Source organism: Pseudoflavonifractor sp. MSJ-30 (genome assembly GCF_018918045.1).
Taxonomy (GTDB): domain Bacteria; phylum Bacillota; class Clostridia; order Oscillospirales; family Oscillospiraceae; genus Faecousia.
Window position 1 is genome coordinate 1 of sequence record NZ_JAHLPU010000022.1, and the last position, 57671, is coordinate 57671.

The 57671-nt window shown below is 55.2% G+C and carries 51 protein-coding genes and 3 tRNA genes (1 of these 54 running past the window's edge); 18 read left to right on the plus strand and 36 right to left on the minus strand.

What is annotated here, in order from left to right; translation table 11 throughout:
* Positions 1-2: 2 nt before the first annotated feature.
* From KQI10_RS03085 to KQI10_RS03100, 4 genes are all read right to left on the minus strand, one after another.
* Positions 3-76: transfer RNA gene (locus tag KQI10_RS03085), tRNA-Val, on the minus strand.
* Between the two features lie 68 nt (positions 77-144).
* On the minus strand, positions 145-675 hold the full coding sequence (locus KQI10_RS03090; RefSeq protein ID WP_216565944.1) for a hypothetical protein: 531 nt from the start codon (positions 673-675) through the stop codon (positions 145-147).
* Positions 676-873: 198 nt separating this feature from the next.
* The gene (locus KQI10_RS03095) at positions 874-1779 is read right to left on the minus strand and encodes an N-acetylglucosamine kinase (protein WP_216565945.1); all 906 of its coding nucleotides are present in this window, start codon (positions 1777-1779) and stop codon (positions 874-876) included.
* Complete coding sequence (locus KQI10_RS03100; protein ID WP_216565946.1) at positions 1776-3254, minus strand: MFS transporter; 1479 nt, start codon at positions 3252-3254, stop codon at positions 1776-1778. Before KQI10_RS03100 ends, KQI10_RS03095 begins: the two co-directional genes overlap by 4 nt.
* A gap of 149 nt (positions 3255-3403) precedes the next feature.
* Here KQI10_RS03100 and KQI10_RS03105 point away from each other — a divergent pair, with 149 nt between their 5' ends.
* From KQI10_RS03105 to KQI10_RS03140, 8 genes are all read left to right on the plus strand, one after another.
* Positions 3404-4414 carry an FAD:protein FMN transferase gene (locus tag KQI10_RS03105; RefSeq protein ID WP_253285098.1) on the plus strand — a complete coding sequence of 337 codons (1011 nt, stop codon included), beginning with the start codon at positions 3404-3406 and terminating at the stop codon, positions 4412-4414.
* A 144-nt stretch (positions 4415-4558) separates the two neighbouring features.
* Positions 4559-5446 carry a diacylglycerol kinase family protein gene (locus KQI10_RS03110; RefSeq protein ID WP_216565948.1) on the plus strand — a complete coding sequence of 296 codons (888 nt, stop codon included), beginning with the start codon at positions 4559-4561 and terminating at the stop codon, positions 5444-5446.
* Position 5447: 1 nt separating this feature from the next.
* Positions 5448-5930 carry an 8-oxo-dGTP diphosphatase gene (locus KQI10_RS03115; RefSeq protein WP_253285100.1) on the plus strand — a complete coding sequence of 161 codons (483 nt, stop codon included), beginning with the start codon at positions 5448-5450 and terminating at the stop codon, positions 5928-5930.
* Between the two features lie 119 nt (positions 5931-6049).
* Positions 6050-6517, plus strand: a complete 468-nt coding sequence (locus KQI10_RS03120; RefSeq protein ID WP_216565949.1) for a C-GCAxxG-C-C family protein — start codon at positions 6050-6052, stop codon at positions 6515-6517.
* Positions 6498-7004: a hypothetical protein gene (locus KQI10_RS03125; RefSeq protein ID WP_216565950.1), complete on the plus strand. Its 507-nt coding sequence runs from the start codon at positions 6498-6500 to the stop codon at positions 7002-7004. Before KQI10_RS03120 ends, KQI10_RS03125 begins: the two co-directional genes overlap by 20 nt.
* Positions 7005-7317: 313 nt before the next feature.
* Positions 7318-7872, plus strand: a complete 555-nt coding sequence (locus KQI10_RS03130) for an RNA polymerase sigma factor (RefSeq protein WP_216565951.1) — start codon at positions 7318-7320, stop codon at positions 7870-7872.
* On the plus strand, positions 7869-8738 hold the full coding sequence (locus tag KQI10_RS03135; RefSeq protein WP_216565952.1) for a hypothetical protein: 870 nt from the start codon (positions 7869-7871) through the stop codon (positions 8736-8738). Before KQI10_RS03130 ends, KQI10_RS03135 begins: the two co-directional genes overlap by 4 nt.
* Positions 8739-9202: 464 nt before the next feature.
* A complete protein-coding gene (locus tag KQI10_RS03140; RefSeq protein WP_216565953.1) occupies positions 9203-10273 on the plus strand; it encodes a lysozyme inhibitor LprI family protein in 1071 nt (356 codons plus the stop codon).
* A gap of 396 nt (positions 10274-10669) precedes the next feature.
* Here the strand turns inward: KQI10_RS03140 and uvrA are convergent, their stop codons facing one another.
* Together uvrA and pyk are read right to left on the minus strand one after the other, a co-directional pair.
* Positions 10670-13495, minus strand: a complete 2826-nt coding sequence (uvrA, locus tag KQI10_RS03145) for an excinuclease ABC subunit UvrA (protein ID WP_216565954.1) — start codon at positions 13493-13495, stop codon at positions 10670-10672.
* Positions 13496-13867: 372 nt separating this feature from the next.
* Positions 13868-15283, minus strand: a complete 1416-nt coding sequence (pyk, locus tag KQI10_RS03150; RefSeq protein ID WP_216565955.1) for a pyruvate kinase — start codon at positions 15281-15283, stop codon at positions 13868-13870.
* A 260-nt stretch (positions 15284-15543) separates the two neighbouring features.
* Here pyk and metA point away from each other — a divergent pair, with 260 nt between their 5' ends.
* Together metA and KQI10_RS03160 are read left to right on the plus strand one after the other, a co-directional pair.
* Entirely contained in the window at positions 15544-16485 is a 942-nt protein-coding gene (gene metA / locus KQI10_RS03155; RefSeq protein WP_216565956.1) for a homoserine O-succinyltransferase, read from the plus strand.
* On the plus strand, positions 16478-17422 hold the full coding sequence (locus tag KQI10_RS03160) for a D-2-hydroxyacid dehydrogenase (protein ID WP_216565957.1): 945 nt from the start codon (positions 16478-16480) through the stop codon (positions 17420-17422). Before metA ends, KQI10_RS03160 begins: the two co-directional genes overlap by 8 nt.
* Before the next feature lie 64 nt (positions 17423-17486).
* Here KQI10_RS03160 and nagB read toward each other — a convergent pair whose 3' ends face one another.
* Entirely contained in the window at positions 17487-18224 is a 738-nt protein-coding gene (gene nagB / locus KQI10_RS03165) for a glucosamine-6-phosphate deaminase (RefSeq protein WP_216565958.1), read from the minus strand.
* A 220-nt stretch (positions 18225-18444) separates the two neighbouring features.
* Here nagB and KQI10_RS03170 point away from each other — a divergent pair, with 220 nt between their 5' ends.
* The gene (locus KQI10_RS03170; protein ID WP_216565959.1) at positions 18445-19020 is read left to right on the plus strand and encodes an ECF transporter S component; all 576 of its coding nucleotides are present in this window, start codon (positions 18445-18447) and stop codon (positions 19018-19020) included.
* A 169-nt stretch (positions 19021-19189) separates the two neighbouring features.
* Here the strand turns inward: KQI10_RS03170 and KQI10_RS03175 are convergent, their stop codons facing one another.
* From KQI10_RS03175 to KQI10_RS03235, 13 genes are all read right to left on the minus strand, one after another.
* Complete coding sequence (locus tag KQI10_RS03175; protein ID WP_216565960.1) at positions 19190-20776, minus strand: glycoside hydrolase family 36 protein; 1587 nt, start codon at positions 20774-20776, stop codon at positions 19190-19192.
* Positions 20777-23137, minus strand: a complete 2361-nt coding sequence (locus KQI10_RS03180; RefSeq protein WP_216565961.1) for a glycoside hydrolase family 2 TIM barrel-domain containing protein — start codon at positions 23135-23137, stop codon at positions 20777-20779.
* A 97-nt stretch (positions 23138-23234) separates the two neighbouring features.
* Positions 23235-25805: an AAA family ATPase gene (locus KQI10_RS03185; protein WP_216565962.1), complete on the minus strand. Its 2571-nt coding sequence runs from the start codon at positions 25803-25805 to the stop codon at positions 23235-23237.
* A complete protein-coding gene (locus tag KQI10_RS03190) occupies positions 25802-26875 on the minus strand; it encodes a metallophosphoesterase (RefSeq protein WP_216565963.1) in 1074 nt (357 codons plus the stop codon). The genes KQI10_RS03185 and KQI10_RS03190 overlap by 4 nt, the downstream gene beginning before the upstream one ends.
* Before the next feature lie 126 nt (positions 26876-27001).
* Entirely contained in the window at positions 27002-28858 is a 1857-nt protein-coding gene (locus KQI10_RS03195) for an ABC transporter ATP-binding protein (protein ID WP_253285101.1), read from the minus strand.
* Positions 28848-30668: an ABC transporter ATP-binding protein gene (locus KQI10_RS03200; protein ID WP_216565965.1), complete on the minus strand. Its 1821-nt coding sequence runs from the start codon at positions 30666-30668 to the stop codon at positions 28848-28850. The genes KQI10_RS03195 and KQI10_RS03200 overlap by 11 nt, the downstream gene beginning before the upstream one ends.
* A gap of 257 nt (positions 30669-30925) precedes the next feature.
* The gene (locus KQI10_RS03205; protein WP_216565966.1) at positions 30926-31600 is read right to left on the minus strand and encodes a sensor histidine kinase; all 675 of its coding nucleotides are present in this window, start codon (positions 31598-31600) and stop codon (positions 30926-30928) included.
* The gene (locus KQI10_RS03210; RefSeq protein WP_216565967.1) at positions 31587-32312 is read right to left on the minus strand and encodes a LytTR family DNA-binding domain-containing protein; all 726 of its coding nucleotides are present in this window, start codon (positions 32310-32312) and stop codon (positions 31587-31589) included. Before KQI10_RS03210 ends, KQI10_RS03205 begins: the two co-directional genes overlap by 14 nt.
* Before the next feature lie 42 nt (positions 32313-32354).
* Positions 32355-32807 (minus strand): ASCH domain-containing protein, encoded by a 453-nt coding sequence (locus KQI10_RS03215; RefSeq protein ID WP_216565968.1) that lies wholly within the window; start codon positions 32805-32807, stop codon positions 32355-32357.
* A gap of 5 nt (positions 32808-32812) precedes the next feature.
* Positions 32813-33052, minus strand: coding sequence for a hypothetical protein (locus KQI10_RS03220; RefSeq protein ID WP_216565969.1), 240 nt, complete (start codon positions 33050-33052; stop codon positions 32813-32815).
* A 289-nt stretch (positions 33053-33341) separates the two neighbouring features.
* A complete protein-coding gene (locus KQI10_RS03225; protein WP_216565970.1) occupies positions 33342-33908 on the minus strand; it encodes a hypothetical protein in 567 nt (188 codons plus the stop codon).
* A gap of 86 nt (positions 33909-33994) precedes the next feature.
* Positions 33995-34309, minus strand: a complete 315-nt coding sequence (locus tag KQI10_RS03230; protein WP_216565971.1) for a hypothetical protein — start codon at positions 34307-34309, stop codon at positions 33995-33997.
* A 127-nt stretch (positions 34310-34436) separates the two neighbouring features.
* Positions 34437-35336 (minus strand): hypothetical protein, encoded by a 900-nt coding sequence (locus KQI10_RS03235; RefSeq protein ID WP_216565972.1) that lies wholly within the window; start codon positions 35334-35336, stop codon positions 34437-34439.
* 317 nt (positions 35337-35653) lie between these two features.
* On the opposite strand from KQI10_RS03235, the gene KQI10_RS03240 reads away from it, so the two are divergent.
* Together KQI10_RS03240 and KQI10_RS03245 are read left to right on the plus strand one after the other, a co-directional pair.
* On the plus strand, positions 35654-36208 hold the full coding sequence (locus KQI10_RS03240; protein ID WP_216565973.1) for an RNA polymerase sigma factor: 555 nt from the start codon (positions 35654-35656) through the stop codon (positions 36206-36208).
* On the plus strand, positions 36205-37764 hold the full coding sequence (locus KQI10_RS03245) for a hypothetical protein (RefSeq protein ID WP_216565974.1): 1560 nt from the start codon (positions 36205-36207) through the stop codon (positions 37762-37764). The genes KQI10_RS03240 and KQI10_RS03245 overlap by 4 nt, the downstream gene beginning before the upstream one ends.
* Before the next feature lie 616 nt (positions 37765-38380).
* Here the strand turns inward: KQI10_RS03245 and KQI10_RS03250 are convergent.
* The 16 genes from KQI10_RS03250 to smc form a co-directional block, all read right to left on the minus strand.
* Entirely contained in the window at positions 38381-38692 is a 312-nt protein-coding gene (locus KQI10_RS03250) for a barstar family protein (protein ID WP_216565975.1), read from the minus strand.
* Positions 38693-38712: 20 nt separating this feature from the next.
* The gene (locus KQI10_RS03255; protein WP_216565976.1) at positions 38713-39219 is read right to left on the minus strand and encodes a ribonuclease domain-containing protein; all 507 of its coding nucleotides are present in this window, start codon (positions 39217-39219) and stop codon (positions 38713-38715) included.
* Between the two features lie 125 nt (positions 39220-39344).
* Positions 39345-39420 (minus strand) — tRNA-Trp (locus KQI10_RS03260).
* Positions 39421-39457: 37 nt separating this feature from the next.
* A tRNA-Ile gene (locus KQI10_RS03265) sits at positions 39458-39534 on the minus strand.
* Between the two features lie 136 nt (positions 39535-39670).
* Complete coding sequence (locus KQI10_RS03270; protein ID WP_216565977.1) at positions 39671-40168, minus strand: CD1247 N-terminal domain-containing protein; 498 nt, start codon at positions 40166-40168, stop codon at positions 39671-39673.
* A gap of 32 nt (positions 40169-40200) precedes the next feature.
* Positions 40201-40764 (minus strand): elongation factor P, encoded by a 564-nt coding sequence (efp, locus tag KQI10_RS03275; protein ID WP_216565978.1) that lies wholly within the window; start codon positions 40762-40764, stop codon positions 40201-40203.
* A gap of 111 nt (positions 40765-40875) precedes the next feature.
* On the minus strand, positions 40876-41940 hold the full coding sequence (locus tag KQI10_RS03280; RefSeq protein WP_216565979.1) for an aminopeptidase P family protein: 1065 nt from the start codon (positions 41938-41940) through the stop codon (positions 40876-40878).
* Positions 41937-42440 (minus strand): YqeG family HAD IIIA-type phosphatase, encoded by a 504-nt coding sequence (locus KQI10_RS03285; protein ID WP_216565980.1) that lies wholly within the window; start codon positions 42438-42440, stop codon positions 41937-41939. The genes KQI10_RS03280 and KQI10_RS03285 overlap by 4 nt, the downstream gene beginning before the upstream one ends.
* 216 nt (positions 42441-42656) lie before the next feature.
* Positions 42657-42839: a 30S ribosomal protein S21 gene (gene rpsU, locus KQI10_RS03290; protein WP_021888479.1), complete on the minus strand. Its 183-nt coding sequence runs from the start codon at positions 42837-42839 to the stop codon at positions 42657-42659.
* Between the two features lie 128 nt (positions 42840-42967).
* The gene (leuS, locus tag KQI10_RS03295; RefSeq protein ID WP_216565981.1) at positions 42968-45391 is read right to left on the minus strand and encodes a leucine--tRNA ligase; all 2424 of its coding nucleotides are present in this window, start codon (positions 45389-45391) and stop codon (positions 42968-42970) included.
* 17 nt (positions 45392-45408) lie between these two features.
* Entirely contained in the window at positions 45409-45780 is a 372-nt protein-coding gene (gene rsfS / locus KQI10_RS03300) for a ribosome silencing factor (protein ID WP_216565982.1), read from the minus strand.
* Positions 45781-45808: 28 nt separating this feature from the next.
* Entirely contained in the window at positions 45809-46987 is a 1179-nt protein-coding gene (gene nadD, locus KQI10_RS03305; protein WP_216565983.1) for a nicotinate (nicotinamide) nucleotide adenylyltransferase, read from the minus strand.
* Positions 46988-47074: 87 nt separating this feature from the next.
* Positions 47075-47548 carry a YhbY family RNA-binding protein gene (locus KQI10_RS03310; RefSeq protein WP_216565984.1) on the minus strand — a complete coding sequence of 158 codons (474 nt, stop codon included), beginning with the start codon at positions 47546-47548 and terminating at the stop codon, positions 47075-47077.
* Positions 47535-48140, minus strand: a complete 606-nt coding sequence (locus KQI10_RS03315; protein WP_216565985.1) for an XTP/dITP diphosphatase — start codon at positions 48138-48140, stop codon at positions 47535-47537. The genes KQI10_RS03310 and KQI10_RS03315 overlap by 14 nt, the downstream gene beginning before the upstream one ends.
* An 18-nt stretch (positions 48141-48158) precedes the next feature.
* The gene (gene ftsY, locus KQI10_RS03320; RefSeq protein ID WP_216565986.1) at positions 48159-49064 is read right to left on the minus strand and encodes a signal recognition particle-docking protein FtsY; all 906 of its coding nucleotides are present in this window, start codon (positions 49062-49064) and stop codon (positions 48159-48161) included.
* An 87-nt stretch (positions 49065-49151) separates the two neighbouring features.
* A complete protein-coding gene (smc, locus tag KQI10_RS03325; protein ID WP_216565987.1) occupies positions 49152-52721 on the minus strand; it encodes a chromosome segregation protein SMC in 3570 nt (1189 codons plus the stop codon).
* Positions 52722-53057: 336 nt separating this feature from the next.
* Between smc and KQI10_RS03330 the strand changes: the two genes are divergently transcribed.
* The 5 genes from KQI10_RS03330 to KQI10_RS03350 form a co-directional block, all read left to right on the plus strand.
* The gene (locus KQI10_RS03330) at positions 53058-54152 is read left to right on the plus strand and encodes a phosphotransferase enzyme family protein (protein ID WP_216565988.1); all 1095 of its coding nucleotides are present in this window, start codon (positions 53058-53060) and stop codon (positions 54150-54152) included.
* 149 nt (positions 54153-54301) lie between these two features.
* Positions 54302-54919 (plus strand): sugar transferase, encoded by a 618-nt coding sequence (locus KQI10_RS03335; protein WP_216565989.1) that lies wholly within the window; start codon positions 54302-54304, stop codon positions 54917-54919.
* Complete coding sequence (locus KQI10_RS03340; RefSeq protein WP_216565990.1) at positions 54916-55788, plus strand: NAD-dependent epimerase/dehydratase family protein; 873 nt, start codon at positions 54916-54918, stop codon at positions 55786-55788. The genes KQI10_RS03335 and KQI10_RS03340 overlap by 4 nt, the downstream gene beginning before the upstream one ends.
* 23 nt (positions 55789-55811) lie before the next feature.
* Positions 55812-57038, plus strand: coding sequence for a glycosyltransferase family 4 protein (locus KQI10_RS03345; RefSeq protein ID WP_216565991.1), 1227 nt, complete (start codon positions 55812-55814; stop codon positions 57036-57038).
* Positions 57035-57671: the 5' portion of a glycosyltransferase gene (locus KQI10_RS03350; protein ID WP_216565992.1), read on the plus strand. Its footprint extends 473 nt past the window's final position; the window shows 637 of its 1110 coding nt (coding positions 1-637); its start codon is at positions 57035-57037; its stop codon lies beyond the right edge, outside the window. Before KQI10_RS03345 ends, KQI10_RS03350 begins: the two co-directional genes overlap by 4 nt.

Sequence of the window (57671 nt, forward strand, 5' to 3'; positions counted from 1 at the left end):
GGTGGACGATATAGGACTCGAACCTATGACCTTCCGCACGTCAAGCGGATGCTCTAGCCAGCTGAGCTAATCGTCCATCTTCCGAAGCACACTCGGAACAGTAGGGATTATAGCGTATTTTGGAAGAAATGTCAAGCACTAATTTTAGAAATTTATGTCCGCGTCTGCCGGACTCAGGGTTTCCAGCATGGTATCCATGATCTGACGGCAGGAGTCTGGCCACGGGTAGCTGTCGGTCTGGAAGTCGGCGCTGTCCATCAGGTCCTGAGCGGTGGAACCGTACAGAATCTCATAGGTGTCCCGAATGAGAGAAAATGTTTTCGCTGTCTCCCGTGTATCCTTTCCCTGGAGCCAGGCCGTCAGAACGGAAGTCATTTCATTTTCCGTAAGGCTTGTTGCCTTGCACCAATCCAGAAGTTTTGCCGTATAGGGCACGGCGGCCATGGTGCAGCCCGCGGTTCCCGGGAACACGTTCTCCTCGATCTGATCCAGCAGCTTCGTCAGGTCCTCCTTTCCCTGGGTCTGGACAGCGGCCAGAGTGGATCTTGTCTGTGCCTCCGGCATGGTAGTGATGGTGGTAGCGGCAGGAGTGCCTCCCCGGGTCTGGCAAGCCGTCAGTCCTGCCGCCAGCAGGCAGGCCAGCAAACCGCCTCCAATTCTTTTCAAAACATCCATTCCATTTCCTCCCTATCGTTTTCGGTTGCGTCTGGTTACATAACTTTTTGTTACCGTTTGTAATTATACATTCTTTTCCGGCAAAATCAACCGGCATAAGGAAATCTTAACGCATTTTTAATATCCGCTTCCGGTTCTCTTACAAAGAAAGAGCCGCCCGCGCAACACGAGCAGCTCTTTCGCTGTCTTTTCTTCTTTTCAGCCCAGTTTTTCGGCGATTCTTACACCACCCAAGGCAGGAGACACGGTGTTGACTACCACGGGTGCCAGCTTCTCCATTGCCTCCAGGGCCTGGGCCCGGAAGCAGTCACTTTTAAACAGACCGCCGGACAGGACAATCTTTAGGTCTTTTTCGCCCTTTTCCCGCAGATTCTCCAGCATCCGTCCCGCATACAGCGTCAGGCTGTCCACGGCGCTCTGGCGCAACTTTTTGCACAGAGGGGACTCCGCTGTTTCCAGAACAATGGAGGCATAGGAGGCGATCTCGTCGCCCTTAGTCAGGTTGGACAGGCGATAGAGCATCTCTTCCCTGCCGCCGCCCTGAGGCAGCAACTTCTTTTCCACTGCCCGGAAGGTAAAGCAGTCCTCCCGGCAGCCATCCAGCCATAGGGTCATTTCCCGCAGCAGGCGGCAGCTCATCCAGTAGCCGGAGCCAAGATCCGAGAAGGAATAGTTCCAGCCGCCGATGCGCTGGGCATCGCCCTGGCTGTCGATGCCTACCACGATGGAGCCTGTGCCCGCAATCACCACCACGCCGGGAACATCCGCGGCCGCCCAGAAGGGCAGCAGGGCATCGTTGACCACTCTGGTTTTTTCCGCCAGAAATCCCGCCTGCTGGATCATGGCCTCGTAGACCACCCGATCCCCCGGCGTGTCGCAGCCGGACATGCCCCAGACGCTTCTCTGAATATGCTCTGCCCGGATACCGGAGCGCTCCATCTGGCGCACCAACTCCCGCATGTTGGCAAAAGCCGCCGCGTTGCCAACAGACTTGAAGCTGGTAGGCCCGCCATTCAAAGTCAGGACGGTCTTGCCGTTTCCGTCCGACACGCACAACTCCGTTTTGGAGCCGCCGCCATCCACACCGAGATAAAACTTGCTCATTTTTCTTTCCTTTCCCGAAGGATCCCCACGATCCGGCTGTATTCCCCTTCGTCCAGAATGTAATGTCTGCAATACAGCGCGTAAGAAATCACCATACACGCCCAGGGCAGAATGCTCATGACCACCAGCAGACCGCCGGTCTGGAAATGGGTCGCCTCCGCCACCACGGCGTCGATCTGGCTGAGCTTCTCCGCTTCCGTCACCAGGCCCTGGCTCGCCATCTGCTCCAGTTCGGAGATCCGGTTGGTATAGCCGGTCACGCCGAAGGCCAAATAACTCAGCGTGGTCACCAGCACGATCAGCGCCGATGCCAGCTTGGTCAGGAAGGGCCGAAGGGAGGCGATAATCGCCTCGTCCCGGACACCCCGTTTGTATTCGTTGTATTCCACCGTATTGAGGATGGAAATCATCATCACCAGATAGAAGCAATACTGGCCCAGGTTGGTAATCATGTAGCATAGCGTAATCAGCCAGAATTTGGCCGTACCCCCGGGCAGCAGCAACCCGCCCAGCAGCATCACGAGATAGGCGGCGCTGGCCGCGAAGACCATGTATTTCATCAGGGTCTTTCTGGGCCACTTCCGGGAAATGGCGGGGTAAAACAGCATCAGAAACGCGGTAGCCGCCACGCCGATGGTACTGAACAGAGAGTACAGCCCGCCTTCATAGCCGAAAGCAAAATAGATATAGGTAGAGCCCAGACCGCCCATGGCAAGACCGTTGCCCACCTGCTGCAGAAGAAAAATCAGGGCGATCCACAAAAGCTGGTCGTTGCCCGTCACCGTATTCCAGATTTTCCTGAAGCTGACCGGAGGCGCTGCCTCCCGCATATAACTTCTGTCCTCTCGGACGCCGAAAATGGTGAAGCAGAGAAACACCGGGCCGATGATGCAGAACATAAGCGCTACCAGTCCGTAGGCCTTCTGGGCGCTGCCGCCCAGAGTGTGGGTTCCCGTAGTCAGCATAGGCACCAGAATGCCCGCCAATGTGCTGCCCACCCCCGCAAAGAGGGTTGCCCGGGAGGTGAACTGATCCCGCACCGCACCGTCGCTTCCAAGAGAAGGGATCATGCCCCAGTAGGCAATGTCGTGCATGGTGTAAGCAATGGAATAGCAGAAATAGATTACGCCAAAGAACACCACAAAGGCCCAGCCCTGGAGCCGCACGTTGAAAGCGGCGTACACCACCACACAAGTCAGCGCGATGCCAATCAGCAGCCACGGCGTATACTTCCCCCATTTTGTGCGGGTGCGCTCAATGATATTGCCCATGATTGGGTCATTCAGAGCGTCAAATACCCGGGCAGCCACCATGATAGCGGTAATGGTCATAAGCTGTGCCGCTGTCAGCTGCCGGGTAAAGAGGACATACACCAGCAGGAAATTGGTAAACAGCTGGTAGAGCATATCCCGCCCCACGGTACCCAATGGGAACAGCCAGAGGTTTTGTTTTCGATTACGATCCGCTTCGTTCATATTCGAGCCCCTCCCGGTTCTTCTGATATGTATAATTTATTACACTTTCCGGCAAAATGCAACAGGGAAATTTGTGCCGGGCCTTTACACCCCGGTCTTTCTGGGCTATAATCACGGTTATACGTCAAGAAATGCCCTGCGAGGATATTATGAGAAAGATTTTGATTGTTTTTACCATCCTGACCCTTCTGCTATCCGGCTGTGGAAGCCGGGAAGACGGCGCCGCCTCCACCCGGTATCTGACCACCATGGACACCGTCATGACCCTGACCGCCTACGGCCCCAATCGGGAGGATGGACTGGACAAGGCCCAGGCAGAAATTCTGGCACTGAACGCCGCATTAAGCACCGGTCTCTCTGACAGCGAAATCTCCCGGCTCAACGAAAGCGGCAGCGCCGCCCTGTCCCCGGAGCCTCTCGCCCTGCTGGAGCGGGCTTTGGAGCTGTACGATTCCACGGATGGACTTTTTGACCCCAGCGTCTATCCTCTGGTAAAGCTCTGGGGCTTCTACGATAAGAATTATCATGTGCCCACAGCCGCCGAACTGGGCGAGTCTCTTTCCCGTGTTGGCGCCGACCATATCCGGATTTCCGGAAACACTGTGACCCTTGAAGACGGCCGGCAGATTGATCTGGGCGGCATCGGCAAGGGCTATGCCTCCCAGCGGGCCTGCGAGATTCTGAGAGAAGCCGGCGTGTCCTCCGCCCTGCTGAGCCTGGGGGGCAACGTCCAGTGTCTGGGCAGCAAGCCTGACGGCAGCGACTGGAATATCGGCATCCGGGATCCCTGGCAGGAAGGGGCGCTCTACGCCGCCGTCAAGGTCTCCGATCAGGCCGTTATCACCTCCGGCGGCTATGAGCGCTACTTTGAGGACCCGGACACGGGCGTTGTCTACCGCCACATTCTGGACCCCCGGACGGGCCGTCCGGCAGAAAGCGGCCTCAGTTCCGTTTCCATCGTCACAACAGACGGCACTCTGGGAGACGGCCTTTCCACAGCCCTGTATATTATGGGTCTGGAGGAGGCAACAGCCTTCTGGCGCACCCACAGCGAGGAATTTGAAATGATTCTAATCACAGATGACGGCACCTTGTACGCCACCGAGGGACTTCAAAATCGGATCTCCTCTTCCGGCAGAATTCATTTTTTGTCCCGATAAGCATGGGGCATCTGTAAGAATGCCGTAAAATTATCAATTGTAACATTTTTACGAACACTCCCCCGCCGGGCTTGCGAAGATGCGGAAATGTGCTATAATGATTTCCACACAAGTAGCGTAACATTGAATTGCGAGGGTTTTTTCATGAAAAAAATGCTTTTGGTCGTGAATCCCTATTCCGGCCAGAAAAAGGCGGCGAAGCTGCTGCCGGAGATCATTGCCATGTTCAACCGGGCAGAGTATGCCGTTCAGGTCTATATTACCGCCGGCCCCGGAGACGCCACTGTGGAGGTTGCCCGCGTGTGCCGGGACGTGGACCTGGTGGTCTGCTGCGGCGGTGACGGCACCTTCAACGAAACCCTGGCCGGAATTCTGAAAGCAGGTGTCGATACGCCCATCGGCTACATTCCCGCCGGTTCCACCAACGATTTTGCCTCCAGTCTGAAGCTCTCTTCTGATATACTGGAAGCCACTCAGGATATCATTCTCGGCTCCCCCGTTGCCTATGACGCCGGCAAATTCGGCGACCGGTACTTCTCCTATGTAGCTTCCTTCGGCGCCTTTACCCGCACCAGCTACGCAACGCCCCAAAGCATCAAAAACGCCCTGGGCCATACCGCCTATGTGCTGGAGGGCATTCAGGAGCTGTCCCAGATTCGCAAGGAACACATTAAGATGATCATTGACGGCGAAGAGGTGGAGGACGATTTCCTCTTTGGCGCTATCTGCAACTCCACCTCCGTGGGGGGCGTTCTGACTCTGGATCCCGAAATTGTAGATCTGCGGGACAACAAGCTGGAGATTCTGCTTGTCCGCGCCCCCAAGAATCTGGCGGAGATCCATGAGTGCATCGTAGCCCTGAACGCCCAGAAATACAACTGCGCCATGCTGACCTTCCGTTCCGCCACCCATATCCGCATCTTCGCTGATCCGGAGATGCCCTGGACCCTGGACGGCGAACGGGAAGAGGGCCATAGCGAGGTAGTCGTTACCCCGGAGCACCTGGCCTACCGGCTTATGAAGAGGCAGTAAAATGGGAATGCGCAACACCACGCTGTGCTATGTGACCCGGGGCGACCAGGTATTGATGCTCCACCGGGTCAAGAAAAAGAATGACATCAACCATGACAAATGGATCGGCATCGGCGGCAAATTTCTGCCGGAGGAAAGCCCGGACGAGTGCGTTCTCCGGGAAGCCTGGGAGGAAACCGGCCTGACCCTGACCTCCTGGCGCTGCCGTGGCGTGATTACTTTTCTGAACGCGGGCTGCGACGGGGAATACATGTACCTCTTCACCGCCGATGGCTTTGAAGGGGATATGCACGAATGCAATGAGGGTGATCTGGAATGGGTCGACAGGGAATTCCTCTACAGCCTGCCCATGTGGGAAGGCGACAAGATCTTCCTGGACCTTCTGTGGCAGGATGCCCCCTTTTTCCTGCTGACGTTGCGCTACCGGGACGATGTGCTGGAGGAGGCCGTTCTGAACGGCGAGGTCATTCACAGATCCATATAAGCACACATTCCAGCAGGCCAAACAGTCTGCTGGAAATTTTTTATAGGCATTGCGTTTCATCTCCTGATATGCTATAATCGATTTACATAAAACATGAAAGCAATACTGGGGGACATACAATGGACCATAGAGAATACGCGGCAGAGCTGTTCTGCCGAGGATATAACTGCGCCCAGGCTGTAACTGTCGCATTCTGTGATAAAACCGGGCTGTCTGAAGAATACGCCGCAAAGCTCGCCTGCTCCTTCGGCGGCGGTATCGGACGGCTGCGGGAAACCTGCGGCGCCGTCAGCGGCATGATGATTGTTCTGGGACTCCTGTACGGCTACAGTGAGCCGGGAAATGACACTGTCAAAATGGCGCACTATAAAGTTGTTCAGGAGCTTGCCGGAAAATTCCGGGAGCAGGCCGGAAGTCTTGTCTGCCGGGAAATTCTGAAAAATCCCCCTTCTGATCCTGTCCCCACGCCCAGGACCGCCGATTTCTACGCCAAGCGGCCCTGCGCAAGGCTCTGCTCCCTGGCGGCAGGCATTCTGGACGACTATATTGCGTCCCGGGAGGGCAGTCATGCAGACCTACATCTGTAATCAGACAAAAATACCCAAGGACCGCTGGCGTTACGGCTTCCGGTCCTCCGCCAAAACCGGCTGCGGGTGGGTGGCCGTGTACAATGCCCTGATTGAACTGGGCGAATCTCCCCTGCCCGAGACCATCATTGACGCCCTGGAGCACCAACTGCCCCTGATCAACGGCAATTTCGGCACCAACGTCCTCTCCCCTGCCATGCTGCTGAAAAAATGGGGCTACAATGTAACACTTTGCTCCGATGTCGCCAAATTCGACCAGATGTGCCGCATGTCGGACGTTGGCATTCTCTTCTACTACTGGCGCAAGGGGGCCCGCATCGGTTCTCATTTCGTCTGCGTCACCGCCGGGGAAGGCGGCTTCTATGGCTACAACACCTATTCCGACTCCCACGGGGAGGACTTTTACGGGGGCAGCCTCAGCGCCTTTCTCAAAAATCAAAAGAATTTCGGCTGTGTTCTGACCTGTGTGCGTAAACCGGCAAAATAAGAAACGGCCCTGTCTCATGCTGTAATTTCTCAGAAAAGGTGGTTTACACCGAGAATTACGCCGGGACCGGCCTCTCTTTTGGGTGAATGAATGTAGTTATGAATTGCGCAGAGAATCCCTCACACTTTTGCTGGTGTGGGGGATTTTCATAACCCAACAGTGAAGATCAGTGACGTTGCGGTGATGCTGAACGCTCAGCAGGATATGCGGTCAAAACACGTGGATACAATATTTCTTAAAAAGAGCACAACCGGAAACAAATCTCTGCGTATATAAGGGTGAAACACGCAGAGAGAATAGGAGGGCCTCTATTATGGAGGATGATCAGATCATCAAACTATACTTTGAACGCTCAGAGCAGGCGATTGAGGAAACGGACACAAAGTATGGCGGCTACTGTTACAGCATTGCTTATAATATTCTGACCAATCAAGAGGATGCCGAAGAAAGTGTTAGTGATACTTACCTGTCCGCATGGAATTCCATGCCGCCCCGGCGTCCCCCGGCACTGGCAGCGTTTCTTGGGAAAATCACCCGGAATATTTCCATTGATCGGTGGAGAAAGTACCGTGCTTTTAAGCGGGGCGAGGGTCAGATCGAAATTGCGCTGGACGAACTCAGCGAATGCGTTGGTGGGGAAAGCGCTGAAGACGCAGCTATTCGGAAAGAAATCCTGGCAAGTTTGAACCGCTTTCTTGGCACGCTGAAAGAAACGGAGCGGAGTGTATTCCTCTGCCGCTACTGGTATCTGGATTCCACCGAGGAAATCGCGGAAAAGTCTGGTTTTAGCGTCAGTAAGGTCAAGTCTATGCTATTTCGTATCCGAAAGCGGTTATATACGCAGCTGGTGAAAGAGGGATTGCTATGACAAATATGGATCTGTTGGATATTCTGGGCGGCGTACAGGGAAAATACCTATTGGAAGCACAACAGCTTCGTACAGGCGGCAGAAAACCGCATCGCCTGCGCTATATGCGGCAGCTGGCGGCAGTGATTACTCTGATTCTGATACTGACCCTATTCTTGAACACCGCTCCGGGTGTGGCAGCTGTAGAATATGTGAAAGAAAAGGTTACCAGCCTGATTGAAACCCTTTTCCCGCCTAAGAAAATGACCATAAATGTTGAGGGAATGGAGTATGCGGGCGATTACGCGGCAGATGGTGTGGAACCGGAAGTCACTGCCGAAGCACCGCAGCCGGGATTTGCAATTTATTATGATGTTGACAGCTATACGATGGAAAAAGAGGGCGATATCACCTATATTCGTCCGTATTTGAAGCCAATGACACGGAAAGAAGTACTGGAAATCTATGGGGATTCCCTTTTTTCGCTGTCCGAAGAAGAACAGGAACGGCAGATTGCTTCCCTTATGAATCCTCAGGCAGACCCCTCTCTGCCGAACTGTGAGATTGAAATTATCCATTTGGACATTCCCTATGAGCAGACAGCTTCTCAGGAACGGGCAGAATTGGAAGGTCAATGGGAGATTACGGAAGCAGTTGCCGGAAACCGAATCACGTTCTCCATGTGCAATGGTCAGGAATGGGACTCCCCCGTTGAAGTCCGGGACTACTTTTCCGACGAGCAGGGTGGCTGCTTCCGCATCACCAGTCGGTATTATCTGGAAGCAGCGGAGGGGCATGGTGTCCGGTTTGCAGCGATTGTGAATACATTTGCCGTAATTCCGCCTCAGGGAAGTGCGGACTCGATATCGAGTGATGATATGCCATAATATACCTGAGATTGTGCTTGGGATAACAGAAAACGAGCAAGCGCTCAACAACCACCCGCCGTAACCGTCAAAGCTGTGCCCGGATTGAAAGGCGTTCTCTAATATGAAACAACACTTCTACATGGTAGCAGATAGCATATGGGGCTAGCGTAACAGTGTAGGGAAGTAAATATCACAAGCAATGTTGTCTTTTTCCTGACTTCCAATGCATCACCTCTCTCTGGCCTCACTGGGAGCCACGCTCATTTTATACGCTGTCAGTTTTGTCTCTTACTATTGAAAGCTTTGACCGCTGTAGAGCGATTCCATTTTATTCAATAAGGGGGACGGTATTCAAATAACGGTCTCCTAAATTTTAATATAGATTTAATATAGAAGCGAAATCACCGAATTGTAAATTCTGAATTTCTGTGATACAATTTTTAATACGAGAACCGAGCAACTAGAATTATGGAGGCTAGAATATGAAATTACAAGTCATACCAATATGCATGACTGCACTGTTTTTATGCACTTTGTGCGGATGTAAAAATCAAGGTACGCCCTCTGTAGTTCTGGAAAGCAGGATAATAGAATCTACTGCAGCGGCGGGAACCACAGATCTTCCCCAGAATGCTTCTCAAACGGAACCAATCCAGGATGGTGTAGAAGCGCATCCTCACTATATCGCAGAGAAGGGAAAGATTGATTTCCGCTATGCGGATATTCAGGATCTTGAGTTTCAGACTTTATTGGCCACAACATGCGCATGGGTTACGATCCACGAAGATGGCAGTATTGAAGGTGTATGTGACCTGGTACTTTCGGGAGAGAACGGGGAAGACGCTCCTCTAAGTCGGGTTTATAATTCGTTTGTAGGACAGCTGGAAAATTTTCAACAGGATAGCCCCTATTTGGTAAACACCTGTATTAAGAGTCTGTCCCTTGCTGAAGTCCCTGAAGTCATACGGGTTCCGATAAAGCCTTTGGAAAACGAGTATGGGGATTTGAATGTTGGAGACGAAATACAGATTTTTTTACCTGGTGCGCCGGTTTCTGCACTCCCAGAGAGTTTTCAGCGATTGTACCTTGAAAATGGAGAGTTTGACGACTATCTCTTTTATGATGTGAATACGGAATTTGGCTTTCTTCCTGTAAATGATAAGCCTGAACTTCACAGAAAGGTATTAAAGGCAATGAAACAGGCAGAAATGTGCTACCTGGAATGTGAGAAAGAACTTTCAGCAAACAGGAATTTGTCTCAGGCTGATATAAATTCGATTATCCAGCAGGAATATGAAGCTTGGGATCAAGCATTGAATGAGGTTTGGGGAATTTTAAAGGAAATCCTCCCTAGGGATAAGATGGATGCCCTAACGCAGGTGCAGCTGCATTGGATTGCAGAAAAGGAGGCAGCCGCTGAAAAAGCCGTTGAGGAAGCTGGTGGTTCCAGTATGGCGATTACCGCCTACTACGTAACTGCACAGCGGTATACTGAAGAACGGTTGGATGAGTTGAGTAGCATTATCCTGTTAAATCTGTACCCGGAGAGATAAAGTAATCTTGAGGGGATATGTCCGATTACACAACAGGAGGATGGGCTCTTATGAAAAATTCTTTAAGCTGAGCCCACTTCCTGCTGTCTGTGTAGTGAACTACTCATCAAGAGAACAGTGAAAAATATAAGATTTTCCCGGACAACAGCCTATATGCTGTTGTCCGTTTTTTGTACGAAATGCAATTTATGCATTTCCTTCGGCTTTAATATGCCTAAATTACACTGCACTCTTTTTGTGTTGTCCAAGTAAGCGTCAAATCCCCCGCAGAGCAAAGCGTCCAAACAGGACGCAGCGTTCCGCCAGACAGCGGGCGGCAGGTTATTCCGCCTATAGGGAAGCCTGTTTGGCAGCATACTTCTTCATTTTATATGGCTCCTTACAGGCCCCCATCGCTTATTTCAGATAACTCTTCAGGTACTGTCCTGTGTAGCTCTTGGGATTTTCGGCTACTTCCTCCGGAGTTCCGCAGGCGACCAATGTTCCGCCGCCGTCGCCGCCCTCGGGACCGAGATCAATAAGATAGTCGGCGGTTTTGATCACATCCAGATTGTGCTCAATGACCAGCACGGTGTTGCCTGCATCCACCAGTTTATTGAGCACCTCAATAAGCCGGTGTACATCCGCCGCATGAAGGCCCGTGGTGGGCTCATCCAGAATATAAATGGTCCGTCCCGTGGCCGTGCGGCTCAACTCCGTTGCCAGCTTCACACGCTGGGCCTCGCCGCCGGATAGGGTGGTGCTGGCCTGGCCCAGCTTGATATAACCCAGGCCCACCTCACAGAGCATCTGGGCCTTTTTTCTGATTTTGGGAAGATTCTCAAAGAAATCCACAGCCTCTTCACAGGTCATATCCAGCACCTGGGCGATATTCTTGCCCTTGTAGAGCACCTCCAGCGTTTCCCGGTTGTACCGGGCGCCGTGGCAGACCTCGCAGGGAACGTACACATCCGCCAGGAAGTGCATCTCTATCTTCACCAGACCGTCGCCGGAGCATGCCTCGCAGCGGCCGCCCTTGACATTGAAGCTGAACCGGCCCGGGCCATAGCCCCGCATTTTGGCGTCCGCCGTAGAGGCGAACAGATCGCGGATGTCGTTGAACAGGCCGGTATAGGTAGCCGGATTGGACCGTGGTGTCCGGCCGATGGGGCTCTGGTCGATGTCAATGACCTTGTCCAGATTCTCCAGGCCCTCCACGCAGCGGCAGGCCCCCGGGCGGCACCTGGCATGGTTCAGCTTGGAGAGCAGGGTCTTGTTCAGAACCTCGTTGACCAGGCTGGATTTGCCGGAACCGGAAACACCGGTGACACAGGTCAGGGTCCCCAAGGGGATTTCCACATCGATATTTTTCAGGTTGTTCTCACTGGCCCCCCGGACCGCCAGGATCTGGCCGTTGCCGGGCCGTCTGGTTTCGGGCACGGGAATTTTTTTCTTTCCGGACAGATACTGTCCCGTAATAGACTCCGGGCAATTCAGAATATCCCGCAAAGTACCGGCCGCCACGATCTTTCCGCCGTGACAGCCCGCGCCGGGGCCAACGTCCACAATATAGTCTGCCGCCCGCATGGTGTCCTCGTCATGCTCCACAACGATCAGGGTATTGCCCAGATCCCGCAGATGCTTGAGCGTTGCCAGCAGCTTGTCATTGTCCCGCTGGTGCAGACCGATGGAGGGCTCGTCCAGGATATACAAGACTCCCATGAGGGAAGAGCCGATCTGGGTGGCCAAACGGATGCGCTGGCTTTCGCCGCCGGACAAGGTCCCCGCGCCCCGGGAAAGGGTCAGATAGCTCAGGCCCACGTCCGTCAGGAACCGCAGCCGGGATGTGATCTCCCTGATGATCTGCTGGGCGACGACTGCCATGTTGCCCTCCAGCTTCAGGTTTTCCATGAATTTCAGTTCCTGAACCACACTCATGCGGCAGAACTGCATGATATTCAGGCCGCCAACCGTCACCGCCAGAGCCAGCTCATTCAGGCGGTCTCCATGGCACTTGGGGCAGGGTGCGGTTGCCATGCACTCCTCCAGCTCCTTCCGGGCGGCGTCGGACTGGGTCTCCCGATAGCGTCGGGAAATATTGTTCAGGATTCCCTCAAAGGGCTGCTCCAACACCCCCATGCCGTTGCCCCGGTTATAGGTCATGTGCAGCTTCTCCGTGCCGGTGCCGTAGAGAATCACCTGCATGGCCTCTTTGGAAAGGGTATTGACCGGATCCGTCAGGGAGAAATGGTATTTCTGGGACAAAGCCTCGAAATACATCCGGAAAATGGAGTCCGTCCGGGCACTCTGCCAGCCGGAAGCCTGAATGGCCCCGTCAAAAATGGACTTGGTCTTGTCGGGAATCACCAGGTCTTCATCCGCAATCAGCTGAAAGCCAAGGCCCGTACAATTAGGGCAGGCACCGTTTGGATTGTTGAAGGAGAACATCCGCGGCTCCAGCTCCGTCAGGCTGATGCCGCAATCCTCGCAGGCGTAATTCTGGGAGAAGCTCAGCTCCTGGTCCTCCTTGGGCAGTTGGATGGTCACAAGGCCCCCGGAATGGGTACAGGCCGTTTCAATAGAGTCCGTCAGACGGCGGCGCAGCCCTTCCTTCAGCACCAGACGGTCCACCACCAGCTCAATGGTGTGCTTCTTGTTCTTTTCCAGCTTGATCTCTTCCGTCAGATCGTAGAGAATGCCGTCTGCCCGCACCCGGGCGAAGCCCTGCTTCCGGGCATCCTCCAGAACCTTCACATGCTCGCCCTTTTTGCCCCGAATCACCGGAGAGAGAACCACGAAACGAGTCCCCTCCCCCAGAGCCTCCACCCGGTCCACAATCTGGTCGATGGTCTGGCGGCGGATCTCCTTGCCGCACTTGGGGCAATGGGGAATACCCACCCGGGCCCAGAGCAGACGCAGGTAGTCATATATTTCCGTTACCGTGCCCACTGTAGACCGGGGGCTTTTGGACGTTGTCTTCTGGTCAATGGAAATGGCGGGCGACAGGCCGTCAATGGAATCCACATCCGGCTTGTCCATCTGGCCCAAAAACTGCCGGGCATAGGAACTCAGGCTCTCCACATACCGCCGCTGTCCCTCGGCATAGATGGTATCAAAGGCCAGACTGGATTTACCGGACCCGCTGAGGCCGGTAAAGACCACCATTTTATCTCTTGGGATCTCCAGATCCACGTTTTTCAGGTTGTTTTCCCGGGCGCCCCGGACAATGATCTTATCGTTCATAGACTGCCTCGCTTTTCGTATATCTCATGATTCCGGACATGTCCGGAATTCTTGCGGTCACCAGCTTATTATACCACATTCTTTTTCAATTCACAACCTGTTTCCAAACGAAAATTCGCATTAAAAATACATGTTTTGTTTATGTTTTTCCGGTTCTCCGGTCAAACGCTCCGGGTAATTGATAATATCTCCGCACGTAATCCCCTTGGGGCCGTAGTCTCAGGCTCGGCGGCGGCAGGAGCGGACACAGTCCCAAACAGGCAGACAGCGCACGGCAGCGGAAGCGTGTCGCCGCCCGTCATAATTCAGCGTGAAAAAGCCTCCCGGCATATGACCGGAAGGCTTTTCGGTTATCTGGTTTTGTCCTGGCTATCAGCCAACCTTCTCCACCTTGATGGTGTTGGTGTTGCCGGTCTTGCCATTGATAGGGCCGCCGGTGAGGACAACGCAGTCGCCCTTCTGAAGATTCAGGTACTTCTTGGCATTTTCCAGCCCATAGTAGAACATGACATCCATAGAGCTGAATTCATTGGCCAAAACCGGGGTGACGCCCCAGCTCAGGTTCAGCTTCCGCCAGGCTTTTTCGTCGACGGTCATGCCGATGATATCGGTGGGGCAACGGAAGCGGCTGACCATCCGCGCAGTCTTACCGGAGACGGAGCAGACCACAATGGCCTTGGCATTCACGTCGATGGCCATGGCACAGGTGGCGTGGGAAATGGCATCCAGGTTGTTGTTGATCCGGAAGTCGTACTTATAGAAGCGGTCCTTGTAGCCGGTGTGCTCCTCGGTAAACTCCGCAATCTGAGCCATGGTGCTGACGGCTTCCACGGGGTACTTGCCCGCGGCGGACTCGCCGGAGAGCATAATGGCGGAAGTTCCGTCATAGACAGCGTTGGCCACATCGGAGATCTCCGCTCTGGTGGGCCGGGGGTTCTGAATCATGGATTCCAGCATCTCGGTTGCGGTAATGACCCGCTTGCCCAGCAGACGGCACTTGTGGATCAGGCGCTTCTGAATGGCGGGAACTTCCACAAAGGGAATCTCCACACCCAGGTCGCCTCTGGCGACCATGACACCCTCACAGGCCTCGCAGATTTCCTCCACATTGTCCACGCCGGCGCGGTTCTCAATTTTAGCGATAATCTCGATCTGGCTGCCGCCGTTCTCATCCAGGAAGGAGCGAATATCCAGCACATTCTGCTTATTGGAAACAAAGGATGCTGCCACAAAATCCATATCGTTCCGGATGCCAAAGAGCAGGTCTGCCTTGTCCGCTTCGCTGAGGAAGGGACCGGTCATGACCTTATTGGGGAAGGACATACTCTTGCGGTTGGACAGCTCGCCGCCCACAACGCACTTACAGACAGCATCGCTGCCCTGGAGTTTTTTGACCTCAAAAATTACCAAACCGTTATTGACCAGAATTCTGTCCCCTACAGACAGATCCTTTACCAGGCCTTTATAATTGACAGAGACACGGGTCTCATCGCCCTCGACCTCGTCCACCGTAAACGTGAAGGTGTCGCCTGCAGCAACCGTGACCTTGCCGTCCTTGAAGGTGCGGATACGGTACTCCGGACCCTTGGTATCCAGCATGATTGCCAGGGGAAGGCCCAGCTCCTGCCGCACCTGCTTGATCAGATCAATTTTCTTCTGCTGCTCCTCATGGGTGCCATGGGAGAAGTTCAGCCGGGCCACGTTCATACCGGCCTGGCACATTTTTTTCAGAGTCTCGGCATTTTCAGAAGCCGGACCGATGGTGCAGATGATTTTCGTTTTCCGCATAAAGCATCGCTCGCTTTCTTTTGTTTTATTTTAGATATCTCAGTTCTGAGGTATTATAGCACATCTCATTTCCCGTTTCAATCGTTCCAAAAGAAAATATTTTCATATCAAATCCCCATGTTTTTGAAACTTTTTTCAAAAAATTTGTATCGATTCATTTTTATTCACTGGAGTCGGCGGACCGACCTTCTGTTGTACTGGATTTTTGAGCGCAGCTATGATATATTATACAAAACAGACACGCACCCAGGAGGAACCCCATGCCCATTCAAATTCCCAACGATTTGCCCGCCGCCGGTGTCCTGCAGCAGGAGAACATTTTTGTCATGCGCCAGACCAGGGCCGTTCGTCAGGATATCCGTCCGCTGGAGATCCTGCTGCTGAACCTGATGCCGACCAAGATTGTCACAGAGACCCAACTCAGCCGTCTGCTTGGCAACACGCCGCTGCAGGTGCATCTGGAGCTGATTCACACCACTTCTCACACATCCAAAAACACATCCGCTGACCATCTGCTGTCCTTCTATAAAACCTTTGACGAAGTAAAGGACCGGAAATTCGACGGAATGGTCATCACCGGTGCCCCTGTGGAACAGCTGCCCTTTGAAGAGGTGGACTACTGGCCGGAGCTGTGCCAGATCATGGAGTGGAGCAAGACCCATGTCCACTCCACCTTCCACATTTGCTGGGGCGCTCAGGCGGGTCTTTACTACCACTATGGCATTCAGAAGCATGACCTGCCCCGGAAGCTCTTCGGAGTCTTTGCCCATACGGCAGACTACAAAAAGGCCATTTTGCTTCGGGGCTTTGACGATATTTTCTATGCTCCCCACTCCCGGCACACCACCGTCTACCGGCAGGACATTGAAAAGCACCCCGAGCTGCGGATTCTGGCCTCCTCTGAAGAGGCAGGCGTCTATGCCCTTATGACCAAGCACGGGCGGCAGATTTTCGTGACCGGCCACGCGGAATACGACCCGGACACTCTGGAAAAAGAGTACCTGCGGGACAAAAATCAGGGGCTCCCCATCCAGATACCCGCCCACTACTATCCGAACGACGACGATACTCAGCCTCCCATGGTCCGCTGGCGGAGCCACGCAAACCTTCTGTTCTCCAACTGGCTGAACTACTTCGTCTACCAGACCACACCATACGACATCATGACCATCGGTAAAACAGGAGGAACGGAAGATGCATGAAATACTAGTAACCATTCCAACCCAGCCCCGTCACCGGGAAATGCTGGAAAGAATTGCGCCGGAAGCCCATTTCGCCTATGACATGAAGCCTGCGGAGACATCTGTAGAGAATGCGGACATCATTCTGGGAAATGTCCCCCCCGCCATGCTGAAAAACGCCCCAAAGCTGCGGTGGATCCAGCTGAACACCGCCGGGACAGACGGCTATCCGGAGGTCCTGCGGGAAGGGTGCCTGCTGACCAACGCCACTGGCGCCTACGGACTCGCCATCTCGGAGCATATGCTGGCCATGCTGCTGGAGCTGATGAAAAAGCTGAATCTCTATGGGCGCAACCAGCAGGCGCATTTGTGGCGGGATGAAGGCACCGTCACCTCCATCCATGGCTCCAGGACACTGGTCGTAGGTCTGGGCAATCTGGGCGGCGAATTTGCCAAGCGGATGCATCTGCTGGGAAGCACCGTCACCGGCATTCGCCGCAGCAAAGGGCAGAAGCCGGAATATCTGGACGCTCTCTATCAGATGGACAGTCTGGACATCTGCCTGAAGGACGCGGACATCGTCGCCTCCTGTCTGCCCGGAGGGGCAGACACCACCCATGTTTTCAACGCCGAAACCTTCGCCAAAATGAAGCCCGGCGCCTATTTCCTGAACGTAGGCCGGGGATCCGCGGTGGATTCCTACGCGCTGGCTGACGCTCTGAACAGCGGCCATCTGGCAGGCGCCGGATTGGATGTAACAGAGCCGGAGCCCCTGCCGAAGGACCATCCCCTGTGGGACGCCAAAAATCTGGTGCTGACGCCCCATGTCTCCGGCTGGTACCATCTGCCGGAGACCCACGAGCGAATTCTGGGCATTGCCGCGGAAAATCTGAATGCCTTTCTGGCAGGAACGCCTCTGCGGAATCAGATTGATCTGAAAACCGGGCGAAAAATCTGAAAATGCGTTAAAAATGCCCCTTGCCGGAACCGGCAAGGGGCAAAATGCATGTTTTAGAAAGCAATTACAGCATATCCTTCACCAGAGACAGGGCAGCCTCATCGGCAACCAGGATGAAATCGGGGTGCAGCTGCAGAATGGAGCCGGGAGCTTGAGGCTTGATGGGGCCGAAGAAGCAATCCTTCACAGCCTGGGCCTTGTTCGCGCCGTTAACCACCAGCAGGACCCGCTTCGCCTTCATGATGCCGCCGATGCCCATGGTATAGGCATGGGTGGGAACATCCTCACGCTTCTCAAAGAAACGCTGGTTGGCATCGATGGTGGAATCGGTGAGCTTGACCTTGTTGGTGTTCTTCACAAAGGAATCAGAGGGCTCATTGAAGCCGATATGGCCGTTGGGTCCCAGACCCAGCAGCTGCAGATCGGCACCGCCGAAGCTGTCGATAACGGCATCATACCGGGCGCACTCAGCCTCAGCATCGGGATTCATGCCGTTGGGGATGTTGCATTTGGCCTGGTCAATGTTCACATGGTCAAAGAGGTTGGTACGCATAAAGTAAGCGTAGCTCTGGTCATGGTCCTTGGTCAGACCCACATATTCGTCCAGGTTGACGGTATGGACCTGAGAGAAATCCAAATCGCCGGACTCATACTTGGCGATCAACTGCTTGTAAGTGCCCACAGGGCTGCTGCCGGTAGCCAGGCCCAGAACGCAGTCAGGCTTCAGCTGGATCTGCGCGGCAATAATATTGGCAGCCTTGCGGCTGACATCTTCATAATCCTTGGCGCGAATCAGTCTCATAATAAATATTCCCTTTCTTCATTTAGTATTTCGAGAATGGAATCAGGGCTTTCCCTACAGGGCCATTATAACACCTTTTGCGAAATCTGTATACCCCATTCCCATTTTTATCTTTACCAATTTCAATTCATCTGGCCTTGTTTTTCAATACCGTTCTGGTGCTTTTTTTGTGGCCAGATATTGCTATAATAGCACCATTCAATTCCGGGAGGAACATACAATGGAAAAGAAATCCACATTAACCACCAGAAAAATTGTCTTTACCGCACTGATGGCCGCCCTGGTCGTGGCCGGTTCGGCGCTGCGGGTCCGGCTGCCCCTCGCCATCGGCAGTACCACTTCGTTCCATCTGGGCAACATCTTCTGCGCCCTGTCCGGTCTGCTTCTGGGGCCCTGGCTGGGCGGTCTCGCTGCCGGTCTCGGTTCCGCCATCTTCGATATGTTTGACCCCATCTATATTTCCGAGGCCTGGATCACCTTCCTGATGAAAGGTATTTACGGCCTGCTGCCGGGTCTCATCATCCGGTTCGGCAAAAAGGACGCGGGCTATGTGAAAGCCCTGTTGGGTTCCGCCGCCGGCGCTGTTGCCTATGCTCTGCTGTACCTGCTGAAAAGCTACATCAAGGGCACCTATGTCAAGGGCTGGGAGCCCTCCGCCGCCATGCTGGATGTGGTCGGCAAGCTCCCCGCAACGGTGTTCAACGCCGTTGTCGCCATCGTCTTCGCTCCCATCCTGTTTCTGGCCATCCGCAAGGCTTTGGCAAAGAATCATCTGCGGATCGACGACGGCCAGTAAACTCCTGTCAGCTGCATCACAAGGGACGGCATCTCGCCGTCCCTTGTTTGTTCGTCAACGGAATTCAGCGACGCTGCCGCCAACCGGCAAAAAGCCGGGTCTGCGTATCAGGCTCAGGAGGAAGCATCATCCGGCCAATAAAAATGTGCCTGCTTTCCAATCTTGCTTCTTATCGAATCCGAATAGAATAACGCTTTCCGTCCAGTCTGAAGCCAATGGACAGGCCGTTGTCCGCCTCCGTCTTTATCTCCTCCGCCCGGTCAAAAAGCCGCTGTACCCAGGCGTAGCGCTCCCGGTTTTCCGCAGAATACCGCTCCACCGGGTCGGAGCACAGCAGGATCTGGCTGAAGCAGCCGTTGGCGGCGGCCAGCTTCCGTTTTTCCGCCGGTGTAAGGGTGCAGTTTTCATCCCGCAGCAGAAACACATCCGGGTCATTGCCAAAGGCCCGGCCATTCAGCTGGCGGCGGAAAATGGTGTTGTCAATGGATTGCCGGGTGGACACACGCTCCCGGTGGATCAGGCGCATGAACCACTTGTCGTCCCAATCAAGGCTCACATCGCAGCCGATGCGGCAGTAATCCACCACCCCGAAGCAGGGCATCAGCGGCACACCGCAGCCCAGTATCAGTTTGTCCCCGCACCACTGCCGCAGAAGGGCCATAGCACGGGCCATGCGGGCCGCCCGGGACTCCCGTTCACTCCCAAAAGGCGCTGCGGCATATAGAAAATCCAGCTTCACAAGGTCAAAGCCCCAATCCTCCAGGACCCGATGGAACACATTCTTCAAATATGCCTGTACTTCCTGGTTGTCGATATCCAGGGCGTAAAACCCGCTCCAGTTGCAGCCGCAGTACCAGGGCTCCCCGTTGACCCGCAGAAGCCAATCCGGGTGTTCCCGATAGATGGCAGATTTGCTCTCGCAGACGAATGGCGCAAGCCAAAGCCCCGTCCGAAGCCCATCCCCATGGCATTCCTCCGCAAAGCCCCTCAGGCCCTCCGGAAACTTGGCGGTATCCGTTTCCAGCCAGTCCCCCACCGCCGGTTCCCAGCCATCATCGATCTGGAAAAGGCCGCCCTTGGGCAACATCTTCCGGTACCCCTCCAGATCCTCACGGACAGAAGCATCGCTGATATTCTGGTAACGGTTATACCAGCTGGAATAGCCGGTCAGCCTGGGGGCTTGCCGGGCCCGGCAGCCCATGGCGGCGAACCAGGCGTCAAACACCTCCCGTTCCCCGCCCTGGGCAAAGAACAAATCAAAGGCGTGAAACCTGCCGCCGTTGTGCCGGACCCCGGCACAGTCCCGGCGGATGGTCAGCTTTTCCGCGGCACTGTCATAGGCAAAAATGGTGTAGCCCGGCGTCTCATCCAGGGAACCGATAAGGCGGTAGGTATCGCCCTTGCGGAAATAGCAATAGGAAAAGCCATGGCTTTGGCCCTTTTTGTCGCTGTAGGACACGAAATGGTAGTCCCCGTACCGATCCAGGCCGAAGTGCTTCCGAATGGGGCCGGGCACCTGATCCACGCCCCGCATACGATCCCGCTTTCCCATTTCCGGGCTATGGGTCCAGGTCTGATAGCCATTCATGAATAGCTTTTCGTCCTCAGCCATAGTCCAGGTCAGCTCCGCCACCGCATCCTCCAGAACGCCTGCGGGAAGCTCCGGGCAGAGGTTTACCACGCCGCAGTCCGGGGAAACTTCCGTCTGAAGCGAAACCTTTCCGGAATCCGTTCCGGCCAAATAGCGCATATTCATTTACGCCATCTCCTTTTTCACATCAAATTCCAAACGGACGCTTTCGCAGCCCGGGGTGCTGACTGTCAGCTTTGCCCTTCCCCCTTCGCCTACGGTACGCAGGTAGGTTCCGCCCATGCCGCCCTCGGCGGTCTGCACGGCGGGTCCGACCAGGCTCAGAGGTCCTTCCAATGTGTATTGCAGGGGCAGCTGGGCATAGGGCGCCGGATTGCCGTTTTCGTCCAGAATACGGACCCGGATTGCAGCCATATCGTAGGTATCCCCTTCCGCCAGAGTTTCCGCAGAGGCGCAAACTTCCAAATGGAGCTTCTCACTGGGGCAAAGGGTCACAGACCCCGCCAGCGCGTCTCCGTTTTTTGCGTCAAACCGCCAGCGGGTGGCTTCGCCGCCCCAGTTGCCCACATATTTTCCGTAGAGGGCAACCCCGTCCTCAAACTTCATTTTGTAACGCACCATGCACCAGGCCATTTTCAGTTTTTTCCTCAGGGGCATCCCGACAAGACCATATTTCCCGGCAGCCAGCAGGCAGTCCCGAAGGGCGTCTGCCTTGGGCTTTTCGAAATGCTCCTGGGTCTCCAGCAGCGCTCCGATGGTATCCTCCACGCACAGGGGTGGATGGGGCAGCAGCCTCCAGGGGCTTTTTTGCAAAGTGGTCACATAGGCATCGTTCTTGTACAGCTCCACCCGCTCCGCATTGGTGAACACATAGACCTTGCCAATCTGCCCCGCCGGATAGTCGCCGATATCCATGGACGAACTGACCGTTAAAGTGGGTGTCTTCCCCTGAGCGGCATAGACGCCGGCCGCCAGCTTGGGGTTTCGGAAGCTGTCCAGCACACCATGATAGCAGATTCGATCCCCGGAACCGAAGTCCTTGTGGGTAGCGTAATCAAACATGCACCAGCCAAAACAGCCCGCGTGATCTCCATCCCCATAAGCGGCGTTCAGAACTCTCGCATGCCGCAAGGCATGCTCCTGTCGGTGGGACGCGTTGTCGAAGGATTTGGTAGGGTACATATGGCCGCTGTGCTCGGAGATCAGCAGCGCCCTGTCCTTCTCCCGCATGACCTGCTTTTTCCGTTTTGCTCCGGGATTATTGCCCGTATGGGAGAAGTCGTTAAAGGCGTAGACATCCTCCAGAAGATGGCTCTTTTCCAGATACCGGACGCCGGAGGTAGCACGGCTGGGATCCAGCGCGTGGGCTATGGCATTTGTTCTTGTATAGAACGCGTCATCGTCCACACTTTCATTTATACGGACGCCCCACAGGATGATGCTGGGGTGATTCCGGTACTGCAGGACCATTTCCTCCACCATTTTGCATGCCAGATCCTTCCAGCCGCCATCTCCGATGTGCTGCCAGCCCGGCAGTTCGGTAAATACCAGCAGGCCTGTTTCATCACAAGCATCCAGAAAGTGCCGGCTCTGCGGATAGTGGCTGGTACGCACCGCGTTGCAGCCCAACTCCTGCTTCAAAATACGAGCATCCTCCCGCTGCAGGCTTTTCGTCGCCGCATAGCCGATATAGGGATAGCTCTGGTGCCGGTTCAGGCCCCGCAGGAACGTCTTTTTCCCGTTCAGATAGAAGCCATCCGGCTGAAAAACCGCCGTTCGGAAGCCGAAACGGGTCTCCCGGATGTCCAGAACTTTCCCCTTTTCATCCAGCAGCGCTGCCCCGCAGCGGTACAGCATCGGATTATCCGGCGTCCAGGCCACCGCCTGAGGATACTCCAAAACGGCGTGAATTTCCGGCTCCGCAGAAACCGTTTTGTTTGCCAGCGTCTCCCCTGCCGGGTCTTTCAGAGAAAACCGCACCTGAGCGGCAGCCTTCGGCCGATCCAGCTTCAGGCTGACATCTGCCGTCTGCAGAGTCGGCGTATGGACAAACAAATCTTCCATCCGGCATTGGGCCGACGTTTCCAGCCAGACCTCCCGGTACAGTCCGCCATAGGTCAGGTAGTCGATCACAAAGCCGAAGGGCGGCACCTGGGGATCCTCCCGGGTGTCCAGACAAACAGAGAGCAAGTTCTCCTGATTCCGGTCCACCAGATCGGTAATCTCCAAGGTAAACGCCGTATAACCGCCCCGGTGCTCCCCCGCCCGCTTTCCGTTGACAAACACCACCGCCTGGTGGGCCGCGCCGTCAAATCGAAGGAAAAGCCTGGGAGCATCCGCAGGGACCGTGAAGCGTCTGCGGTAGCCGCAGACCATTTCATAGTCCCTGGGGGAAGCGTAGTGCAGCGGCACCTCCCGGCAGGTATGGGGCAGACGCACAGACTCCGTTTCCACGGGTTCTCCCCGCAGAAAGGCTTCGGTGCAGGTTTCCGTGAATTCCCAGGTATTGCACAGACTGTATTGCATCGTTTTTCCTCCTCATGGAATCTCTGATAAATCGGCAGGAGCTGAAAGCGAGAATTTTTGACCGCTCTTCAGCCGCAGACGGTTTATTCAAAGGTTCTCAGGCTCTGCTGCTGTTGCAGACCAGGTAGAGGATCTGGTGATCCTCCGCAACCCCACGCAGCATTTCCAGCGCACGTTTGGTATGTTCATCGTCCAGATTCACAAAGGGATCGTCAAGAATCAGGAAGGGTGTTTTCTCCCCGAAAAGAGCGTCTACCAGAGAAAGACGCATGCACAGCGAAATGCAGTCGGACAGACCCGCGCTGAAGCTTTCCGTCTCTCTGGCCGCCCCCTGGGCATCGATGCGCAGCTTCAAATCTTTATCCACCAGCACATTGCTCAGGTCGCCGGGCAGCAGTGTTTCAGCATACCGCCGGAACCCCTCTTCGATCTTTGCCACATAGCTGTTGGCCAGAGAATCCTTTGCCTGCTCCAAAAGGGCTATGGTGCGGTCCGCCAAAGCGCATTTCCGCTCCGCCTCCTGCAGCTCGTCTTCCAGACCGGAAAGTTTATCCTCCCATGCCGGGATGCGCTCGACGCTTTCCTGCAAGCTCCGCCGCTGCTGGCGGGCATCCCGCAGGGAATTTTCCAGTTCATCCAGCCGGATTTGGATCTGCTTCTCCCGGATCTCCAGCGTTTCCGGCTCCGGAATGGGCTGCAATGGGCCGACATCCCCGTTTTTCTCCAAAAACGCGCTCAGGGCCTTCTTTGCGTTTTCCAGTTCGGCGCAGAACATTTTTCGGTTTTGTATATCATCCGCAGCCTTCTGGATGCAGGCGGCAGCTGTGGGTTCCGAAAGCGCATAGTGGTTCAAAAATTCCCGGGCTGTCTGGACAGCCTCCTCCGCCTCCTGACGATCCCGCTCATTTGCCTCTTCCAGCAGAGATTGTTTCTCCCGAAGCTGCCGGGTCAGAGAATCCTGGCTTCTCGCCGCGTCCCGCAATCTTTGAACAAAGCCGTCGTCGTAGGCCTCTCCGGGGTAATAGTACGCAAACGCCTGCCCCAATTCCGCCTGTATCTGCCGCAACTGGGCATCCGCCTCCCGGCGCTGCTGTTCCCAGGCGGCGCTTCTCCGGGACAAATCCAGATAGCGCTGCCGGTCAGCCCGCAGGTTCGCCAGTTTTTCCTCCGGCTCCGTCACATCCTCATAAAAGCGCCGCAGGAAAGCATCCCGCTGCCGCTGCAAATCGGCAAGCTCCTGCTCTTCCGCCGTGGGAATGGGATCTTCCGTCCTGCCGTCCGGCTTTCTTATCAGCACCGCCCCAAGCGCGGCAGCAGCACCCAGAACCAGAACGCATATGCCGGTCACAGTCAGCTTTATCGACGCCAGCACAGCCCCCAAAATCAGCAGCGCCAGTCCGAAAACCAGCAGCGGCAGGCTGGGCTTTTTTTTCGCCCGTTCCGGCTTTGTCCGCTGCATACCCTGCAGTTCCGCAATGCGTCTGCACTGCCGCTGGGTCTCCCGGATCCGGACTTCCTCCGGAACGCCCCCGGCGAAGGTGCGCTTCAACGTCTGAAAGTCCGCCTGCTCCCGTTCCGAGAGCCCGCCGGGTTCTCTGCTCCGCAGCAGGAAATCCCGATTCTGCCGCAGCTTTTCCCAGGCAGCGAACTCCGTTTCCCCGGGCCCCCCCTGCGCGAACAGCCGGTTCAGGGATTCCAGCAGCCGCGTTTCTTCCGCCGAAAGGGAAGCCTTCTCGCCGCGGCCGCTCACACGTCTCTGGGCCTCCAGCGCCCGGGTCAGGTTCTTTCTCTGTTCATCCAATTCTTCACGGGTAGGATAGCCGTTGGGATACTGTGCGTCCAGCTTCGCAAGCGCCGCTTCTCTTTCCAGAAGCTGCCCGCGCAGCTGTCCCAGATTCTCCTGCCGCGCACGCAGGGCTTTTTGCTCGTTGGCCTGCCGCAGCTGCTCCCGCAGGGCCTCCTTTTGGGCGTCTATGCCGTCTTTTTCCCCATTCAGGACGTCTATACGACGGCAAACCGTCTCCAGAGGGGCTATATCCTTCTCCGCCTCCGCAATGTCGCTTTCCAGACCGCGGCACTCCTGTCGCAGCTGGGCGATCTGTCCACCCTCGCCCTTGAAGAGCTTCAGCTTTTTGCGGTAGTCCTGAAGCCGCTTCATGGCCGTATCGTAATTGTTCAGATCATTGGTGTCCTCCACCAGATTCGTGAGCTTCGTGCGGATGGAGGTTGTGGCCGTCACATCCCGGCCGGACATCTGGGGCACAAAGGTGCTTCTGGCAAAGGCGTCTGCATCCAGTTGAAACAGGTCTTCCCCCAGGTTCTCCGTAAAACGGGTGCTTTCCGTTCGGTTCGTCAGATCATAGAGGGCAAAACTGTCCTCCTTTTTGCCGAAATACCGGGTCACCCGATATTGGACGCCCTGATACTCAAATTCCAGGAAGCCGCCGTACTTGCCCCCCTGCCAGGGGTCATAGCGCTTGCGCTCGTTTTCCGTCAGGCTTCTTGTCCGGGACTTGGGCAGGCCGTAAAACATAGCCTTGATAAATGCCGCAAGGGTGCTTTTGCCGAAGCCATTCTCCCGGCAGAGCACATTCAGGCCCGCCACAAATTCCTGATCAAAGCCGGACAGCACGCCGAAGTTTTCAATATGGCATCTCAAAAGCTTCATAGTCCGATCTCCTCCCCTGCCAGTGCCTGGAGTCCCGCGCGGATCATAGCCGCCTTGTCATTGTCGTCTTCCGGCCCCGCCAGAACCAGACGGATAAAGGCACCCTTCAGGGACACGTCGTTTTTGTATTGATTCGGGTCCAAAGAGCAAGTCGTCTCGTCCTTGACTTTAACAAAATAAAAGCTGCTCTTCATCAGCTCCCGCAGATATATCAGAGAAAGATCCGCCTCCGGCTCACAGCTGCCTGTCAGCAGAAATTCCACCATATCCCCGGCACTGATCGTTTGGGCCGCCTGCTTCATGGCCTGGGCGATCTGGGCACTTTTTGTCAGACCCGTGATGTCCACAGGAACACGGTGCAGCCGACGGCTGGCAAAGGGCACGAACGCAGGCGTCACCTTTCCATCTTCTACATCCAGCAGCACGAAGCCCTTGTCGCCGCACTCGTCAAAGCCCCGGCCCTCCAGACAGCCGCAGTAGCAATAGATTCCCCGATCATCCAGCCGTTCCAGAGTATAGGAATGGATATGGCCCAGAGCCAGATAGTCAATGCCCTTGTATTTCAACAGGCTCAGATTCACAGCGTCCTCGCCGCTGACCGTGCCGATCTGCCCATGGAGCACCGCGATGTTCACGCGCCCAGCCGCATGAGGCACCGCCTCATAGATGGCTTCCCCATTCTCCCGGCAGAGCTGCACGCCGGAAACCGCCACATTTTCATATTGAAAGGTGGTCCATTCCCGGCCGAACTGCCGCAGATTTTCCGGCAGTGTTCTGTCCGAAAAGGCTCTTGCCGCACCGTCGTGGTTCCCCGGCAGATAGAGATAGTCCACCTCCGGCGTCCGCTCCATGGCGGCCAGAATTTCGTCCACCGTCCGCCCCCGAACCCGCTCTCCATCGAACAGATCTCCGGCGATAATGACCGCCCGGACGCCGTTGGCCGCGGCATAATCCGTCAGGCGAAGAAAGGAATCGATGATCTGGGCGTTCCGCATGGACGCCTGGGCAGCGGACATATGGGTCAGCATCGGGGAATCCAGGTGGATATCCGCGCAATGGATCAGTTTCATGCTTGCCTCCTGTTTTTCCGGAAAAACTCCGGCGTTTTCGCTTTTTCCTCCATTATACCGGATTTCCACGGAAAATCAATGGTCTGCAGCAGCCCCACGGACCAAATAATCCGTGGGGCTGTTGCCTTATGTGTAATATTGCGCCTGGGCGTTCCAGAGTTCGTAATACTTGCCATATCTATTCTTCAGCAATTCCTCATGGGTGCCCTGCTGGATCACGGTGCCGTTGTGAAACACGGCGATCTCATCGCAGAAAACACAGGAGGACAGCCGATGACTGATGTAAATGGCGGTCTTGTCCCCGACAATCTCATTGAGCTTGCTGTAGATCTCCGCCTCCGCCAGGGGATCCAGGGCCGCCGTTGGTTCGTCCAGAATGAGAAATGGCGCGTTCTTGTACAGCGCCCGGGCGATGGCCACTTTCTGGGCTTCGCCGCCGGAGAGTATAACGCCGGCCTCGTCCAGCTCTTTATAAAGGTAGGTATCCAGGCCACTTCCCATAGACGCCAGCCGCTGGCCGAAACCCGCCTTTTTCAGGCAGTCCTCCGCCCGGTCCCGGTCATATTCCCTGCTTGCCCCAATATTTTGGCCCAGAGGCAGGGCCAGGAGCCGAAAATCCTGAAATACCACGGCAAACACGTCCAGATAATCGTCATACCTGTATTTGCGGATGTCAATGCCATTGAGCAGGATCTGCCCCTCCGTAGGGTCATACAATCGGCACAGGAGTTTGATAAAGGTGGTCTTTCCGGAGCCGTTCATGCCAACAACCGCCAGCCGGGAGCCGATTTTGAATTTCATATTCACATGGCGCAGCGCCCAGCTTTCGCTTCCGGGGTACAGGAAGGACACGTCCCGGAATTCCACCTCATACTCCCGGTCGTCCCGCTTTTCCGTAGGGAGGCTGCCCTGATACATGTGGTTCGGCAACTCCAGAAAGGCCCGGATGTCCCGCAGATAAGCGGCGTTGAAGGGCAGGCGGCCGATGGTGCCCAGCATTTCCGAAAGCCCGCCGCAGAGCTGGGTTACGGCCCCCACATACTGGGTCACGGAGCCTACGCCAAAGGCCCCGCCCCAGGCTTTCAGGCAGACAAATACATAGACGATACCGGTCAGCACCGCGTTAACCACCCGTCCGGCGGCAGTATAGGGGGCGACCCTTCCGCAGAGAATGGCAATTGCCGGGGCCCCTTTTCTGTACATGGCCGCCCGCTCCATGGTCGGCAGCACCACCTTTTGCTGCTCATACATCCGTATATCCATAGCCCGTCGGCTTTCGCCGCAGAAGTTGGGGTAATAGCTCAGCACCCGGTTATAGATATTGCTGCAGGGCCAGAGCTGCGCACTGTTCTCCGAAGCTTTGGCAGACAGGACAAGGGACAGCACCGTCATTCCCAACAGCAGAACGACAACCCCGGCAGCAGCCAGCGGATGATTCAGCCACTGAAGCGATCCCGCCGTCACGGGACGCGCAAACATACTGACGGTCAACGCCGCCGCACCTGAAGCGGAGGCGCAGCCGCCGACAATGGACTCTGTAAAAGCCCCGTGGATATCCACAAAGCCATAGAGGTTGCCCATCATGTGCTTGCGCATAGCGTGCAGCAAGTTTTCCGTTTCCGGGGATTCCACGGTTGAAAAATCCATATCCAGCATTTTTCTGGTCTGCATCCGGTTTTCCAGCTCCCACTCCGCTCCGTGAACTGCCTGCCGCCAATGATACAGAACCGCGGTCAGCAGCTGCAGGGCCGCCGTCAAGGAAATCGTCAGCAGCACCCAGAATTTCAGCCTTTCGGGATCTCTGGTCCCTGCCAGTTCGTTAATCAGCTGGGCGGAAAGCCAGATGGTCACATAGGGGGACAGATGCTTGGCCAGAGTATAGGCGCAGGTGGAGAGGAATAGCTTTGGCTCCACATCCCACCACTGTCTGACCGCCCACCAGTGCAGAGAAATGGCTTCCCGCATGGATATCTCATGCTTCATGGTCCGCCCCTCCTTCTCGGTAATAACGGCTCTGGACCTCAAAAAGCGCGGCATACTCCCCGCCCAGGGCCAGCAGCTCTTCATGGGTGCCCGCTTCCAGGATCTTCCCGTCCTTCAGAAACAGCACCCGGTCACAGAATCTGGTAGATGCCAGCCGGTGGGAGATGTAGACGGCGGTGCGGCCCCGGGTAATGGCATCGTAGCGCAGGTACATGTCGTTTTCGGCAATGGGATCCAAAGCCGCTGTCGGCTCGTCCAGCAGCAGGATGGACGCGTCCTTGTAAAGCGCCCGGGCCAGCAGCAGCCGCTGCTCCTGACCGCCGGACAGTTCGATGCCGTCGTCGTGGAGGGCTTTTCCCAGGTTCGTGCTGAGGCCATCCGGGAATTGGGGAATCGTCTCTTCCAGTCCGGCGTTTTTGACGCATTCTTTTACCCTTTCCATGTCGATATCCGTCTCCGACTGGGCAATATTTGCCGCCAGACTGGCCGAAAACAGGGAGTGCTCCTGAAACACGGCGGTGAACAGGCGGTAATAGTCCCGTCTGTCAAACTGCCGGATATCTTCCCCGTTCAGCAGCACCCTGCCCTCGGTGGGGTCCAGCAGGCCGCAGAGGAGCTTCACCAGCGTCGTTTTTCCCGCGCCGTTGAGGCCCACAATGGCCAGCTTTTCTCCCGGATGGATGGTCAGATTCATACCGCAAATGGTGTCCTTTTCCGCCTTGGGATAGCGAAAGGACACATTTTCCAGCCGCAGCGCATAGCCCTTGAGACTGCGGGGAACTGCCTCGCCCTCTTCCATTCGAAAGGGCTCCGGCCATTCCAGAAATTCCCGAACGCCGCATAGCTTCCTGCTCTCCCGGTGCAGCGCGATCAGGCTGTCCAAAATGGTGGTAATCCAGACGGTAAAGCCTGTCACCGCCGAAAATTGCAGCAGGAACAGCGACGCGCTCTGTCCCCGGGTCAAGGCAGTATGGACAAGATAGGCATAGGCAATGCCGTTTCTCGCCAATGTCAGCAGCACGTCCGCCGCCTTTGCTCCCAGGAAGCGCCGCTCCCGGCGGCCGCAATAGCCCCGGTATAATCCCAGAGCCTTGTCGTAAATCTCCATAAGCCAGGGCTGCATGTGGAACAGACGGATGTCCTTGGGCATCTCGTTGGACATGGCGGTATTGGTCACAAAGAGCATTTCGTAGCGGTATTTCGCCGCCTCCTCCCGGGTCTGAAACTCCCAGCGGCCCGCGTACTTGCCCGCAAAAAAGCCGCTGGCCGTTGTCCCCACCACCAGAGCCAGCAATATCGGCGGCAGGCCCTTGAGCAGCAGCAGATACAGCCCAAAGCCCAGCACCGCCGTGCAAAGCTCCCCCGTCAGGGTCACCATGGCCACTGGGGGCGTCTGCACATTGGTTCCGCCCATGACCCGGTAGGCCAGCTCCTGCATCCGGTGAAAGGCCGGATCCAGAGTATTGGGGTAGGATGTTTCCGCGGCTTTTCTTGCCTGTGCCCGGTCAAAAGCATCGTACAAGCGGCTGCGGAAAACATGGATTCCGTCTCGCAGATAGGAAAGCCCCGCAGCAAAAACGGCCAGTGCCAGGGTGTAAAGAAGGATCGTCAGCAGCATCTGCGCCAAAGGTGCCCTTTGCTCCACCTTCTGCAATATGGCAGGACCGATGGTGATCCCCGCCAAACTGTTCAGAAGCTCCAGCGCCACCAGGCCCGCCGTACAGACCGGCAGTGCCTTTGTTTCCCTTCGGCAGACCCGAGACAGATAGATCAGGTTCTGTCCCAGACTGTATTTTGGTTTTTCTTTCATTGCTCCACCTCCTGGCACCATCTTACACCATTCGCAAAAAAGAAGCGCAATTCCCGCACGAACGGCACTGTTTCGAACGCGAATTGCACTTCTTAAAGGAACCTCTGATTAAATCGGCAAGAGCTGAGAGCGAGAGATTTTTTGACCGGTCAAAGCATCGAAAGCAGTGGAATACTTTGTGTATTTCCTGCTTTTGATGCTGAAGAGCGGGCGAAAAAGATCCGCTCTTCAGCCACAGACGATTTATTCAGAGGTTCCTATTCTTCCAGTGGCAGCATAACCTCTGTGGCGAAGGCTCCCTCCTCGCTCTGCCGGTTCACATAGCCGCCGTACTTCTCCGCCAGGCGATCAATGCGCAGCAGGCCCAAGCCGTGGTTTTCTCCGGTCTTGGAAGAGAGATAGATCTTCCCGCTTTTTCGGGGCTTCCCATCTGCGGAATTGGTCACACAGATATAAAGCTGCTGCTTTAGAACACCGATATAGACCCGGATAAACCGCGTCTCCCCCTCCGTCTGCCGCAGGCATGCCTCCATGGCATTGTCCAGCAGATTGCCAAGAATGGCACACAGGTCGATTTCCGAAATGGCCAGCTGCGCCGGAACAGTCGCCTTGGCGTTGACGGAAATATTCCTGCTCTTGATCAGGGACAGCTTGGAATTCAGGATGGCATCCACCATAACGTTGCCCGTCTTCAGCACCGTATCCACAGTCGTCAGGTCATCGTTCAGCTCCCAAAGGTATTTCCGCAGAGCCTCCGGGTCTTCCGTCAGGGCCAGAAGTGTTTGGATATGGTTGTGGTAATCGTGCCGCCAGCCCCGCATTTTCCGGTAGATGTTGTCCACCTCGTCGCAGTGCCGGGTAATCAGATCATTCTGAAATGCCGCTACCCGGCGGTCAATGGCCCCGGCGAAGAGGAAATCAAAAAGCTTCATGGCTGTCTCCCGTATAGTACTGTACAAAAGCCCGGTGAACCTGCCGGGCCGCTCCTCTGGACAGCGGCAGGCGCTTTCCGCCATCCAGGATGACCTCCGTTTTCGAAAGCCGGGAAATATAGGCCAGATTTACCAGATAGGACCGGTGGCAGCGGACAAAGCCCTCACCCAGCTGTCTTTCCAGTTCGCCCATGGGCAGCTTCACCGGATAGGTTTCCTTTTCCGTAACAAGTTCCACCGTGTGAGAAAAGCTCTCCGCATACAGGACTGCCCTGGCGGCCAGCCGCACCGTCTCCCCTTCCACCGTCAGAAGCAGGAACCGTTCCCGCCTTTGCGGCGCTCCGGCGGCCCGGTCCAGAACCGCGAAAAGCTGCCCCTCCCGGACGGGCTTCATGAGATAGTGCAATGCCGCTACATCATACCCCTGGGCCATATGGTCCGGGTAGCCGGTGACAAAAACGATCTGAACGGTATCATTGTCCTTCCGGATCTGTTTTGCCAGGGAAACGCCGTCCATGGCTCCCATTTCAATATCCAGCAGCAGGATATCCCATGCCTTGTCCTCGGCATAGCGGAACAGGAAGCTTTCCGCGGAGGGGAATCGCTCCACGGAAACGGCGCAGTCCCGGGCATCTGCCCAGCGGCGCAGAATATTCTCCACATATTCCGCATCCGCTGCGCTGTCCTCCACAATTGCGGCACAAAACGGCATGGCGTCCCTCTTTTCTCTCGTTTTGATTCATTATAGCCCATTCTACTCCGCAAACACGACCTCGAACTCCTCCAGCACGCAGAGGCCGTGCTCGTTGAAGGGCTGGCCTGCCTCTTCATAATCCGGCGTGAAGAACGATCTGTGGACGCTGCGCCAATAGGCCAGGCTGCGGTCGCCCTCGCCCTCTTTCCAGGCGTGCTCCGGGCTGACCTGGTCAAAGGGGACGACGGATACCTTCGTATCCCGGATAACGCAAGCCGCACGTTCATCGTCAAAGAGGACTACACTATAGCAGCCAGCCTCCGGAATAGGCTCCTTTTCAATCTCATAAGCGATCATCGCACCGGCCGTGGCGGTCTTTTTGCCCTCCAGCACCAGCTCCGCAAGCTCGTCCGCCGCAGGGCCGCCGCCGCAGAATTTCCAGATATCGCAGGGTATACTGGGATCCAGTTTTTCCTTTTCGCAATAGAGATTCCACATTTCTTTTCCGGTCATAGCAATTACCTTCCCTTCTTTTGTATCTGTTTCTGCATACATTTGTCCCGCAGCGCCAGGATTCCCAGCATCTCGTCCGCCACCTCTTCCATGGTTTTCGGCTGGGCATCGCGCAGGTAGCCCAGCATCATGCGGGCGGTGAAATCCGTGTTCATCTGGGTGCCTACCAGATAGGCAAACTCCGTCGGGAATCCCATTTCCGCCAGACGGGTCGAAACCTCATAGCTCAACGCGGTGCGTGCCATGGCGCAAGCGCCTCCTTTGTGACGATTATAGCACTATGGATGTACGGATGCAATCTCAACCGTGGAAAACGATGGCAATTGCATGCGTTACAAATTTGTGGACACCATGTGGAAACAATATTGTAGGGAACGGCCTGTGTGCCGTTCCAAAGCCACAGATTTGTGAAAATACGAACCGAGTGCGAAATGCAAAACCGGCGGAACGGCACGCAGGCCGTTCCCTACGTTTGTATGTACTTTATCGCTTACAAAATAATTACTCATGCAATTGTTGTGGCGGAAAACTGGTTTATTGCCTGTTTTCATGTGCACACGGCTCCCAATCCTCCCGGCATTGCAGGAAGCTCAAATACTCCAAAACTTTCTCTCTGTCCGCGGTATAGCCATCGTAAATGATTTTCCCTGTAACATTTTTGCGCGTATCTTTCGCCGTTTCAAATCGCAGATAGGCGCTGGAAAGCGGATGCCTGGTTCTGCAATAAGTCATCGGGGCCAGCTTGCAGATGTAGTTTGCTTTTCTGGGATAGATCAGCAGCCCAGGGCCCCGCTTATCGCTGCCATAGAATGAAAAATTGCGCGCATTGCATAGCCGGACTGTTAACGCACTCCAGGCATATTGCTTCCGAAATTTTCCTATGGAAAAAGTACACCCTTCCATATCAAGATCAATCGTTCGCAGAAAATACAGCAGATCACGAATCGTAAACACGCCCACAAATGCATTCAGCAGCGCGATTCCCGCGGTGAAAAAAGCGTTCCTTTCTCCAAGCAGAAGGAAAATGACTTCGGCTATGATGATCACGGGCCAGATCCCGATCACAGAAATGATGTCGTCCGTACACGGTTTTATCTTCATGGCATTTTCCTTTCTGATCCGCTAAAGAACATAAACGTGTGATATTATCGCAGACAATATTTCCGAAACGCCCGCAGTATGACTTACTATTGGTTCTCCAAGCGCAGCAACGGATTATAAATTCTGGTTACAGTTGCGTATCCAACAATCCGCCCGCCTTCCTGCATCCTGATCTTTTTCCCGATCCACAAACAATGAGGATACGATTCAGGAGACAAGAATGTAATGGTCCCCTTTGCTGTTCCATTTGGAGCAACAAACTTAACACCGTAGTAATGGTGAATCCCTGTCGTCAAGTAAGTATCCGTTACCAAATGCGCCGGTCTGTAGCCATCATTTGCGGGTTTTTTCCTTGTGGCATTGAATTCAAATATAGCTTCAACATCCGGTGATCGCTCCATAACGTTCTCCTCCACACTGTTAGAACTATTCTTGCCGGATGATTCGTTTCTTTGATTGAATTCGTTTTGATAATTTACAATATTGATGTCAAGACAATTAGAATCATTTCTCCCCACTATTCTATCCTCACAATTTCACATCGCGCCAGGCAAGGTACTGGTCAATAACATAATGCTCAAATTTACTGTTGTACTTACCCGATTCCCATCCAACCGGGTAGTAACCAGTCCAGCGGTCATGGCCTTGAAACGGGAGCATATCCTCCCCGGGCAAATTTCCCAGGCAGGTCAGGTTCTCTTTTGGGATCGCCTTTTCGGATTCGGATATCAGAATAACTCTGTATTCCATCTTCATATCCGGATAGTTTTGGAATGCCGCAGGCTTGTAGAAAGCCGGGAGCAGTTCAAAACCAGATAGCTCCTCCATGGAAGGGATCTCCCCACCTATCCATTTGTAGATCTGAACAACGGGTACGATATGGCCGGGCCACCACATGGCCTCCGTGACTTTGCGGAAAACGACATATTTTCCCGCGAAGCCCATTTCTTTGCTGTAATCACCAGTAAACCGGTACGCGAAAACATCGCCCAATTTCCATTTGCACTGATAAAGGCGGTATTTGGACACTTTTTTGATCGGCGGCTGAGGCGACTCCATTTTGCTTTTGAGTGCTTCCAGCGTTCTTTTCCAGGCGGACAGTTTCTTCTGCCCGGCCTCTTCCCAGCATGCCCATTCCTGATCCTGTGAAAGATAAGACATGGCTTTTTCTTTTACGTCCGAAAGCAGCCTTCCGTAGTTCCACTGTGTATCCGCCAAGGCAAGCCAGAATAAGGGTTCTTCATCCGCGCCAATATCCTTAGTATACCCATCAATAAGTTCCCGCGTGATCTCTTCGTTTGTCTTTCCTCTTTTCAGTCCATCCACATAGTCCCCGCGGATATCACTCGTCAAATCGTTCGCGTACAGCGACGTTCCCCATGTCCCCACATGATCACCTTCCCTTGCAACTGTCAAAAAGGGCTGCATATCTTTCCTATTGCAATTCTACACCAATACGACAGAATGCGCAACACCTGTTTCTGCGGCATAGCTGTTTTTCATCGTATTATACTGTTCTTTTGCCAATCATCGGATTTTTCCTGATAAGGAAATCACCCATTCGGGTACTGGGCGTCTGCATCATAGGGAAGCATGCTTTTCCTGTGCCCCTCCTTGCATTTTCCGCGCGGATACGGCATAATGAGAAAAAAGTTTTTCTCTTCCGGGAAATATATGTGAGATTTCCCTCTCGAAATCCGTTTAACAGGGTGAGGAAACAAATACACAAGCGAGGTGAACCCTACATGGAAGACAGCAAAATCATCGAATTGTTCTTTGCCAGGAATGAAGACGCCATCCGGCAGACAGACAGCACCTACGGGCGGCGGCTTTTCCATCTGGCCGACGGCATCGTCCGCAACGCGCAGGACGCCGAAGAAAGTGTCAGCGATACCTACATGAAGGCATGGGTCACGATTCCTCCCCATAAGCCCCAATATTTCTTTGCTTATATCGCAAGGATATGCAGGCACTTTGCCCTGGACAAGCTGGACTGGAACAATGCCGCCAAGCGAAAGGCCGAGGTTGTCAGTCTGACCCAGGAAATGGAGTTGTGTGTCCCGGATCCCCAGCGAGAACGGGAGATGTCCGGGCGGGAACTGGGCATGGTCCTGGATTCGTTTCTGCGGACCTTAACCCCGGAAAATCGTGTGGTATTCATGCGCCGGTACTGGTATGCGGACAGTATTGGGGAAATTGCCGCCCGGTACGGCATCGGTGAAAGTGCCGTACAGATGCGGCTGAATCGAACCAGAGCGAAGCTCTGTACTTATCTGGAAAAGGAGGGTATCCGTGTATGAACGGAAAGGATATTTTTCTCGGACTGCAATTCGTTGGGGACGATCTGGTAGAGGAAGCGGAGGTTTTCCATTTCTCCGCCCGGACAAGAAGCAATGCCTTGGCCCATGAAAAAAAATGTGGCGCGTTTGAAGAGAAGACCTACGCAAAATCCCGGCGCACCCTGCTGGTCGCCATTGTCTGCCTGCTGGCGCTGCTGCTGGCCGGATGCTGCGTGGCCTACATGCTCAGCCTGCGGCAGCTGACCCTTGGCACCGAAACGGTCCCTATTCCCGAAAGCAGCCCCATTTCTGAAAGCAGTCCCGAAGACAGCGCTTCCGAAACGCAGCTGACCGTATTCTCCCTCCAAGGCATAGAGGGGACGCCCAACTATCAGGCAAGTCAGGAGTGGCTGGCGTTCACCCAGAGCTACACACGCTCCGGCGGGGACTACTGGGACAGCGACCCGGCTTACTGGGCGTACAGCGTTCAGGATCAGACAATGGTGGACAAACTGGACGAGATCTGCACCAAGTACGGCCTGAGCGTCATCGGGAAGCCCTGGCACGAACAGGTTGACTGCAACAAGTTCCTCCCCCTGCTCGGCATTGACAGCCTGTTGAAGCCCGATACCGATGCAGTGCTCTCCATCCCCGCAGGACGCTATTTCCCGGGCGGCTCCTTTACCATTTACGGCACGCTGAACCTGGGGGACGCGGCGGAGATGTTTACCTACCAATGCGTCAAGAAGGACGTTTTCTACGATGTGTTCGGTTACACGAATCCGGATACCGTTACAGAAAGAAACTATACCACATCGGACGGTGTCCCTCTCCTGTTTCTGGAATCGGACCAGAGCGGCATGATTCTGGCCGACCGGGAGGACTGCTTCCTGAGCCTGAGCTTCACGCTGGACGGAAATGTCCGTCTCGAGGAAATCGCCGAATGCTTTGACTTCATGATTCAACCCCAAGCGCCGGAGCCCGCTGCGGCGGATGCCCGGGAGCAGGCTTCCAATACGGAAATCAGCAGCGCACAGGACGACCCCAACAGGTTCCGGCGTGCCACCTATGCCGAGTATGTAGCGGACCTGCTTCAGGGCGACGAGCGGCTCCGTGCTGATATGCCGGAGTATACGCCCCCTGTCAAAACCTATGCGTTTTATGACGCGGACGGTAACGGGACGGACGAGCTGCTCATTTTCTACGGCGACTACATTGGCAGCATCGTAGGCATGAAGGACGGCATCACAGACGAAGGCAAAAGCTACCATCTGCTGCCATATGAAGATCATGTTTTCATCCACTGGCCAGGGGATGAACCAAATGTCCCTGGAGAGTATTGGTACCACATCTTCCGCTTTGCCAACAATGACGATCCGGTCTTCTCCAACCCGAAGGAGCGAAGCATTGTCCGGCTGAAGAAGGATGCGGACGGAAACTGGTGGCGCACCTCCTCCACAGACCATTACGCGGAATTCGACACGCAGATCACGGAGGATGAGGCGCAGGCCATTCTGAATTCCTACAAGCCCATTACCCTGGAACCACATCCGCTTTCGGAGTTCCGAGAGCCGTGAAGCCACAAAAAAAGAATTTGCAGATTCCCGTTTTCCTCCCCCTCCCTGCGTAATAACAACGGAGCCATGGCTTTGTAAACCTGCGTATTGTCGGAAATTTTCAGGATCGTAAATGTGCGTATTGTCTTTTAACGCAAAACGCCCTGGGCACACAGATGCTCAGGGCGTTTTGCTGCCAGCTACTCGCCGCCCCACCCCGTTCATGGCAGCAGGGCTGGACAGCGCCGCAGGAATGCAGAGATTCTATGAATCCATAAGGGAAACAAGTTCTTCCCAATAAGGGAAAACACAAAACAGCGAAAAACCGGGTGGCGAAAATCGAACTTTTGATACGGCAAAAGCAATCAAAAGAAATCAAAAAAGAAGATCACCGAACAAAATCTGTTCGGTGATCTTGGCAGGGGCACAAGGATTTGAACTAGCCTTCCTCAATGTTACCGACTGTTAAATCGGGCATTTTCATGTTATTTCACACGTTTTCAGAACTTTTATATGCTGTTTTTTACCACCGTATACCGCCACATTTTACTCCCGTAAGGGAAAAATAAGGGAAAATTTGAACATCGAAGCGCCGCACAGCAGGTACAGTAGGCTAAACTCAGGGCGCTCAGCTTTTTTACGATTCACGACACACAATAATGTTTCTGCATTCTTTCTGTAAATCGGAAAAGATACCCCACATTGGTTTACAGTATTCCTGTAATTCATTTGGCATCGACTGGAACCCCCTTATCTGAATTGTCCTGCTCTCATTCTCATCAAAGTATCCATCGATGCAATCCCAAACTGCATCCCAGTTTTTTCCGCAGCACGCTGGAAATCCGAAACTTTTTCGGATGCGTTCATGTAGATCATCCAGATATTTGCATCCAGAAAAGTCAACAACAATGGGATTATCTGTTACCAATGTATATGCATAATAGTCCATTTTCACACCTCTTTACACGTTTACACGATTTCTGACAAAGTTTGATAATGATCGTATGTTACAAAAATTAGCCCGTCGTTTGAATACAGAATACGCGATATTCCACGATATCCACTGGTATAATCGATATCTGCCTCGTACCACACACGATTAGAAGCAGACGGAAGATGCCCATTTCGATTTTCGTAGATACCTTTTGCAAGCATTTTTCCTGGGGCAACCGAATTAAGGTTGCCAAGTGTGCTCTTCCAACCAAGCTTCTTTGCCTCTGAACTAGAGATATAGTAGGGTGGCAGCTTTCCAAATTCTTTTAGCCACAAATCCGCCCCCAAAGAACCATTTTTCGTAGCGTTGCCAGCAATAATTGTTTTTAGGCGATCAATGATGCACCGGCAATACTCATGTATCGGAGGCTTGGGAGCTACAAGTTCATCAAGTAGATAGATTTTACCATGGTTCTTTCCGCATGTAACGCACCTTTTCAAATCCTCGATAGACTTCCAATACTTATAATGTTTACTTTCCATTCTGTTTTCCTTTCCTGTATAGCATTATTTATGGATATTACAAGGATAACAGATTAATTGTCCAAAAAAACGGACTTATTCATCCCAAAAAAGAAGATCACCGAACAAAAGCTGTTCGGTGATCTTGGCAGGGGCACAAGGACTTGAACCCTGAGCCTACGGTTTTGGAGACCGCCGCTCTACCAATTGAGCTATACCCCTATGTCATATATTCAAAAAAGGAAAAACCTTGGCTTAATGGTGGGCCTTCAGGGACTCGAACCCGGGACTATCCGGTTATGAGCCGGAGGCTCTGACCAACTGAGCTAAAGGCCCGTTCAATCAAGTGACGCTCGTCACTACGGGTGATATAATAGCACAGATTCCGCCATCTGTCAAGAATTTTCTTTCCGGAATTCACCATTTTACATTTCAGCGGCGGATTGCTCCGCCGCTGAAGGAAATTCAGAAATTACTGGTCTTCCTCGTCGTCGAAGGAGAACTCCAGAGTCTCGCCGCACTTGGGGCAGACGATGCTGCCGGACTCCAGGACTTCCTCGTCAAAGTCGATGACGTTGCCGCAGGCGCACTCTACCTCATAGATGGTGGTGTCCTCATCGCCGAAGTCGAAGCCTTCCTCGGGCTCATCCTCATCGTCCTCTTCCTCGTCCTCTTCCTCGTCCTCTTCGGGGTCGTAGTAATCGTCGTCGTCCTCGTAATCCTCGTCCCAGTCGTCATCGTAGTCGTCTTCATCCATGATGAAGTCCTCGATGGCGTCCAGGTCCTCTTCGATCTCGTCCAGCTCGTCGGAGATGGCAATGGTGGTATCCTCAATGTCCACCATACGCTTGGACATATCGCCGAGCAAATCAACGATGGCAGCGATCATCTTTCCTTCATTGGTCTCGGTGTCCAGCTTCAGGCCGTCCATGAGCCCCTTCAGGTAGGCGGATTTTTCAGAAATCGTCATATTCGTTCTCCTTTCAGCCAAGACGGCTGTCCTTAGACCTTGGAACGGCCCAGGTACTCGCCGGTGCGGGTGTCGATCTGGATCTTGTCGCCCTCGTTGATGAACAGAGGCACCTTGATCTCAGCGCCGGTCTCAACGGTGGCGGGCTTGGTAACGTTGGTAGCGGTGTTGCCGGCGAAGCCAGGCTCGGTCTTGGTGACCACCAGGTCCGCAAAGTTGGGAGCTTCCACGCCAAAGACGTTGCCCTTGTAGCTCATGATGGTGCAGGTGTCGTTCTCCTTGACGAACTTGAAGGAGTCATCCAGAACGCTGGCATCAATGGGGGTCAGCTCGTAGGTCTCGCCGTCCATGAAGTAGTACAGGTTGCCGTCATTGTAGGAGTACTCCATCTTCTTGCGCTCAATATAAGCGGTGGGGTACTTGGCAGAGGGGTTGAAGCTGGTTTCGGTCACGCCGCCGGTAATCACGTTCTTCATCTTGACACGGACGAAGGCAGCGCCCTTGCCGGGCTTGACGTGCTGGAACTCGATGACCTGCATGACCTTGCCATCCATTTCAAAGGTCACGCCGTTTCTAAAATCACTTGCAGAAATCATTGGTTTATCCTCCTAATTTATGTTCCCTTGGGGGGATACAAGAATCTATATCCTTAACTATGCTAGTTTACCCTATAATACGTTATTTTGCAAGGGGGTTTTATAAATTTTTTAGATGATCAGCAAATCTTTGGGGAGATTGGTGATATCTTCGCAGCCATCGGCGGTGACAATTGTCACATCCTCAATACGAACACCGAACTTTCCGGGCAGATAAATGCCAGGCTCCGCGGAAGTTACCGCACCGGCGGGGATCTCCTTGAGGTAGCGGAAGCTCATATTGGGGCCCTCGTGGATCTCCAGACCCACGCCGTGGCCGTAGCTGTGGCCAAAGTATTCGCCGTAACCGGCATCGGTAATAACCTTCCGGGCGGCGCCGTCCACCTGAGCGCCGGTGACACCGGCCTTTGTAATGGCGATACCGGCCTTCTGGGCTTCCAGAACGGTATCGTAGACCTTCTTCATTTCCTCGGTGGCGTAGCCCACGGCGAAAGTCCGGGTGGTATCGGAGCAGTAGCCCTGATAAAGAACGCCAAAGTCCATGGTCACAAAGTCCCCCTCCCGGATTACCCGGTCACCGGCCACGCCGTGGGGCATACTGGTATTGGGGCCGGAAACCACAATGGGGTCAAAGGACAGGCCCTGGGCGCCGTTTTTATACATGGCGTAAATCAGCTCCGCCTGGGCTTCCAGCTCGGTCATGCCGGCATGGATCCGGGGCAGGGCCTCCTCAAAGGCCTTGTCGGCGATTTTCTGGGCTTTCCGCATCAAATCCAGCTCCCAAGGCTCCTTTACATCCCGGAAACCGTTGATGCGGTCGTTCATGGGGACCAGCTTGGCGTTCAGATTCTTTTCCAGGTTCATAAACTCCGCCACGGTGAGATACTTTTCTTCATACCCCAGAGTGGTGACCCCAAAGTCCGCAATGGCATCGTTGAGGCACTTGGCGTAGTTCCGGTCGGCGTTCACATCCAGCACCTCAAAGCCCCGGATGCCCGCCTGAGCGGACTCAATATAGCGGCTGTCAGTAAAATAGCGGCAGCCCTTTCTGGTGACGATGGCCATGCCCTCGGCAATGTCGAACTCCGCGCCGTAGTGACGGCTGTAGCGGGAGGTCAGCAGCAAGCCATCTGCCTCGCCATCCAGAATGGACAGGAATTTTTCAATGTTTTTCATAGCTTGATTCTCCTTTTTCTGGCCGCAAAGATAAAGGGCAGTTCCAAAACATGCCTTGCTTTCAGCCAAATCGTATGATTATCAATGGCCTTTACCAGGATGGGTGTGACCCCAGCCAGGTTGCCGGCCAGTGTATCCGTAAATATCTGGTCCCCCACAATGGCAGAGTGTTCCTGGGTAAACCCGAAGCGCTGCATGCATTCCAGCAGGCCCTTGGGTCTGGGCTTGTGGGCCCGCATAATGTAATCCAGGTGGTACGCCTCGCAGAAGCGGATCAGGCGGTCATTTTTGCTGTTGGAGACGATGGCGATTTTCACCGGGGAAGCATTCATAGCTTCCAGCCAGGCACGCATCTTCTCCGTGGGGATATCCGTGGTATAGGGCACAATGGTATTGTCAAAATCCATCATCAAAAGCCCGATCCCGTGAGCCATCAAAAATTCAGGGGTCAGATCTGTCAGCTCCGGCGTCATCATTCCGGGAAGGAAAGAAAGGGACATATGCTTTTCTCCTTATTCTTATACTTGCGGAGAAAGGCCCTGACACGGCTGCCGCTCCACGATGCACTGGAATTATACCACGGAACAGAGGATTTGTCCATGGGCAGACCGCAATATCTGGCCGTGACGGAATCAAAATTCACGGCAGTCTCCCCCGGAAACGCAAAAAACCGCCCCGGAAACTTCCGGGGCGGCTAGCGCACAACTCAAGAGGGATTAATAGAACTTTCTCTTGTTCTTACGGGCAGCTTCAGACTTCTGCTTACGCTTCAGGCTGGGGCTGACGTAATGCTCGCGCTTCTTAACTTCGGCGATAACGCCCTCCTTGGCACAGCTGCGCTTAAACCGACGCAGAGCGCTCTCCAGAGACTCGTTTTCCTTTACGCGAATTTCAGACATTGTTTTCCCTCCCTCCGATGCATCCGGCTCTATCCAGGATGCGTTCAGGGCCATACGGCTTAATTATTATATGGTCTCTTTTTCAAAAAGTCAAGAAATAATTCCGGTTTTTTCAAAAAAATTCAAAATTATTTCACGATCAGATTGGCCAGCTTGTTCTTGACCACAATGGTCTTCACAATGCTGCCGCCCAGCTTCTCCAGGAAGCGGGCGATCTTCTCATCGGCCAGCACGTTCTTCACCACGGTATCGTTGTCCAGGTCCGCTTCCATCAGGACAGTGCCCCGCATTTTGCCGTTGATCTGGACGGCAATGGTGACTTCGCTGTCCTTGCACTTGGCCTCGTCATAGGTGGGCCAGGGTTCAAAGGCAATGGTCTTATCGTGGCCCAGGATCTGCCACAGTTCCTCGCCCACATGGGGGACGATGCAGGAGATCATCTTGATGAAGCCCTCGGCATACTCTCTGGGGCAGGTGCCGTTCTTGTAGACCTCGTTGACAAAGACCATCATCTGGGCAATGGCGGTATTGAAGGCCAGAGCCTCAAAGTCGGAGGAGACCTTCTTGACCGTCTGGTGGTAAATCTTCGTCAGCTTGCCGTCATCCGTCTCGGTAACGTTGGCAGGCTCGGAGAAGAAATTCCACACACGGTTGATGAACTTCTTTGCGCCCGCCACGCCGGTAGAACTCCAGGGCTTGGAGACCTCCAGGGGGCCCATGAACATCTCATACAGCCGCAGGGTATCCGCGCCGTAGTCCCGAACGATGTCGCTGGGATTCACAACGTACTTGGGGAACCGCTTGCCCATTTTGATGCCGTTCTCGCCCAGGATCATGCCCTGGTGGACCAGCTTCCGGAAGGGCTCCTTTACAGGAGACAGGCCCTTGTCGTACAGGAAACGGTTCCAGATACGGGAGTACATCAGGTGGCCGACGGCGTGCTCCGGGCCGCCCACGTACAGGTCCACAGGCATCCAGTGCTTCAGCAGTTCCTGATTGCAGAACTCCTTATCGTTCCTGGGGTCGATATAGCGCATGTAGTACCAGGAAGAACCGGCGGAACCGGGCATGGTAGAGGTCTCCCGGGTGCCATGGATGCCGTGGGCATCGTACTTCTTCCACTCGGTGGCATTCTCCAGCGGCGCCTGGCCGTTCTTGCCCTTGTAGTCCTCCAGCTCGGGCAGGACAACGGGCAGCTCCTCATCGGGGACAAAATAGGTTTTGCCGTCCTGGGTATATACGCAGGGCACAGGCTCACCCCAGTAGCGCTGACGGGCGAAGATCCACTCCCGGAAATGGTAGTTTACCTTTCTTCTGGCAACACCCATCTTTTCCAGCTTTTGGGTAATGGCCTCCTTGGCCTCCTCCACCGTCAGGCCGGTGAACTCCTCGGAATTGATGAGCTTGCAGCCCTTGCCCAGGTAATCCTGCTTTTCAAAGGCGCACTCAGACACGTCCCGGCCCTCAATGACCTGGATCATGGGAATGCTGTGGGCCACGGCGTACTCGAAGTCACGCTGATCGTGGCTGGGCACGGCCATGACCGCGCCGGTGCCGTAGTTTGCCAGCACGAAGTCACCGATGAACACGGGAACCTGCTTTCCATTGACGGGGTTGATGGCGTAAACGCCCTTCAAGGGGCAGCCGGTCTTGCCTTTGTTCAGCTCGGTGCGGTCCATATCGCTCTTCTTGACGGTCTCGTCAATGTAGGCCTGAACCTCTTCTTTATTCTCAATGCGGTCCATCAGGTCCTGTACAATCTTGCCGTCGGGGGCCAGAACCATAAAGGTGATTCCGTAAATGGTTTCGATACAGGTGGTGTAGATGGAGAAATCACCGCCGCCCACCAGCTTGAAGTCCACTTCCACGCCGGTGGACTTGCCGATCCAATTGCGCTGGATCTCCTTGGTGGACTCCGGCCAGTCGATCTCGTTCAGGCCCTCCAGCAGCTTTTCGGCGAAGGCCGGCTGATCGATGACCCACTGCATCATGTTCTTCTTCACAACGGGATAGCCGCCCCGCTCGGACTTGCCGTCGATGACCTCGTCGTTGGAAAGCACTGTGCCCAGCTCTTCGCACCAGTTCACGGGCATCTCGATCCGTTTGGCATAGCCAGCCTCATAGAGCTGCTTGAAAATCCACTGGGTCCACTTGTAAAAGCTGGGGTCGGAGGTGGCGATCATCTTGGACCAGTCGTAGTCAAACCCCAGCTCCTTCAGCTGCTTGGAGAAGGTCTCGATGTTCTTCTGGGTAAAGCCTTCGGGATGATTGCCGGTGCTGATGGCGTACTGTTCGGCAGGCAGACCGAAGGAATCATAGCCCATGGGGTGCAGCACATTGTAGCCCTGCATCCGCTTCATACGGGACATGATGTCCGTGGCGGTATAGCCCTCGGGATGGCCCGCATGCAGACCCACACCGGAGGGATACGGGAACATATCCAGCACATAATACTTTGGCTTGGAGAAATCCCACACATCGGTGTGGAAGGTGTTGTGTTCCTCCCAGTACTTGTGCCATTTGGCCTCAATGGCGGCAAAATCGTAATTCATCAGATCTCCATCTCCTGTTAATTCGCGGGTTCTTCCACGATAATATCTCTCAGGTCCGCACGCTCCGCATCCGCCCACAGGCGCTCCAGAGCGTAAAACTGCCGGGCCTCTTCCGTAAACACATGGACGACCAGGGTTCCAAAGTCCAGCAGCTCCCAGCTGTTGCCCCGGTGGCCCTCCCGGCCCAGCATGGGCTCACCCAGCTGCTCCATGGTGTACTCGGCATAGTCGCAGAGGGTCTTGACATGGGTATTGGAGGTGCCGGTGCAAATCAGGAAGTAGTCCGCCAGAGAGCTGACCCGGTCAATCTTCAGCAACTGGATATCCATACCTTTCTTGGAATCCAGAGCCTTGGTAACTTCATAAGCGATTTCTTTCGGTGTTAGCATGCATTCGTTCCTTTCTGGGAATAACGTTTCAAATTGAATTTGCGTTCAGATACGCCAGGGCCTCCCGGGAGGCGGGGGAAACCTCGCCGCCCTGCTCCTTCAGGTGGTCCAGGGTCATTTCCAGCCCCAGCTTCAGCGCCGCCCGGAGATCGGTAAAGGCCAGGGCACGCAGCTTTTCCACCCCCGGGAAATCCCGGTTGGGCTCCATGTAATCCGCCACATAAATAATGGTTTCCAATAAATTCATATTGGCCTTGCCCGTGGTATGGGATTCAATGGCGGAGACAACAGCTTTATTTTCTCCAAAGATCCGCTCCGCAACCAGACTTCCTGTGAGAGCGTGGAGGGTTTTGGGATATTTTCTGGAAAAATCGTCTAGTATTCTACCATAGGCCCGGCACAATGTCAATTGCAGGGGGCCGTCCAGAGCCTTGGTAATGTCGTGCAGGATTCCCGCCCGGGCAGCGTCCACCTCGTCCGCTCCCCATTTTTTCGCCAGAGCCACCGCCGTATCCCGGCAGCCCAGCACATGGTTCACACGATTGGGATTCAGCAGGCGGACTACAACCGGCTCCAGCTGCGCCATGGGAAGATTCACAAACCTCGCTCCCGTGTCGTAGAGCTTTTCCTGCCGGATAAATTCATAAACCCCGGGATTCAGAAAGTCAGCCCCGGCCTGAAAGGCCAGAAGTCTGCGGACTTGGGTCGAGGAAATGGGCAGCACGGGATTGTCCAGAAGGAGCGCCTTTCCGCCCCGCTCTGTAAGGATTTTCGCTTCGCCTTCCAGCGCGGACGTTTCCTTCTTGTCCCCCCGGCGCAGAGCTGCCAGGGTCACAGTCCTCAGAAGCTCCGGGGCATGGCGCCATTGCCGGAATTTCAGGAACATATCCGTCCCCAGCAGCAGATAAATTTCCGCGCCGGGATACTGGGCCTGAACCGTGCGTACCGTATCACAGGTGTAGCACTCCTGCTCCTGCCGCAGCTCCAAATCGGAAACCGTAAGTTTCTCCTGTCCCCGGACTGCCAGTCTCAGCATGGCAAGCCGCTGTTCCGGCGAGGCATCGGGCATATTCTTGCCCGGGGTCTGCCAGGTGGGCATCAGCAGGAGCCTGTCAAGCCCCAGCTGTTCCGCCGCGTAGACCGCGCTCTGGATATGCCCCACATGGGGCGGATTGAAAGAACCTCCGAAAATGCCGATTTTTTTCATTTCTCTCTCCCCCTCTTATAGCTCTCGTGAAAGGAGAATGTATTTTGTCATTGCCGCGGCAGCCTGAGGGCTGTCGCGCAACAACAGTTACCGCTCCTTCTGCCGCAGCTGCTTTTCCCGATCCCGCTCAATGGCTCTTTCCACAGCCTTTTCCTTGAAGAAGGCGTTGCGCTGCTCCCGTACCAGTTTGGCGGCATGACGGCGGGCGCGGATGCCCTTGCGCACGGGGTCAGACTTGCTGACAGGAGTCTCCTTCCGCTTTGCCCGGCCGGTCATATTCCGCTCGGCCTGCTTCTTCTCGCTGAAGCGGTAGATCACGAACTTGGAGCCAACACAGGCCACGCCGTCCGCGCCGGTAGCCTCACAGATGGCGTCACTGACCTCCCGGGGCGTCATGAGCGCCCCTTCCAGCACTTTTCCCTTTACCAGTTCTCTCGCGGTCAGCTGATTTTCCGCCTCCGCGATGACGGCCTCCGTAACGCCGCCCTTGCCCACCATAAGGGTGGTATCCAGCTCATTGGACTGAGCCCGCAGCTCTGCCCGCTGTTTACTGTTCAGCATAGCCTGCCTCCTTTAGTTTCTCGTAAAAAATCTTCAAAGCCTCCGCCCGGTGGGACACCTGGTTCTTCTCCTCCTGAGGGACCTCTGCCAGGGTCTTGCCGAAGGGCGGGTAATAAAAAATGGGGTCATAGCCGAAGCCGCCGTCCCCCGCCGGAGCGTGGGTCACAAAACCGTGAACCTCGCCTCTGGCCTGGATGGTTTTTCCGTCCGGCGTCACCAGGGTGATCACGCAGACAAACTTCGCCTGCCGCTTGTCGTCCGGCACATTTTCCATATTTTTCAGCAGCAGCCGCACCCGGCCCGCATCGTCCAGACTCTCGTCAAAGCCGTAGCGGGCGGAGTAAATACCCGGCTCGCCGTTGAGGGCATCCACCGCGATACCGGAGTCGTCCGCCAGTGCGGGCAGACCCGTAGCCTGCATAACGGCGTTGGCCTTCAAGAAGGAATTCTCCTCAAAGGTTGTGCCGGTCTCCTCCACGTCGATATCCACGCCCAGCTCCGATTCCAGAACCAGCTGCATATCGAATTTCTCCGTGATCTGGCTGATTTCCACCAGTTTGTGCTTGTTTTTGCTTGCCAGAACTACCTTCATCTCTCTGCCTCTTTCTCCTTAAAACAACGCGTCTACAAAATCCGCCGCCACGAAGGGCATCAGGTCTTCCGCCTTTTCACCCACGCCGATAAACTTCACGGGAATCTGTAGGCTGTCCGCCACGGCGATGACAATGCCGCCTTTGGCGGTCCCGTCCAGCTTGGTGACGGCCAGCGCCGTGACCCCGGCGATCTCTTTGAACTGTTTGGCCTGAATCAGGCCGTTCTGACCCGTAGTGCCGTCCAGCACCAGCAGAACCTCCCGGGAAGCGCTCGGCAGCTCCCGCTCCACAATGCGGCTGATCTTGTTCAGCTCGTTCATCAGATTGGTCTTATTATGCAGCCGTCCGGCGGTGTCGATGATGATGACGTCTGCATCCCTGGTCTTTGCGGACTGGATACCGTCATAGACCACGGACGCGGGGTCCGCGCCCTCATGCTGGCGGACGATATCCGCCCCGCTGCGCTGCGCCCAGATCTCCAGCTGATCCGCCGCGGCGGCCCGGAAGGTATCTCCCGCCACCAGCAGAACCTTTTTGCCCTGGTCGCAGAGCTGCTTGGCGATCTTGCCGATGGTGGTGGTTTTCCCCACACCGTTGACGCCGATGACCAGAATCACGCTGGGATGGGTAGAGAGGTTCAGCTCCGGCTCCCCCACGCTGACCATACCGGTCAGGATCTCCTTCAGTGCGTCTCTGGCCTGGTCTGCCTGGGTCAGGCGTTTTTCCCTGACGGTTTTGCGCAAAGCCGCTGTGGCCCTGGTTGCCGTTTCCACCCCCAGATCCGCCAGAATCAGGCTCTCTTCCAGTTCGTCATAGAAGTCGTCATCGATCTCGGAACCGCCGGAAAACAGGTCGTTCCAGCTATCGCTGAGGGCATCCCGGGTTTTGGCCAGCCCGGCTTTGATTTTGTCAAAAAATCCCATAATTATCTCCTTTGTGGTATTCCAAAACAGCGATTCCATTGCGGCGCCGGTATGGTGACCGGCACGCAATACCCGTGCTGTTCTTCCTTATTCACCGATGCCCAGATATTCCTCCATCTGGTTCAGATCCAGCCGCAGCAGCTTGGAAACGCCCTGCTCCTGCATGGTAACGCCGTAGAGCACGTCCGCGGCTTCCATGGTGCCGCGCCGGTGGGTGATGACAATGAACTGCGTCTTTTTCAGGTTGTGCAGATAGCCGGCGAATCGGTCAACGTTCCGGTCGTCCAGAGCGGCATCAATCTCGTCCAGCAGACAGAAGGGCGTAGGCCGTACCTTCAGAATGGCAAAGTACAGCGCCGTTGCCACAAAAGCCTTTTCGCCGCCGGACAGCAGCGTAATTGTCTTGACCTGCTTTCCGGGGGGCTGCACCCGGATCTCAATGCCGCAGGTCAGCGGATTCTCTGGGTCCTCCAAAATCAGCTGACCCTTGCCGCCGCCGAACATCTCCTCAAACACCTGGCCGAAATAGTGGTTGATTTTTCCGAATTCTTCCACGAAGATGGAGGTCATTTCCTTTGTGATATCCCGGATGATGCTCTCCAGTTCCCGCTTGGATGTCAGCACGTCGTCCCGCTGTTCGGCGAGGTAGCTGTACCGCTCATTGACCCGGGCATATTCATCAATGGCGCCCAGATTGGGGGTGCCCAGAGCGGCGATTTTCCGTTTCAACTCTCCAATGCGTTTGTTGCCCGCGGGCACGGAATCGATCTCACCCCGGGCCTCACCGGCGGTGCCGGGGGTCAGGCCATAGGAATCCCACAACTTGTCCACAATCTGCCGTTCCTCCATGGAGGATGTGACCTTCTTCTGCTCCAGCAGAGCGCAGGCCCGCTCCATATTGAGGATATCCTTATTCTTCTCCTGGGCATCGTGCTCAGCCCTGGTCTTGCCCGCTTCCGTATCCGCCCGGTCCATGAGCATTTTCTGCAAGGTGTCATTCATTGCCGCGGCTTCGGCGTCATTGTCCTTCTGCCGCTGCTCCAGAGCCTGAATCTCTCCTGCGATGCGGTCATTTTCCTGCCGCATGGCGTCCATCAGCGCCTGCTTTTTCTCCCGGTCGCCCTCCATGGCGGACATCAGGCCCCGGAGATCTTCCATGTGGGAAAGGGCGGTGGTACGCTCGGCGTCCAGCGCCGCTTCTTTTGCCCGCAACTCGGTCATGCGGCCCGTGATGGTATCCATGGCCTGCGCCGCCTCGGACTGGCTGCCCTCCAGGCTTGCCGTCTGCTGCTTTGTCTGGCGCAGATCCTTCTCATAAACCTGGATCTTCGCCTTCTGCGCCGCCATACGTTCCGCGTCGCCCCGGTCCCGGGTCAGCAGTCCTTCCCGTTCCTTCCCGGCAGAGCCCGCCGCCTCGCAAATGGCATTGTAGAGCACCTCATACTGCTTTTCCTGCCCCTGCAGGCGAAGAACCTGATCCTCCGCCTCCCGGAGCTGATCCCGGGCAGTGCTCAGCTGGAACTCCACCTGATCAAACAGTCTCTGGGCCTCCTGCAGCGACGCCTCTTCCTGCTGCCGTTGGGCCGTCAGCTGATTTTCCTGGGCCGTCAGCTTTTCCAGCTCATTGGCCCGGGATAGAATGCCCGCGTCCTTGTTCACGGAGCCACCGGTCATGGAGCCGCCGGCGTTCATGACCTGGCCGTCCAGCGTCACAATTCGGAAACGGTTCTTAAACTGCTTTGCCATGGCGATAGCCGCGTCCAGATCCTCAGCGATTACCGTCCGGCCCAGCAGATTCTGTACAATATTTTTATACCTGGGATCGTATTTCACCAAATCCGCCGCGATGCCCACGAAGCCCCGGCTGTGCTCCACCCCTGGCTCCTGCAGATTCTTGCCCCAGATAGAGGACAGAGGCAGGAATGTGGCCCGGCCGCCGCCGGTGCGCTTCAGGTAGCCGATGGCCGCTTTGCCGTCGGCCTCGCTGTCCACAACAATCTGCTGCATGGCCGCGCCCAGCGCGATCTCGATGGCCACGGCATATGTGTTATCCGTGCGGATCAGCCGGGATACGGGCCCGTGGATATTCCGCAGACCGCCCCGCTGGGCTTCCCGCATGATCATCCGGACGGACTTCTGGTAGCTCTCATAGTCCCGCTCCATGGCCTGGAATACCCTGACCTTAGCGGAAACACCCTCCAGCTGGGCAGTGAGCTGCCGCAGCCGCTCGGCAGAAACGTCTCTGCTCTTGCGGCGGCTGTCCTGCCGCAGAGCAAAGCCGGAGATGATGTTGTTGGAAGCGGTGACCTGCTCCTGGGCATCCTTCAGCGCCCTGCGGCTATCCTCCAGATTTTTCTTTGCTTCTTCCCGCCGGGCTTCGCCGGAGGAAAGGTCCTCTTCCAGCTGGGAAAGGCGCTGCCGGGTGCTCTCCCGGTTTTCTTCCAGTGCCCGCACGTCTGCCTCACAGCCGGCGATCTCCGCCTGCAGATCCGTCTCTTTGGTTCGCAGCTCCAGAAACTGTTTGCTCAGGCCCTGGGCGGAAGCGGTCATTTCGGAGAGCTTCCGCTGGGAAGCGGCAGCGGACTCCCGGACGTCGGCCAGATCCCTGTCGATCTGGGCCACCCGCCGCTCCGTCTGGGCGATCTGACTTTCCAGGCCTCCGGAACGGTCCTGCTGGCCCTGGATTTCCTCTTGAATGCGGCTCAAATTGGCATTGTTGTTCTCCACATTGCCCCGGAGCACCGCCATCTGCCCTTCCAGTTGCTGGTGGGTGCTCTGGAACATGGTGGTCTTTACCCGGACAGATTCCAGCGAAGCGTCCTTCTCCCGCAGAGCCGTGCCCAGTTCCTCCGCCTGACGGTAAAGTCCGTCCAGATCATCGTGCGCCTGCTGCAGCACGAAGGATGCGGACTTATAGTCCTCCTCCGCCTTTTTCGCCGCGGCGGAGAGCTTATCCAGCGTATCCAGCCATACGGCTACCTCTACGCCTTTCAGCTCTTCCTTCATTTCCAGATATTTCCGGGCCTTTTCGGACTGGACCTTCAGCGGCTCCAGCTGCAGCTCCAATTCCGAGACCTTATCGCCAATGCGAAGCAGATTGTCTTCTGTACGCTCCAGCTGGCGCTCGGTCTCCTCTTTTCTGTGGCGGTATTTGGAGATACCGGCGGCTTCCTCGAAGATTTCCCGGCGGTCGCCGCTTTTCAGAGAGAGAATTTCGTCAATACGGCCCTGACCGATGTTGGAGTAGCCCTCCCGGCCCAGGCCCGTGTCCATCAGCAGTTCATTGATGTCCTTCAGGCGGGCAGACTGGCGATTGATATAGTATTCGCCGTCGCCGGAGCGGTAATACCGCCGGGTGACCACCACCTCATCGGCATCATATGCCAATGCCCTGTCGGAGTTATCCAGAGTAAGGGTTGCCTCGGCAAAGCCCAGCTGGGGACGCTTGGCGGTACCGCCGAAGATCACGTCCTCCATCTTGGCGCCCCGGAGGGTCTTGGTGCTCTGCTCACCCATGACCCACAGAATGGCGTCGGAAATATTGGATTTTCCGGAGCCGTTGGGGCCTACAATGGCGGTGATATCATCGCCGAAGCGGATCACCGTCTTATCCGGAAAGGACTTAAAGCCCTGCAATTCCAGTGATTTTAAGTACACAGCATAACCTCATAAAAGAATGAATCAGTTTATTATACCCGCTTTCCCGGGCAAATGCAATGGCTTTTCGGCTTTTCTCCGTTTCTTTTTGCCTCGCTCGCCCCGCAATACGCTTCCTTGGCAATTGTGCCCAGTTTTTCCCGGGCGGATGGAGAAACGCGTTGGTCTTTCGTTGTGATTTCCTCCAAAGATTTTGTCCCTGATTGACATTTCTCCCGCTCTGCGATAGAATAGGACAGTTGCCGGAGTACGGAGATGCCCCGGCAGCTGATTTATCGTTTTGGGTAAACATTTCCCTTTCCGATTTTCTATTTGGCGAGAAAGGATGTATATATCTTGGATTTAACTGAAAAACTGGAGCAGGTCAGTCGGCTCTTCCGCATCGAGGACACTTACTTAGGCTACGAAACCATTCAGATGGGCAACGTCAACCACACCTACAAGGTCAATTTCCGTCTGGCGGATGGAAGCCCCAAGTCCTTCCTGATTCAGAACGTCAACACCTACGCCTTCCGGGATCCCGTGGGCCTGATGGACAACATCGACAAGGTGACGGAGCACATCCGGGCCAAGTCTCCCGGGAAAACCTGCCTGCATTTCCACCATACCGCGGACCGAAAAACCTATGTTGCCGACGGCAGCAACTTCTGGCGGATGACCAACTATATTCCCTCTGTTACTTACAACTCCGTTCGCGACCCTCAGGTTCTGCGCAACGCGGGCAAGGCTTTCGGAGAATTCCAGCGGCAGCTTTCGGATTTCGACATTCACTCTCTGAAGGAGACCATTCCGGGCTTCCACAATACCCGGCAGCGGTATGCTCACTTCCGGCAGGCCATTGCCGAGGATAAAGCCGGGCGCGTCCGGGAGGTCGGAGAAGAGATCCGGTTCCTGCTGGATCATGAAGAACTTGCCTGCACTCTGACGGATCTGAACGCCGCCGGCAAGCTGCCCCTGCGGGTCACCCACAACGACACAAAAATCAACAATGTTCTCTTCAGCGATAAGGATCACAGCGCCCTTGTGGTCATCGACCTGGACACCGTTATGCCCGGCCTCATGGGCCACGACTTTGGCGATGCCATTCGGTTCGCCGCCAACCGCTGCGAGGAGGACTGCAAGGATCCCGCAAAAGCCGGGGTGGACATGGACGTGTTCCGGGCCTTCACCGAAGGCTTTCTGGAATGCACCGGCAACACCATGACGAAGGAAGAGGCCGATACCCTGGCTGTCAGCTGCTTCTGTCTGACTGCCGAGCTGGCCACCCGCTTTCTGGGGGACTACCTGGAGGGCGACCCCTATTTCAACATTCGCTATCCCCAGCACAACCTGGCGCGCACCCGCTGCCAGATTGCTCTGGCAAAGGATATGCTGGCCCGCCGGGACGAGATGGAGCAAATCGTCCGGGAATGCCTGGCAACGCAAAAGTAAATCTTTCCATTCCGCCCGCGGCAGCCGCCGTGGGCGGAAAACTTTTTGTTGCTGATTGGTGCCGCTTGTGGTATACTAAAGAGAATCAATGTGTAATGTGTGTTTTTCTGCCTTATTAAGAAAGCACCTCCAGAAAGAGGGAATCGGTTTTGTATCGAAAATTTGGAAAACGGGCGCTGGACATTTTTCTTTCCGGCTGCGGGATTGTGATTCTGTCCCCGCTGTATCTGATTTTATCCATTGCCATCAAGGCGGACGATCCCGGCCCCATTTTCTTCCGGCAGAAGCGGGTGGGCATCCACAAGACCCATTTCCAGATTCTGAAATTCCGCACCATGAAAATGTGCACGCCCCACGATGTACCAACCCATCAGCTCCAGAATCCGGAGCAGTATATCACCCGGACAGGAAAGCTGCTGCGTAAGACCTCTCTGGACGAGCTGCCCCAGATTTTACAGATTTTCACCGGAAAAATGTCCATTATCGGCCCCCGGCCCGCCCTGTGGAATCAGTTTGACCTGATTGCCGAGCGGGACAAGTACGGTGCCAACGATATCCGCCCGGGCCTTACCGGCTGGGCCCAGATCAACGGCCGGGACGAACTGCCCATTGACGTCAAAGCCCGGCTGGACGGCGAATATGCCCGGAAGCTCAGCTTTGCTTTCGACTGCCGCTGCTTCTTCGGCACCATCCTGGCCGTACTGAAGCATGACGGCGTGGTGGAGGGCGGCACCGGCGCTCTGGCGGAAAAGGAGCGCAAATCATGAGGCGGGTGCTGATCACCGGCGTCCACAGCTATCTGGGGCAGAGCCTTCGGGCTTTCCTTGCCCAATGGCCGGAGGAATTTCAGGTGGAATCCCTCAGCGTCCGGGACAGCAACTGGAAAGAAGCCGATTTTCACGGCTTCGACGCCATCTATCACACTGCCGCCCTGGTGCATATGGAGCAGAACAAACACGATCCTGACCAGGCGGCTCTCTATGACGAAGTGAATGGGCGTTTGCCCGTGCTTCTGGCGGAAAAGGCCAAGGCGGAGGGCGTTTCCCAATTCATCTTCCTCTCCACCATGGCGGTCTACGGTCTGACCGCCCCGTATGGCAAAACCGTGTCCATTACCGCCGATACGCCCTTGCGGCCCGCGGATAACTACGGCCGCAGCAAGCTGGCGGCGGAGCAGGGACTGCGGGCTCTGGCCGGGAACGGTTTTTCCGTTGCCATCCTGCGGCCGCCCATGATCTATGGCAAGGGCTGCAAAGGCAACTTCCGTACTTTGGAGGCCATGGCCGCAAAGCTCCCCTGCTTTCCTGCCGTTCAGAATCAACGCTCCATGCTCTATGTGGGCAACCTGAACGCGCTGGTAAAGTGTCTGCTTGAAAGCCGCGAAGGCGGTGTTTTCTGCCCGCAAAACGCTTCTTATGTCAATACAAGCGAGCTTGTCCGGGAAATCGCCCGGGCAAAGGGCAAAGAGCTTCCCCTGATTCCCGGCTTCGGCTGGGTCCTTTCCCTGCTGCGGCACATGACTCCCGCGGTAGACAAGGCGTTTGGAAGTCTGTGCTATGATCCTGCCCTGAGCCAATACAAAACCGATTACTGTCTGTGGGATTTCCCCGCATCCGTGAAAGAATCCGAGGCATAAATCCGAGAGGAGCTGCATCTTTTGTGAAACCCAAAAAGGACGTGCTTTTCCTGTGTCAATTTTTCCATCCGGAATACATTTCCTCCGCGCAGCTTCCCTTTGACACCGCCAAAGCGCTGCAAAAAAGCGGGCTGACCGTAGATGTCCTCTGCGGTTATCCCCGGGAATACTATTCCGGTCCTCCCGTCCCGGATGAAGAGGTCATCGAGGGTATTTCCGTTCAGCGGCTGCACTATCTGCAGCCCAGCCGCAGCCATACTTTGGGGCGGCTGATCAACTATTTTTCCTTTACGCTGTCAGTCTTTCTCCACATGGGAAGGCTGAAGCAGTACCGTGCCGTGCTGTTCTATTCCAATCCGCCGGTGCTCCCCTGGGTTGCCTCCTGGGCCAAGAAGCGCTTCGGCTGTAAGCTGGTGTTCGTCTCTTACGACCTGTACCCGGAACTGGCGCTACAGACGGGGGCTTTGAAGCCCGGCAGCAGCGTTTCCCGGCTCATGAAGCACATCAACGAGGCGGTTTACCCAAAACTGGACGCTGTTGTGGCCCTCTCCTCGGAGATGAAGGCCTTTCTGACGGGAAACCGGACCATTGATCCGAAGAAGATCACCGTGATTCCCAACTGGTACGCCGACAACGGCGAGCCCTGCCGGGATCTGACCGGAAACCGTTTTGCCCGGGAACTTGGAAATAAGTTTGTGGTCTCCTATTTTGGCAATATGGGCACCGTTCAGGATGTGGATACCATTCTTGACGCCATCCGGCTTCTGCGGGATGACAGGAGTATTTTCTTTCTGTTTGCCGGTCACGGCAATAAGATGGAGGCTCTGAAAAAGGCCATCTCGGAGGAGAATCTCCGCAATGCCAAGGTCCTGGATTTTCTGCACGGGAAAGACTATCGGGACGCCTTGCAGATCAGCAGCGCCGCCCTGATCTCCCTGGAAGCAGGCACCACAGGCCTTTGCGTTCCCAGCAAAACCTACAGCTACATGATGGAGGGCATTCCGCTGATTGCCATTATGGACGACAGCGATATTGTGTCCGATATCCGCAGCGGCGCGGGTGTAAGCCTGAAGAACGGGGAATCTCAGCGTCTGGCCGCATTGATCCGCGGCATGGCGGCGGACCCCCAAGGCCGGGAGGCCATGTCCCGAAAGTGCCGGGAGCTGTATCTCGGCCATTACACACCGGAGATCTGCACAGGGCAATATGTAAGCCTCTTCCGGCAGCTGCTGGGCAGGGAGGAAACATGAAATATCTCTTCATCAACTCCGTGGCAGGCTACGGCAGTACGGGAAAAATCGTTCTCTCCGCCTGCCGTGGGCTGGAACAGCAGGGGCATACCTGCCGCATCGCCTACGGGCGGCGCTGCACGGACAATTCCGTCCCCACCATGGCCATCGGAAATGTCTGGGATTACCGGCTCCACGCCCTGCAGCATCGCGTCTTCGGCACCGGAGGCTTCGGTTCCAAAACCGCCACCATCCGGTTTCTCCGTCAGGTACGAGACTACGATCCGGACGTGATCTGGCTGCACAACCTCCATGGCTACTACATCCACGTGGGGCTGCTGTTCGACTATCTGCGCACCTGTGGGAAAAAAATTATCTGGACCCTCCACGACTGCTGGGCTTTTACGGGCAACTGTCCCTATTTTACCATAGCAGGCTGTGACAAGTGGAAGCGCTGCTGCGGCGGCTGCCCCCAGAAGGGCAGCTATCCCAAGGCCCTTCTGGACGCTACGGGAAAAAACTACCTCCGCAAAAAAGAGCTTTTCACCGGGATTCCCGATCTGACCCTGGAGGTACCCTCCCAATGGCTGGCCGATCTTGTCCGGGAAAGTTTTCTGAAGGATTACCCCATTCGGGTGGTCCCCAATCAGGTGG

Excerpts from the sequence above, each read along its gene's own strand:
- KQI10_RS03115 (WP_253285100.1), top strand. The coding sequence starts at position 5,448 with ATGGGAATGCGCAACACCACGCTGTGCTATGTGACCCGGGGCGACCAG.
- KQI10_RS03130 (WP_216565951.1), top strand. The coding sequence starts at position 7,318 with ATGGAGGATGATCAGATCATCAAACTATACTTTGAACGCTCAGAGCAG.
- ftsY (WP_216565986.1), bottom strand. The coding sequence starts at position 49,064 with ATGGGATTTTTTGACAAAATCAAAGCCGGGCTGGCCAAAACCCGGGAT.
- efp (WP_216565978.1), bottom strand. The coding sequence starts at position 40,764 with ATGATTTCTGCAAGTGATTTTAGAAACGGCGTGACCTTTGAAATGGAT.
- KQI10_RS03190 (WP_216565963.1), bottom strand. The coding sequence starts at position 26,875 with ATGAAACTGATCCATTGCGCGGATATCCACCTGGATTCCCCGATGCTG.
- pyk (WP_216565955.1), bottom strand. The coding sequence starts at position 15,283 with ATGCGGAAAACGAAAATCATCTGCACCATCGGTCCGGCTTCTGAAAAT.
- nadD (WP_216565983.1), bottom strand. The coding sequence starts at position 46,987 with ATGAAAAAAATCGGCATTTTCGGAGGTTCTTTCAATCCGCCCCATGTG.
- KQI10_RS03195 (WP_253285101.1), bottom strand. The coding sequence starts at position 28,858 with ATGAAGCATGAGATATCCATGCGGGAAGCCATTTCTCTGCACTGGTGG.
- rsfS (WP_216565982.1), bottom strand. The coding sequence starts at position 45,780 with ATGCTAACACCGAAAGAAATCGCTTATGAAGTTACCAAGGCTCTGGAT.
- KQI10_RS03180 (WP_216565961.1), bottom strand. The coding sequence starts at position 23,137 with ATGCAATACAGTCTGTGCAATACCTGGGAATTCACGGAAACCTGCACC.
- KQI10_RS03310 (WP_216565984.1), bottom strand. The coding sequence starts at position 47,548 with ATGCTGAACAGTAAACAGCGGGCAGAGCTGCGGGCTCAGTCCAATGAG.
- KQI10_RS03235 (WP_216565972.1), bottom strand. The coding sequence starts at position 35,336 with ATGCAGCCCTTTTTGACAGTTGCAAGGGAAGGTGATCATGTGGGGACA.
- KQI10_RS03170 (WP_216565959.1), top strand. The coding sequence starts at position 18,445 with ATGGAAAAGAAATCCACATTAACCACCAGAAAAATTGTCTTTACCGCA.
- KQI10_RS03240 (WP_216565973.1), top strand. The coding sequence starts at position 35,654 with ATGGAAGACAGCAAAATCATCGAATTGTTCTTTGCCAGGAATGAAGAC.
- leuS (WP_216565981.1), bottom strand. The coding sequence starts at position 45,391 with ATGAATTACGATTTTGCCGCCATTGAGGCCAAATGGCACAAGTACTGG.
- KQI10_RS03185 (WP_216565962.1), bottom strand. The coding sequence starts at position 25,805 with ATGAAGCTTTTGAGATGCCATATTGAAAACTTCGGCGTGCTGTCCGGC.
- KQI10_RS03220 (WP_216565969.1), bottom strand. The coding sequence starts at position 33,052 with ATGGCACGCACCGCGTTGAGCTATGAGGTTTCGACCCGTCTGGCGGAA.
- KQI10_RS03175 (WP_216565960.1), bottom strand. The coding sequence starts at position 20,776 with ATGAATATGCGCTATTTGGCCGGAACGGATTCCGGAAAGGTTTCGCTT.
- KQI10_RS03255 (WP_216565976.1), bottom strand. The coding sequence starts at position 39,219 with ATGGAAAGTAAACATTATAAGTATTGGAAGTCTATCGAGGATTTGAAA.
- KQI10_RS03200 (WP_216565965.1), bottom strand. The coding sequence starts at position 30,668 with ATGAAAGAAAAACCAAAATACAGTCTGGGACAGAACCTGATCTATCTG.
- KQI10_RS03215 (WP_216565968.1), bottom strand. The coding sequence starts at position 32,807 with ATGACCGGAAAAGAAATGTGGAATCTCTATTGCGAAAAGGAAAAACTG.
- KQI10_RS03285 (WP_216565980.1), bottom strand. The coding sequence starts at position 42,440 with ATGTCCCTTTCTTTCCTTCCCGGAATGATGACGCCGGAGCTGACAGAT.
- KQI10_RS03160 (WP_216565957.1), top strand. The coding sequence starts at position 16,478 with ATGCATGAAATACTAGTAACCATTCCAACCCAGCCCCGTCACCGGGAA.
- KQI10_RS03120 (WP_216565949.1), top strand. The coding sequence starts at position 6,050 with ATGGACCATAGAGAATACGCGGCAGAGCTGTTCTGCCGAGGATATAAC.
- KQI10_RS03140 (WP_216565953.1), top strand. The coding sequence starts at position 9,203 with ATGAAATTACAAGTCATACCAATATGCATGACTGCACTGTTTTTATGC.
- nagB (WP_216565958.1), bottom strand. The coding sequence starts at position 18,224 with ATGAGACTGATTCGCGCCAAGGATTATGAAGATGTCAGCCGCAAGGCT.
- KQI10_RS03340 (WP_216565990.1), top strand. The coding sequence starts at position 54,916 with ATGAGGCGGGTGCTGATCACCGGCGTCCACAGCTATCTGGGGCAGAGC.
- KQI10_RS03210 (WP_216565967.1), bottom strand. The coding sequence starts at position 32,312 with ATGCCGTTTTGTGCCGCAATTGTGGAGGACAGCGCAGCGGATGCGGAA.
- KQI10_RS03280 (WP_216565979.1), bottom strand. The coding sequence starts at position 41,940 with ATGAAAAACATTGAAAAATTCCTGTCCATTCTGGATGGCGAGGCAGAT.
- KQI10_RS03125 (WP_216565950.1), top strand. The coding sequence starts at position 6,498 with ATGCAGACCTACATCTGTAATCAGACAAAAATACCCAAGGACCGCTGG.
- uvrA (WP_216565954.1), bottom strand. The coding sequence starts at position 13,495 with ATGAACGATAAGATCATTGTCCGGGGCGCCCGGGAAAACAACCTGAAA.
- KQI10_RS03230 (WP_216565971.1), bottom strand. The coding sequence starts at position 34,309 with ATGGAGCGATCACCGGATGTTGAAGCTATATTTGAATTCAATGCCACA.
- KQI10_RS03095 (WP_216565945.1), bottom strand. The coding sequence starts at position 1,779 with ATGAGCAAGTTTTATCTCGGTGTGGATGGCGGCGGCTCCAAAACGGAG.
- rpsU (WP_021888479.1), bottom strand. The coding sequence starts at position 42,839 with ATGTCTGAAATTCGCGTAAAGGAAAACGAGTCTCTGGAGAGCGCTCTG.
- metA (WP_216565956.1), top strand. The coding sequence starts at position 15,544 with ATGCCCATTCAAATTCCCAACGATTTGCCCGCCGCCGGTGTCCTGCAG.
- KQI10_RS03110 (WP_216565948.1), top strand. The coding sequence starts at position 4,559 with ATGAAAAAAATGCTTTTGGTCGTGAATCCCTATTCCGGCCAGAAAAAG.
- KQI10_RS03205 (WP_216565966.1), bottom strand. The coding sequence starts at position 31,600 with ATGAAGCTTTTTGATTTCCTCTTCGCCGGGGCCATTGACCGCCGGGTA.
- KQI10_RS03135 (WP_216565952.1), top strand. The coding sequence starts at position 7,869 with ATGACAAATATGGATCTGTTGGATATTCTGGGCGGCGTACAGGGAAAA.
- KQI10_RS03090 (WP_216565944.1), bottom strand. The coding sequence starts at position 675 with ATGGATGTTTTGAAAAGAATTGGAGGCGGTTTGCTGGCCTGCCTGCTG.
- KQI10_RS03105 (WP_253285098.1), top strand. The coding sequence starts at position 3,404 with ATGAGAAAGATTTTGATTGTTTTTACCATCCTGACCCTTCTGCTATCC.
- KQI10_RS03270 (WP_216565977.1), bottom strand. The coding sequence starts at position 40,168 with ATGACGATTTCTGAAAAATCCGCCTACCTGAAGGGGCTCATGGACGGC.
- KQI10_RS03250 (WP_216565975.1), bottom strand. The coding sequence starts at position 38,692 with ATGGACTATTATGCATATACATTGGTAACAGATAATCCCATTGTTGTT.
- KQI10_RS03100 (WP_216565946.1), bottom strand. The coding sequence starts at position 3,254 with ATGAACGAAGCGGATCGTAATCGAAAACAAAACCTCTGGCTGTTCCCA.
- KQI10_RS03225 (WP_216565970.1), bottom strand. The coding sequence starts at position 33,908 with ATGAAGATAAAACCGTGTACGGACGACATCATTTCTGTGATCGGGATC.
- KQI10_RS03245 (WP_216565974.1), top strand. The coding sequence starts at position 36,205 with ATGAACGGAAAGGATATTTTTCTCGGACTGCAATTCGTTGGGGACGAT.
- KQI10_RS03315 (WP_216565985.1), bottom strand. The coding sequence starts at position 48,140 with ATGAAGGTAGTTCTGGCAAGCAAAAACAAGCACAAACTGGTGGAAATC.